Annotated in this window: 40 protein-coding genes and 1 pseudogene (1 of these 41 running past the window's edge); 14 read left to right on the top strand and 27 right to left on the bottom strand. The window is 47.3% G+C overall.

From position 1 onward, the window contains the following. The 14 genes and pseudogenes from AAE250_RS22320 to AAE250_RS22255 all read right to left on the bottom strand — a co-directional run. A protein-coding gene (locus AAE250_RS22320; RefSeq protein WP_342289440.1) for a hypothetical protein crosses the window boundary here: on the bottom strand, nucleotides 1–427 show its start. Its footprint begins 2,078 nt before the window's first position; the window shows 427 of its 2,505 coding nt (coding positions 1–427); the start codon lies at nucleotides 425–427; its stop codon lies off the left edge, out of view. Between the two features lie 174 nt (nucleotides 428–601). Further along, nucleotides 602–814 (bottom strand): DUF3791 domain-containing protein, encoded by a 213-nt coding sequence (locus AAE250_RS22315; protein WP_294601462.1) that lies wholly within the window; start codon nucleotides 812–814, stop codon nucleotides 602–604. Continuing rightward, the gene (locus tag AAE250_RS22310) at nucleotides 808–1,437 is read right to left on the bottom strand and encodes a DUF3990 domain-containing protein (RefSeq protein ID WP_294601463.1); all 630 of its coding nucleotides are present in this window, start codon (nucleotides 1,435–1,437) and stop codon (nucleotides 808–810) included. Before AAE250_RS22310 ends, AAE250_RS22315 begins: the two co-directional genes overlap by 7 nt. Beyond that, nucleotides 1,434–1,775: a DUF3791 domain-containing protein gene (locus tag AAE250_RS22305; protein WP_294601464.1), complete on the bottom strand. Its 342-nt coding sequence runs from the start codon at nucleotides 1,773–1,775 to the stop codon at nucleotides 1,434–1,436. The genes AAE250_RS22310 and AAE250_RS22305 overlap by 4 nt, the downstream gene beginning before the upstream one ends. Before the next feature lie 349 nt (nucleotides 1,776–2,124). Further along, complete coding sequence (locus tag AAE250_RS22300; RefSeq protein WP_294601465.1) at nucleotides 2,125–2,889, bottom strand: DUF6261 family protein; 765 nt, start codon at nucleotides 2,887–2,889, stop codon at nucleotides 2,125–2,127. A 717-nt stretch (nucleotides 2,890–3,606) separates the two neighbouring features. Next, on the bottom strand, nucleotides 3,607–6,078 hold the full coding sequence (locus AAE250_RS22295; protein ID WP_342289439.1) for a leucine-rich repeat domain-containing protein: 2,472 nt from the start codon (nucleotides 6,076–6,078) through the stop codon (nucleotides 3,607–3,609). Between the two features lie 621 nt (nucleotides 6,079–6,699). Further along, the gene (locus AAE250_RS22290; RefSeq protein ID WP_294601467.1) at nucleotides 6,700–10,173 is read right to left on the bottom strand and encodes a leucine-rich repeat protein; all 3,474 of its coding nucleotides are present in this window, start codon (nucleotides 10,171–10,173) and stop codon (nucleotides 6,700–6,702) included. Nucleotides 10,174–10,212: 39 nt separating this feature from the next. After that, on the bottom strand, nucleotides 10,213–12,144 hold the full coding sequence (locus AAE250_RS22285; protein ID WP_294601468.1) for a fimbrillin family protein: 1,932 nt from the start codon (nucleotides 12,142–12,144) through the stop codon (nucleotides 10,213–10,215). Nucleotides 12,145–12,151: 7 nt separating this feature from the next. Next, nucleotides 12,152–12,379 carry a hypothetical protein gene (locus tag AAE250_RS22280; RefSeq protein ID WP_294601469.1) on the bottom strand — a complete coding sequence of 76 codons (228 nt, stop codon included), beginning with the start codon at nucleotides 12,377–12,379 and terminating at the stop codon, nucleotides 12,152–12,154. Between the two features lie 207 nt (nucleotides 12,380–12,586). Further along, entirely contained in the window at nucleotides 12,587–13,954 is a 1,368-nt protein-coding gene (locus AAE250_RS22275; RefSeq protein ID WP_294601470.1) for a FimB/Mfa2 family fimbrial subunit, read from the bottom strand. A gap of 1,649 nt (nucleotides 13,955–15,603) precedes the next feature. Beyond that, a pseudogene (locus AAE250_RS22270) lies at nucleotides 15,604–16,713 on the bottom strand (glycoside hydrolase family 88/105 protein); the annotation flags it as partial. Between the two features lie 112 nt (nucleotides 16,714–16,825). Then, nucleotides 16,826–18,442, bottom strand: a complete 1,617-nt coding sequence (locus AAE250_RS22265; RefSeq protein WP_294601471.1) for a RagB/SusD family nutrient uptake outer membrane protein — start codon at nucleotides 18,440–18,442, stop codon at nucleotides 16,826–16,828. 23 nt (nucleotides 18,443–18,465) lie between these two features. After that, complete coding sequence (locus AAE250_RS22260) at nucleotides 18,466–21,702, bottom strand: TonB-dependent receptor (protein WP_294601472.1); 3,237 nt, start codon at nucleotides 21,700–21,702, stop codon at nucleotides 18,466–18,468. A gap of 115 nt (nucleotides 21,703–21,817) precedes the next feature. Next, on the bottom strand, nucleotides 21,818–22,828 hold the full coding sequence (locus AAE250_RS22255) for a FecR family protein (RefSeq protein ID WP_294601473.1): 1,011 nt from the start codon (nucleotides 22,826–22,828) through the stop codon (nucleotides 21,818–21,820). Between the two features lie 152 nt (nucleotides 22,829–22,980). Here AAE250_RS22255 and AAE250_RS22250 point away from each other — a divergent pair, with 152 nt between their 5' ends. Further along, nucleotides 22,981–23,529 (top strand): RNA polymerase sigma-70 factor, encoded by a 549-nt coding sequence (locus tag AAE250_RS22250; protein WP_294601474.1) that lies wholly within the window; start codon nucleotides 22,981–22,983, stop codon nucleotides 23,527–23,529. A gap of 292 nt (nucleotides 23,530–23,821) precedes the next feature. On the opposite strand, the gene AAE250_RS22245 is transcribed toward AAE250_RS22250, so the two are convergent. From AAE250_RS22245 to AAE250_RS22200, 10 genes are all read right to left on the bottom strand, one after another. Then, nucleotides 23,822–26,023, bottom strand: coding sequence for a glycoside hydrolase family 3 N-terminal domain-containing protein (locus tag AAE250_RS22245; RefSeq protein ID WP_294601475.1), 2,202 nt, complete (start codon nucleotides 26,021–26,023; stop codon nucleotides 23,822–23,824). A 16-nt stretch (nucleotides 26,024–26,039) separates the two neighbouring features. Further along, nucleotides 26,040–28,544 (bottom strand): beta-glucosidase, encoded by a 2,505-nt coding sequence (locus AAE250_RS22240; protein ID WP_294601476.1) that lies wholly within the window; start codon nucleotides 28,542–28,544, stop codon nucleotides 26,040–26,042. A 45-nt stretch (nucleotides 28,545–28,589) separates the two neighbouring features. Beyond that, nucleotides 28,590–30,800 (bottom strand): glycoside hydrolase family 3 N-terminal domain-containing protein, encoded by a 2,211-nt coding sequence (locus AAE250_RS22235; RefSeq protein ID WP_294601477.1) that lies wholly within the window; start codon nucleotides 30,798–30,800, stop codon nucleotides 28,590–28,592. A gap of 122 nt (nucleotides 30,801–30,922) precedes the next feature. After that, complete coding sequence (locus AAE250_RS22230; protein WP_294601478.1) at nucleotides 30,923–31,690, bottom strand: hypothetical protein; 768 nt, start codon at nucleotides 31,688–31,690, stop codon at nucleotides 30,923–30,925. Nucleotides 31,691–31,704: 14 nt separating this feature from the next. Then, nucleotides 31,705–34,377, bottom strand: coding sequence for a sugar-binding domain-containing protein (locus AAE250_RS22225; protein ID WP_446715782.1), 2,673 nt, complete (start codon nucleotides 34,375–34,377; stop codon nucleotides 31,705–31,707). Between the two features lie 44 nt (nucleotides 34,378–34,421). Further along, nucleotides 34,422–36,212 (bottom strand): glycoside hydrolase family 2 protein, encoded by a 1,791-nt coding sequence (locus AAE250_RS22220; RefSeq protein ID WP_294601480.1) that lies wholly within the window; start codon nucleotides 36,210–36,212, stop codon nucleotides 34,422–34,424. Nucleotides 36,213–36,233: 21 nt separating this feature from the next. After that, nucleotides 36,234–38,234 carry an alpha-galactosidase gene (locus AAE250_RS22215; protein ID WP_294601500.1) on the bottom strand — a complete coding sequence of 667 codons (2,001 nt, stop codon included), beginning with the start codon at nucleotides 38,232–38,234 and terminating at the stop codon, nucleotides 36,234–36,236. Nucleotides 38,235–38,476: 242 nt separating this feature from the next. Beyond that, nucleotides 38,477–39,487 (bottom strand): FecR family protein, encoded by a 1,011-nt coding sequence (locus AAE250_RS22210; RefSeq protein WP_294601481.1) that lies wholly within the window; start codon nucleotides 39,485–39,487, stop codon nucleotides 38,477–38,479. 53 nt (nucleotides 39,488–39,540) lie between these two features. After that, entirely contained in the window at nucleotides 39,541–40,122 is a 582-nt protein-coding gene (locus AAE250_RS22205) for an RNA polymerase sigma-70 factor (RefSeq protein WP_294601482.1), read from the bottom strand. Nucleotides 40,123–40,127: 5 nt separating this feature from the next. Then, nucleotides 40,128–40,997 (bottom strand): NAD kinase, encoded by an 870-nt coding sequence (locus AAE250_RS22200; RefSeq protein WP_294601483.1) that lies wholly within the window; start codon nucleotides 40,995–40,997, stop codon nucleotides 40,128–40,130. 104 nt (nucleotides 40,998–41,101) lie between these two features. Between AAE250_RS22200 and AAE250_RS22195 the strand changes: the two genes are divergently transcribed. From AAE250_RS22195 to folE, 13 genes are all read left to right on the top strand, one after another. Next, nucleotides 41,102–41,815, top strand: coding sequence for a pyridoxine 5'-phosphate synthase (locus AAE250_RS22195; protein WP_294601484.1), 714 nt, complete (start codon nucleotides 41,102–41,104; stop codon nucleotides 41,813–41,815). After that, complete coding sequence (locus AAE250_RS22190; RefSeq protein WP_294601485.1) at nucleotides 41,815–42,528, top strand: MotA/TolQ/ExbB proton channel family protein; 714 nt, start codon at nucleotides 41,815–41,817, stop codon at nucleotides 42,526–42,528. The genes AAE250_RS22195 and AAE250_RS22190 overlap by 1 nt, the downstream gene beginning before the upstream one ends. Further along, a complete protein-coding gene (locus tag AAE250_RS22185; RefSeq protein WP_294601486.1) occupies nucleotides 42,522–42,932 on the top strand; it encodes an ExbD/TolR family protein in 411 nt (136 codons plus the stop codon). The genes AAE250_RS22190 and AAE250_RS22185 overlap by 7 nt, the downstream gene beginning before the upstream one ends. Before the next feature lie 27 nt (nucleotides 42,933–42,959). Beyond that, nucleotides 42,960–43,820 (top strand): energy transducer TonB family protein, encoded by an 861-nt coding sequence (locus AAE250_RS22180; protein ID WP_294601487.1) that lies wholly within the window; start codon nucleotides 42,960–42,962, stop codon nucleotides 43,818–43,820. A gap of 14 nt (nucleotides 43,821–43,834) precedes the next feature. After that, on the top strand, nucleotides 43,835–44,383 hold the full coding sequence (locus tag AAE250_RS22175; protein WP_294601488.1) for a DJ-1 family glyoxalase III: 549 nt from the start codon (nucleotides 43,835–43,837) through the stop codon (nucleotides 44,381–44,383). 10 nt (nucleotides 44,384–44,393) lie between these two features. After that, complete coding sequence (locus AAE250_RS22170) at nucleotides 44,394–45,068, top strand: 2-C-methyl-D-erythritol 4-phosphate cytidylyltransferase (protein WP_294601489.1); 675 nt, start codon at nucleotides 44,394–44,396, stop codon at nucleotides 45,066–45,068. Then, nucleotides 45,056–47,152, top strand: a complete 2,097-nt coding sequence (gene recG, locus AAE250_RS22165; protein WP_294601490.1) for an ATP-dependent DNA helicase RecG — start codon at nucleotides 45,056–45,058, stop codon at nucleotides 47,150–47,152. Before AAE250_RS22170 ends, recG begins: the two co-directional genes overlap by 13 nt. Before the next feature lie 268 nt (nucleotides 47,153–47,420). Continuing rightward, complete coding sequence (locus tag AAE250_RS22160) at nucleotides 47,421–48,290, top strand: M23 family metallopeptidase (protein ID WP_294601491.1); 870 nt, start codon at nucleotides 47,421–47,423, stop codon at nucleotides 48,288–48,290. 105 nt (nucleotides 48,291–48,395) lie between these two features. After that, nucleotides 48,396–48,938, top strand: coding sequence for a DUF1599 domain-containing protein (locus tag AAE250_RS22155; RefSeq protein ID WP_294601492.1), 543 nt, complete (start codon nucleotides 48,396–48,398; stop codon nucleotides 48,936–48,938). Then, nucleotides 48,928–50,232: a BT_3928 family protein gene (locus tag AAE250_RS22150; RefSeq protein ID WP_294601493.1), complete on the top strand. Its 1,305-nt coding sequence runs from the start codon at nucleotides 48,928–48,930 to the stop codon at nucleotides 50,230–50,232. The genes AAE250_RS22155 and AAE250_RS22150 overlap by 11 nt, the downstream gene beginning before the upstream one ends. Further along, the gene (tpiA, locus tag AAE250_RS22145; protein WP_294601494.1) at nucleotides 50,229–50,984 is read left to right on the top strand and encodes a triose-phosphate isomerase; all 756 of its coding nucleotides are present in this window, start codon (nucleotides 50,229–50,231) and stop codon (nucleotides 50,982–50,984) included. Before AAE250_RS22150 ends, tpiA begins: the two co-directional genes overlap by 4 nt. Before the next feature lie 105 nt (nucleotides 50,985–51,089). Further along, nucleotides 51,090–51,548, top strand: coding sequence for an SPOR domain-containing protein (locus AAE250_RS22140; RefSeq protein WP_294601495.1), 459 nt, complete (start codon nucleotides 51,090–51,092; stop codon nucleotides 51,546–51,548). A 9-nt stretch (nucleotides 51,549–51,557) separates the two neighbouring features. Then, nucleotides 51,558–52,145, top strand: coding sequence for a GTP cyclohydrolase I FolE (gene folE / locus AAE250_RS22135; RefSeq protein WP_294601496.1), 588 nt, complete (start codon nucleotides 51,558–51,560; stop codon nucleotides 52,143–52,145). 95 nt (nucleotides 52,146–52,240) lie between these two features. Here the strand turns inward: folE and AAE250_RS22130 are convergent, their stop codons facing one another. From AAE250_RS22130 to AAE250_RS22120, 3 genes are all read right to left on the bottom strand, one after another. Next, nucleotides 52,241–53,365 (bottom strand): OmpA family protein, encoded by a 1,125-nt coding sequence (locus AAE250_RS22130; RefSeq protein ID WP_294601497.1) that lies wholly within the window; start codon nucleotides 53,363–53,365, stop codon nucleotides 52,241–52,243. A gap of 220 nt (nucleotides 53,366–53,585) precedes the next feature. Further along, a complete protein-coding gene (locus AAE250_RS22125; RefSeq protein WP_294601498.1) occupies nucleotides 53,586–54,065 on the bottom strand; it encodes a hypothetical protein in 480 nt (159 codons plus the stop codon). 89 nt (nucleotides 54,066–54,154) lie between these two features. Beyond that, nucleotides 54,155–57,475: a hypothetical protein gene (locus AAE250_RS22120; protein ID WP_294601499.1), complete on the bottom strand. Its 3,321-nt coding sequence runs from the start codon at nucleotides 57,473–57,475 to the stop codon at nucleotides 54,155–54,157. Between the last annotated feature and the right edge of the window lie 196 nt (nucleotides 57,476–57,671).

Genomic DNA, 57,671 nt, shown 5'->3' with positions numbered 1-57,671 from the left:
TGTCTTGGGCGTTGGCGGGCAGGCGCAGGGGCGGGTCGAGGTGCCATACGGGGGCGGCGCCGGTGCCGGGGTCGGTCAGGGTGGCGGTGGAGAATTGCTCGACGTCGGGGTGGGCGGCGTCGGCGACGAGGTAGATGTGGAGCACGTCGCCGGGGACGAAGCGGGTCTTGATGCTGCCGGTGTAGCCGGTCAGGGGGTCTTCGGAGGTGGCGCGGGTGGCGGTGGCGGCACCGTTCATCGGCTCGATGGCGACGCCGCTGAGGGTGGTGATTTCTACGGTGAAGCCGTCGGGCCCTCCGGCGGGGTCGTCTTCGGCTTGGCAGGAGGAGACGAGGAGGGGGAGGGCGAGGGCAAGGGTCAGCACGAGGAGGGCGGCGAGGCTTGTGAGGCTTGCGGCTGCGTGTTTCAAACTGTTTATCTGTTTCATATCATTGTTCCTTATTATCATATCGTTATTCTTTCTATTGTTATTCTTCTCTATCGTTGTTCTTCTCCTTCTCTCTCTCTGACGTTGTGCCGGAAACGAAACGTTCCGCCCTGCGCATGCCTCGGACGGTGCCGGGGGCGCGGGGCGGAACGAAAACTATTGCTTGCTTGTTCTTTATCCTTGCTTGCGTTGCAGCTCAAGGATGATTTCTTCGACGATGTAGGCGTCGGGCATACATTGCAGGCCGTATTGCTCCTCGTGCATCATGGCGCCGATGTCGCTTTGATAGAAGACGTCGATGGCGCGTTCGGGGGTGATGTCGAGGCGCTGCATCAGGCGGGTGATGATGCGGCTCATCTTGCGGCGGAGGAGGAATTCGCTTAGCATGGGGCGCCTCCTTTCTCGGCTTCGGCAGGGGCTTGTGCTTCGGTTTCTGCTTGGGCGGCGGCTTGTGCTTCTGCTTCTGCTTCTGCGGCGGCCTCTGCTTGTGCTTCGGCTTCGAGCTCGGGGGTTATGGGCTGGCTGCTGACGTGGTGCAGGTAGCGGTCGGCGAGGGACTGGCTGCGGAGGCAGAGCTGGTGGTTGGGCCGGGTGTAGGCGAGGCGGCCGAGGGCGGCGTCGGCGTCGATGATGCCTTCGATGTAGGCTTCGATGGCGTCGATGACGCGGTCGTTGGCCACGCCGCCTTCGATGAGGTCGTAGGGGGCCCAGGGGCTTTGGTCGCGGCGGCTGGCGGCGATGAAGTGGAGCCAGCGGAGGTCGTAGGCCTCGAAGGTGAGGAGGTGGTGGCCGTCGGCGAGGGCGGCGTCGAGGTCGAAGCGGTAGGTGTTGAGCCATGCTTCGGGGGGGACGCCGGGTTGCTTGCGGCTTTTGATGCGCAGGGCCCATTCGACGGCTTGGTGGCGTAGCCGGGTGAGGTAGAAGCCGGGGCCGAAGTCGAGGACTGTCCGTCCGACGTTGACCAGGGGGTGCTCCACGCAGTAGGGGGAGCCGTGGTAGAGGGTAATCATGCGGGGCCTCCTTTCTCATTGTCGGCGGCGGATGTTTCGGCGGCTCGGGCTTGTGCGGCGGCTTGTGCTTCGGCTTCCCAGTTGTGCAACACTTCGGTGGTGTCTTCGGCCACCCAGGCGAGGCTTTGGGTGTGCAGGGTGTTGTAGTACTTCATCAGGTAGTGTTTCACCAGTCCCTGCTTTTGCAGTCTTGCCTGCATTTGGGCGGGGGTGATGCCCATCTTCCGGGCGGTGGCTTCGATGGCGAGGACGGCGAAGTGGATGCGGGGGTCGTTGGGCAGCGGGGACAGCTTGCGGGTGTCGGCGCGGCGGGCTTCGTTGGGGTCTATTTGTTTCATGGGTCTTGGTTCTCCTTTCTTTGCTTTTTAGGCAAAGATAGAAAACCTCGGGGAGATGTGCAACGCCGCGGGGCAATAGTTTTCGTTTCCAGCATGTCAAAGAGCGATTTCGGAGGGGTATCTCCGGCTCCCCCTCTAAGTTAGAGGGGGTGGCCTTTAGGCCGGGGGCGTGTGTGAGCCCGCTGGCAGGAGTATCTCAATTCTCCCGCCTGAAAGGGGGAGTGGCCGCAGGCCGAGGGGGTCTCTGGGCGGGGGGGCTTCCATTTAACTGGGTTACTTTCGCCTTATGTAAGACCCCCTCCCCCCTTCGGGGTACTCCCCCTTTCAGGCGGGAGAGCTTGAGGTACTTCTACTCGCTGGCCGTCCGCGTCTGCGGCGCGGGCGCGGATGTCGCCCCCGTCTTCCCCTGGTTCGCCATCACCGTGGCATAGTGCTCACCGATTGCGTTCGCCTGCCGGATAAATCCGGTGACGGCGGCGGAGGGTTCGAGCTCGGCCACGGCGTTGACGCGGGCCACGATGCGGCGGTACACGTCCACCACTTCGCGGCGTACACGGTCGGTGGAGGCGTCGCCCGTGGCCTGCGCGCGGGTGGCGGCGGTGCTGGTGCGGTTGCTCAGGGCGGCGGACACGTCGGTGTTCTCCGAGTCGAGGGCTTCGATGAGGGGCGACAGGCCGAGGGCTTTCACCGCGTCGGCGTTCGGCTTGCTGCTGAGGGAGGCGATGAAGCCGGTGATTTCGCTCGTCTCCTTGGTCAGCTCGTGGTCGGCGATGCCGCGGTAGGGGGCGATGGCGGGCAGCAGCTGTTGCACGTGGCGGTAGAGGGAGGAGGAGGGGTCGAGCGTGTGCAGGTAGTCGATGGCCCAGTAGATGGAACGGAAGAGGGCGTCGCGGTTCTGGTCGTGGCGGCTGACATCGGCGGTTTCGGCGTAGCCCGTCTGGCGGTTGATGAGGACGGACAGGCGCTCCAGGGCATCGGTGTAGAGGGGCGAGAGTTGTTCCACTTTCAGCGCCTCGGCGGTGGCGGTGGTGATTTGAACTGAGATTTCCTGGTTCATTTGGAGGAAGGAGCCATTGGTGAGGCGGCTTCCGACGAATTCTTTCATTGTTTCCATAATTTTATTGTTTTAAAAGTGAATACTGTTTCTTTTTTCAAGGGTTGGGTTACAAAATCTCCGACGCGGGGGATTGGCGCCTTTGTAACGGGCGGTTGCGGCCGACGGCGGAAATCGGAGGCTTTGTAACGGGCGGTTGCGGCCGACGGCGGAAATTGAAGGCTTTGTAACGGGCGGTTGTGGCCGACGGCGGAAGTTGAAGCCTTTGTAACGGGCGGGCACCTCCGCGGCAGAAATTTGAAGGCTTTGTAATGCGCCGCAGGGGTCGGGAGGTGCCGATGGCTGGTGACCGATGGGCTGCGCGGGGGAGTATCTGGGTTGTGAGTTAGCGGAGTAACTCAGTTCTCCCGCCTGAAAGGGGGAGTACCCCGTAGTGGGGAGGGAGTTTCGCGCATAGCTTGAGTTACCTTGCTGTGCGGAAGCCCCCTGCTGTGCGGAAGTCCCTTGCTGTGCGGAAGACTCCTGCTGTGCGGAAGACCCCCCCGCCCAAAGACCCCCTCGGCCTGCGGCCACTCCCCCTTTCAGGCGGGAGAAAGCACCCCCCCTTTGGCTTACGCCGACCGTTGGTTCAGGCGGGGGAGTTTGAATACTTCTGCTTGTGGCGCCGCAGGCCCCGGAGGACTGTGCCTCCCCGTAGTTACTTCTGCCTGCTGCGGCGCGCGTGTCACGGTGGATATTCATGGTCTTGTGTCTCCTTTCTTCGTTGGGTTAGGGGGATTAGGGTTGGGAGATGACTTCGACGCGAACCGTGGGGTTGTTGTCGTTGTGCATGGGGGTAGTAGAGGTAGGAGAGCTTACCGGTGTTAAGTATATTATCACGTAGTCACCAGCGGTGTCGATGAACTGGCCGTTCTCCCCGTCGCGGAAGCACTGCTGCCCCTTCCCCAGCACGAGCACGAAGCCCGTGGAGGCGGCGATGTCCAGGCCCTCGAAGGCGTAGTACTCCATGCTGATGATGCCGGGCGACGTCAGCTCCAGGCGTTTCAGCAGGGGGCAGCCGCTGAAGGCTCTTTCGCCGATGCGGCCCGTCATCGCGGGCAGGCTGATGCTTTGCAGGGCATTGCAGCCGCCGAAAGCTTTGTCGCCGATGTCGCCCTCCATCTGCGGCAGGTCGAGGGTGGTGAGCGCCTTGCACTCGAAGAAGGCGCTGTTGCCGATGCCGCCCTTCATCTGCGGCAGGCTGAGGGTGGTGAGGGACTCGCAGCCGTAGAAGGCTTGCTTGCCGATGTCGCCCGCCATCTGCGGCAGGCTGATGCTTTGCAGGGCCTTGCAGTTGAGGAAGGCGTTCATGCCGATGCCGCCCGCCATCTGCGGCAGGCTGAGGGTGGTGAGGGACTCGCAGCCGTAGAAGGCTTGCTTGCCGATGTCGCCCGCCATCTGCGGCAGGCTGATGCTTTGCAGGGCCTTGCAGTTGAGGAAGGCGTTCATGCCGATGCCGCCCGCCATCTGCGGCAGGTCGATGCTTTGCAGGGATTCGCAGTCGTAGAAGGCGTCGGAGCCGATGCTGCCCTTCATCGCGGGTAGGCTGACGGTGGTGAGGTTGGGGCAGCTGAGGAAGGCTTTGACGCCGATGTCGCCCGCCATCTGCGGCAGGCTGACGGTGGTGAGGGCCATGCAGCCGTTGAATGCTTGGCCGCCGATGCTGCCCGTCATCTGCGGCAGGCTGAGGGAGGTGAGGGTGTAGCAGCCTTCGAAGGCGTAGTCGCCGATGCCGCCCTTCATCTTCGGCAGGCTGACGGTCTGCAGGGCGGTGCAGCCTCCGAAGGCGTTTTCGCCGAGGTCGTCCGTGGCGAGGGGCAGGTCGATGTAAACGAGGTTGGAGCACTGGTGGAAGGTACCGTATTCGATGGTCGTGGCCTGCGGGGCGCTGAGGCTGCGCAGGGCGGTGCAGCCTTCGAAGGCGCCGCGGCCGGTGGTGTTGCGGTCCTGCGGCAACCACCCGGCTTCCGTCAGCAGCACGTCTATCCGGGCGTCGGCATCGGCCCGGGCTACTCGCCACAGCGCGGCGCTCACGTTCGTCGCCACGGCTATGGCTTCGTCCCTGTCCTTGCTGCCGCCGGACACCACCCAGCGGGGGTTATCCGCCGTCAGGTATCGCTTGCAGGCGTCGTAGTCCGTGCCGTCCACCGGTTGCATATCCCCGGTCTCGCTGCCCAGGTAGAGGGCGGAGGCGGGGATGACGAACTGCTCGCCGGGCCAGTACTCCACCCTCTCGTATCGCGGGCGGAGCAGGGGCTGATGGAGGGCGACGGCGGGGTCGGTGAGGGCGAAGAAGTATTGGTCGGGACTGCTGTTGTGGGGCTTGTCGAGGAGGCCCCTGCTGTTGACTATGACCTCGCGCCGGGCCATGAAGTGCAGGCGCACGTCGGCGGGGCTGGCATAGTGGGCGGGCAGGGCGAGGGGGACGGTCTCCGGCTTGCCGAGGACGCTGGTCTTCTCCACATCCACCGTCTGCCCGGGGCGCAGGTCTTGGAGGATGAGGGCGGTGCTCTGCCGCTTCCACACGGGGGCGGGCAGGACGACGGGCTGCGTGGGGTCTTCTATCGGCACGAGGGCGGCATAGACGCGGGTCATCTGGGCATAGGTGATTTTCCAGCCGGGGGCGGCAATCTGGGCCTGCATGTCGGCGTCGGGCAGGGTGAGGTTGCCGAAGTAGAGGGCGGTCCAGTCTCCGGTCAACTCCTTCTCGAAGTCCTCGATGCGCATCGTGATGCCGGAGCCGCGGTCGGGGCCGAGGACGGTTGAGGGTTGGGAGTGGAGGGTTGAGAGTGGATAGTCGCCGCTGGGCAGGTAGCCTGCCATCTGCTCGCAGGTGGCGGTCAGGGGGTCGGGGGCGGAGACCATGCGGTAGCTGGCTCGCAGGCTGCGGGCGCCGGGGGGCAGGGGCAGGCGGGCGGGCTGGGCGGTCCAGTGGGCGGGGATGGTGTTGTTGTCTGGGTCGCTGGTCTCGGGGGTGTAGGTCAGGGTCTGGCTGGTGGGCAGGCCCAGGGCGTCGGTGTCGATGAGGGCGCCGGTGCCGGGCAGGGGGGTGCCCTGGGCGTCGAGGTCGGGGTAGGTGCCCGCGTCGTCGGAGAAGTATTGGAGGGTGACGATGATGCGGTCGCCACTGGCCCAGGCGCCGGTGGTGGGGGCGGTGCGGGTGGAGGCCGTCCGCGTAGCGGTCGGCAATTGACAATTGACAGTTGACAATTGACAATTGGCTGCGCTATGGGTGGCTGCGCTGCCATCAGTCGGTACTATCTCCGGCTCTCCCGCCTGAACCAACGGTCGGCGTAAGCCAAAGGGGGAGTTGGAGATACCTCTGCTTGTGGCGGGGGAGTAACCGGGTTGTGAGGCACCGGAGTAACTCAGTTGTGAGTTGTCGGAGTAACTCAGTTCTCCCGCCTGAAAGGGGGAGTACCCCGTAGGGGGGAGGGGGGGTTGCGCATAGCTTGAGTTATCTTGCTGTGCGAGAGCCCCCTGCTGTGCGGAAGCCCCTTGCTGTGCGTGAGCCCCCTGCTGTGCGTGAGACCCCCCTGCCCTTTGGGCACCCCCCCTTTCAGGCGGGGGAGTTTGAATACCTCTGCTTGCGGGCGCGGCATCGTAATTGTCAATTGTCAATTGTCCATTGTCAATTGCCCATTGTCCATTGTCAATTGCCAAAGGTTTCTCCCCCGGCGTTATCACCACCACGGCTCCCATGGCTCCGTTCGTGTTTCCGTTGTTCCCGTTCCATTCGTCCTGGGTGCAGGCGCTGAGGGCGAGGGTCATTGCCGCTGCTGCGGCGAGTATCATTCTATTTGTCTTCATACGTTCGTTCGTTTTAGCGGGTTATCGATTGGGTCGTTGGTTGGCGGCGTTGGCTGCTGCTGCGGGCTTGATGCTCTTCCACACGAGGCCGCGGAAGGTGTTCTTCGTGCCGCCCGCGCTGGAGGTCACCAACGTATCGTCGTTGTACAGCGCGGCACTCAGCACGAGGTCGCACTTCGGGGACTGGGGGGTGCCTTTGTCGTCGAATTGCGCGAAGGTGTCTTCAGGGATGTCTTCGACATCCGTCACCCCGGAGATGTCGAGGCTGGTGAGGCTGCCGCAGCGGCTGAAGACTGAGCCGTCGAAGCGCCGCGCCTTGGGCAGGCTCAGGGTCTGGAGGCTGATGCAGACATCGAAGGCGCTACTCCCGATGTAGCCACTTGCTTCGGGCAGGCTGAGGGTCTTGAGTTTGGCGCAGCCTTTGAAGGCTTCATACTCGATGTCGCCCGTCACGCCGGAGAGGTCCACGGTGGTGAGGCTTTCGCAGCTGCCGAAGGCTCTCCTGCCGATGTGGTACTCCACGCCGGGGAGCTTCACGGTGGTGAGGGCTTTGCAGCTCTCGAAGGCGCTCTGGCCGATGCTGTAGTTGGCCTTGGGCAGGTCGATTTCCTTGAGCTTCTTGCAGCCGTAGAAGGCTTCCTCCCCGATGCTGCCCGTGGCAAGCGGCAGGTTCGCTTTCTCAAGCTCCCCGCAGCCGTAGAAGGCGTTCGGGGCGATGGTGCCGCTTCCGTCATCGTTCATGAAGTCGCTTTCTCCGGCGGCAAGCGGCAGGTCGATTTCCTTGAGCAGCTTGCAGCCGTAGAAGGCTTCCTTGCCGATGTAGCCGGTGATGAGTGGCAGGCTGATGTCGGTGAGCTTCTCGCAGCGGATGAAGGCGTACTCGCCGATGTCTCCCGTGGCGAGTGGCAGGCTGAGGGAGGTGAGGGCGGCGCAGTTGATGAAGGCTTGCTCCCCGATGCTTCCGGTGATGGCGGGCAGGTCTATGGTCTGCAGTTTCCCGCACCAGTAGAAGGCGTATTCGCCGATGTCGCCGGTGGCGAGTGGCAGGCTGACGGTGGGCAGGGCGATGCAATTGCTGAAGGCATACGCTCCGATGCTTCCTTTGACGGCGGGCAGGCTGAGGCTGGTGAGGGCTTTGCAGCCGCTGAAGGCGCTCGTGCCGATATTTCCCGTCACGGCGGGCAGGCTGACGGTCTGTAGCTTCTCGCACTCGTAGAAGGCACTCTCGCCGATGCTTCCGGTGATGGCGGGCAGGTCTATGGTCTGTAGTTTCCCGCACTGGTAGAATGTGTAGTCGCCGATGTCGCCCGTGGCGAGTGGCAGGCTGACGGCGGTGAGGGCGGAGCAGCTGTAGAAGGCGTCCTTCCCGATGCTTCCGGTGATGCTCTTCAGGTTTACGGTCTGTAGCTTCATGCACATGGCGAAGGCGTTCTCCCCAATGTTGCCGGTGGCGAGTGGCAGGCTGACGGAGGTGAGGGCGGAGCAGCCGTTGAAGGCATACGCTCCGATGCTTCCTTTGACGGCGGGCAGGCTGAGGGTCTGCAGGTTCTCGCACTCCCTGAAGGCGTGGTCCCCGATGCTGCCCGTCATGCCCGGCAAGCTGACGGCGGTGAGGGCTTTGCAGCCGTTGAAGGCGTTCTCCCCGATGCTGCCCGTGGCGAGTGGCAGGCTGACGGCGGTGAGGGCTTTGCAGTTGGTGAAGGCGGTCTCCCCGATGCTGCCGGTGATGGCGGACAGGTCTATGGTCTGTAGTGTCCTACACGCATAGAAGGCGTAGTCGCCGATGTCCCCCGTCGCCTTGGGCAGGCTGAGGGTGGTGAGGGCGTAGCAGCTGCTGAAGGCGTATTTGCCGATGTTGCCCGTTGCGAGTGGCAGACTGACGGTGGTGAGGGCGTAGCAATGGTAGAAGGCGTATTCGCCTATGTCGCCCGTGGCGCTGGGCAGGCTGACGGTGGTGAGGGCGGTGCAGTTGTCGAAGGCGTACGCTTCGATTTCCGTCACCCGTGGCGCGCTGACGCTGCGCAGCAGGACGCAGCCAGCGAGGGCGCCGATGAAGTCAGCGCGCTTGGGCAGCTTGCCCACGTCGGATAGCACGAGGTCAATCCGTCCCTGGTTCGTGGGGTCGGTGTCGTCGAGGCGGCTCAGCGCATCGCGTACGTTCTTCAGCACGAGGGCGTCGGTCTCGTCGGTTCCTCCGCCGGAGACCACCCAGGTGGTGCGTTCGGCGTTGAATACGTCGGGGCTGAGGGGCTGGAGGCCGTTGCCGTAGGCTGTTTCGCCGGTCACTACGTGCTCCCCGTCGGGCCCGTTGCCGTCCTCAAAGGGGGCTATCTTCACGTTGTCGGCCGTCAGTTGGTCGAGGTTGTCCATGAAGGTGGCGGTGATGACGATGCGGTCGCCCGCGGCGAGGGGGGTGGCTGCGGTGGCGGAGAGGGTGTATTTCGCGCTCAGGCGCTTCTCGCGGGGGGTGGCAGAGGGGTCGGGGGCGGCTGCATCCGTCGGGCCGGGATAGACGAGGGTGCCCAGCTCGTGGGGGCCGGCGGGGAGGGAGTAGGTGGGGGCGGAGTTACTTCTGCTATCGGAGGCTGCGCGGCTGTAATCGGCTGCTACGCGGCTGCTCGCCTTCACCCCCGGCACGTCCTCCGGCTCCACCAGTGCGCGGAAGGTGCTGACTTCTCTGCCCGCAGTGGGGCTGGCGGAGTCTTCATCCTTCGTTTTCCCGGCGAACCAGGCGGTGATGGTGCGGTTGCCGGAGATAGTCACCAGCAAGTAAGCACCGGCGGGCAGGGCGTGGATGGAAGGCGCCGCGGCACCGTCCGCCACACGCAGCACGAGGTCCACGCGTCGGTGGGCGAGGGTGGCGGAGAGGGAGTTTCTGGCGGGGCTGCCGTTCGTGCCGCTGCCTGTGCTTCCGTTCGTGCTTCCTCCCAATACGGGGCTGTCATCGGCCAGCAGGTCGTTCAGTCGGTAGTTGTCGCCGGGGGTGTAGGTGGCTGGGGCGGTGGCGGACGGGTTTCCTCCCGCGCCCGGGTCGGCCTGCATCAGGTAGTCCGTGGCGGGGTCGTACTGCGTCCGTCCGCCGTAAGTCTCTACGCGGGAGACGCTCTGCACGTCGTCCACGTAGAGGGTGGTTTCGCCCGCGGCAGGGGTTTGCGTCCATCCGCTGCCTACCTTATATATATAGGTGGACGTGGCGGTGGTGGTGCCGTCGGGGTTCAGGGTGGCGCCGGGGACTTGGGTGCCGTCCTTCAGGGTGGCAAGGACGCGGATGGCATCGCCCTCCTCCCAACTTTGTGCGCCGGAGGCGGGGTCGGTGGCGATACGTGTGGCGGGAGAGGCGTTAAGGTTGCTTCCTCCTATGCCAATTTCAGTGATGGCAAGCGGTGTGCGTGCCGGGTCGGGGCTGTTGAGGTCGTCGTTGGTGCAGGCGGCGGCGAGTATACAGGCCGTCGTCACTATCAACGCAAATGCTGCGGATTTTATTATCTTCTTCATAATGGCTCTATTTATCGTTTATACAATGACACGAGCTCTTTAGTCGAGCTCGAACTCTCCGCTTCCCGTGTGCGTGTTGTCCCAGGGCGCGATGGTAATAGCCCCGTCCGCCACATTGATGCCGGACTTCGAAACGCTCGCTTTTATCGTGTTTATTACACCCGGTTTCATTGTCCATCCGTCTCCGGCAGGCACGGTCATGGTGTACGTCTGTCCGGCAATGGTGAGCTTCGCCATCTGCGTTCCCGCTGCAAACTTCTGCGGCAGGATGCGCGCGGTGAAAGTTACGGCGGTGGCGGGGGTGGCGATGCTTCCGTCGGCGTTCTTTACGGAATTGTCGGCTTTCAGGGTAGCTGCGTTGGTCAATACATCGGCTGCGGGCGTGAAGCCTGCAGGTACGCCGTTGGTAGTGGTGGGTGCTTCCGAAGCCTCACCCATGAACTCTTTCGGGCTGATGCCGGCCAGAGCGATGCTTCTGGCATCGCTTCCTTCCAGAGTCAGGATGCTGCATAAGACTAGCGTGGTGGCGTCGTCCTGCAGTTCGGTGAGGGTGAAGCCGGCACTGGGGGCCAACTCAACGCGCACCTGTGCTGTGGCGTGCGTCATGGTTATTGTCAACTTCTGGCCGAAGTCAATCAGGTTATCGGTCGCTGTCGGATTGCCGGGTAGTGCTAGGAGGTAATCTTTTTCATACTCTCCCTTGGCCATGGCTGCCGCATCGACCGCCATTGCCGGTGTGAAGAGCCCGCGCACGCCAATACCCGTCTCCGTCGCTGCAAATCCATCCCAGTAGATGGGGGTGGTGCTGGTCCAGACACTGCCGGCCGAATACGTGTAACCGGTCATCGCATCGGGCGTTGTCGTTGCGTTGCTTGCCTTGAATAGCATCACCTGTAGCTCGTCTCCATCGGCGGGGCTCAGTGTTGTCCCGCTTCCCGCTCCGCTTCTTGTATTGATGCCTGCGATGTTGAGTGCTGGCAGGTCTGCCGTGATGCCGGTGACCCAGTCTGTCACGGTTGCTTCAATCGTTGCTTCGGCTTGCTGCAGATGCATGCGCAGGGTGTTCACAGTTCCGGCCACTAGTGCCGCTGTGGCAGGCAGCGCTGCCTCGAAGGTCTGTCCTGCGGTGGTGGTGAGTTTCAGCTTTACTCCCTGGCCGGCTGCTGCGGGCAACACGATGGCTGTGGCGGCAAGCTGTCCCGGTACTACCGTCACGCCTGTGCCTGCAGTGGTCGTTGTTGCGCTGTAGGTGGCCGGTATGCTGATATCAGCCTTGCTCTCCTTATTAATATGAAGCGTGGCGTCTGCCAGATTCCAGTCAGCCCGTGTGGCGATACCCTCTATCGTCAAGGAGGCTCCGTCCAGTTCCACCTTCTCTGCGGATACTTCACGGTCTACGGTGATGGAGAGTTTCACCAGTCGGTGACTGAAGGATAGTTTCACCCCGGGATTGTCGGCGCTGTGCCCCGTACTTTTTTCTGCTACCATCAGGTCCAGCTTACCCGGTTCCTTTTGGTCGGTGGTGCTGACGGGTATCAGCAATCCTGCATCTATTTCCCGATAGGGATAGAAGGCGATAACGTCTGTCTTCTCTTCTCCGGCCGGATAGTAGGCGGTGTTCGCTGCATCGGCAGGAGAGAACTTTCCAGTTGCATCGGTACAGACGTACTTGTAGGCTGTTTTTCCGTCGACGATTGTTGCAGTACCTGTCTTGAACAGGGTGAGTGCGATGGCGTCTCCGGCCTTCCAGCCGGTATCTGTGGCACGGGTGACGGCCCCGGGGATTCTTGTGTTGCTTCTCATGTCGGTGTTGCTGCCTGTGCTTGTCACGATTGCTGCGTTTGTTACTTGTACGGCTATGGGCTGTTGTGCCTGGTTTCCGTTCGTTTCTTTCTCGTCGCATGCTGCCAGTGCTATCAAGGCTACTGCTACTACTGCGATCAGTGTGAAGTTTTTCATTGTCTTGTACATGATGTTCTTATAATTTAGTTTGAAGTATTTTTTCGAGTGTTTCCTTTTCGATGCGTATAATCTCCAGCTCCCTGGCGATGCAATCTTGTTCATGAATCCGCTTCATGATGTTCCGTTCATACTCCCGTTTTGTCTTCCGGCAGTGCAGGAACAGGATGATTAAAGCCATTAACGCAAGGATGGTTGTAATCAGTGCAGTGAGGATAATGTAGTTGCCCATGTCTTTCCCTTTCATATTTTTTACAAATATCAGTATTCTGAAATGGAAAAGTCTCGCATTTTGTCCTGAGTTTATTGCATTTTGTCATTATTTTCAATCGCTCTCTCAGGGGATTTCTACATTTTTATGTCACGTGAGGGCTCAATTCTTCGATGAAATGGGCATTTTTTGAAAAAGAGGATCTACCCCCCCCTTTTGGGGGCGTATTTCACTGATAAAATGTTAAACTAATACCACATGCACAATTTTCACTACGCGCAGGTAGTAGGTACGGGTGTCGCCGGCCTGCGTAATGTTGCCCGTGACACCTTTCAACTCGTAACTGTAGGTGGCATCTTCGCAGAGGTAGCGCACGTCGTTGCCGTGGGTGTCTTTATCGCTTCCGGTCAAGGCATCGCCACCGGCATCGGTCAGCAGTGCGTTGGCGGCATTCAGAAGGCTTCCACCGCAGTTGGATTTTATCAGTTTCGCTTCTCCGGTAGTAGGGATGCTCCAACCGGTGATTCCCCCTTCAGTGTAATCTTTCGCATAATCTGCCGCTTCTATTACTCTTTCCGCCTTTTTGGTATTGGCGGATGCCACGTCCTTCCACTCTTGGAGGCTCAATAGCAGTAAGTCGGCACCGGTGGCGGTCTTATTCTGTATGGCGGCTATGTAGTGTCCGTTCCACATATTTCTGGCGGTGGGTATGGCATCTATGGTATAGTTGTCGTCGGTATCTTCTGAGTCCGAACCTGAATCGTCCCCACTACCTGAATCACTCTCTGTACCAAACGTGAAGTTGATGTTTTCGGCTTTATTCCAACCATCGGCAGTGATATTTCCGTTGACGGTGAACCCTTTTTTGTAGCTGCCCGAAAGGTTGTAGGGTGTATTGGCAGCCAATGTCCCGTTGTAGGTATATCCGTAGGTTTGCTTTTGATTACTATTGTCGGTCATTTCGATAGAAAGAGTCACTTTCTGCCCGTTTGCTGGAAAAGTGTAGAATGTATTGGCTTTCCACACACCGTTCTCTTTATTACAGGCTATGGCGACTGTCTTACTTCCGGCGTAGTCACCTGCGAAAGTCATCGTATTGTAGAGAGGGGAGAGCAGTAGGCTGACGGCTGTGATATTCTCCGGTATGTCGGTTAAAGTGATGCTGATGCTTGCCATGCAGTAGGACATCCGGATTTCCGCAGTGGCATCGCCGTTTATGGTGACGTCTGCACTTCCGGTCATTAAGGCGTGCCGGGCGTAGTTTGTTTCGGGCAGGCTGATAACGTTGTTTAGTGAGGTAGTGTTCGGGAAAGAGCAGTCTTGTGTTCCGGCTAGGGCAACAAGGTGGTAATTGCCTTCGGACAATGATAGTGAGGAGCCGGCGCTTTCATCGGCAACGGTCGTTTGGGCTGCCAGTTGTTTGGTAGAGGCATCGAAGGCATAAAGTTGTAATGGATAGGGCAGGGAAAAAGTGCTGCGCGTTATCACTGTCAGCATAGCAGGAATCTGGGCAGGTTCGTCTTCGTCAATATGGTTAACACAAGAAGATATCAAAAGATACACGAGTATGTATAGTAGAGATGTGTGTGATGGGAGTGTTTGCTTATTCATAGTCGGAGTTATTATGTATTTATTGACAAATATCTGCTTATTTTAGTGAATATGCAACTATTTTATAAAATATATGTGTTCCTTTCGTTGTATATTTTTCGACGATGCGGCCGGATTTAAAAAGGGCTACACCCTTTGCCCCAAATGGTGTAGCCATCCGAGGCAAAGGGTGTAGCCTTGAGGGGTAAAGGGCGTTTTATCTTGTTTTACTTAACTGACACATTTCTCAGCTTCAACCAACCTTCAGCTGTAATATCTCCTTTGGCTGCTATGTTCAAGCCTTTTATATTGCTGCCATTTCCTTTGGTTGTGTCGACCAAGGCAACAGCCCAGGTATATTCACCTTTCTTTATGCCTCGAACGTTGGGCGTAAATTCATAGGTAACAGGAGTGCCTTTTATCCATACAGAAAGATCTGTTTGGGAATCAAGAAAGGAACAAACTACTTGGTTTTCCTTATCCAGCAAAGCAAAAGCTACTTTATACTTCTGGTTCCATTGCGGAATATTGGTAGGACAATACCCCCATCCCAAATTATTCCAGCGGTGGGCTATTCTTATTTTTGAACCGTTCTTTATCTCTTTGGGTACTACGACTGAATCAGGGTATAAACGATATCCTCCTTCCGATATAAAGCGTTCAACGAGCGGATATGCATCGCGGAACCAACTCATGGTTTCATCTCCTACACGGAAGTCCATCATATTGACATGAGCTTCTTTACCATCTTCAAATTCACCGATGCGGACATCTTTGGGAGTTCTGTAACCGCTCGGGTCGTTATGATAAGGGTGCTTGCTCACAATCCACCCACCTTCAAGCAAGACGGGGCGCTTCATGAGCCAAGGTTTCACATAGTTACGTTCCCATTGGCCGTAATACTCCCTCATGCCAAAAGCATCGTGGCGCAGAGAGAAGCCTTTCTCGCAAGCACTGTCGAGCAGACGTTTGCTGTCGGGATCGAAGTTTTCTTCTCCTGCCCAGTCTTTGCCTGCACCCATCCAACGGTGATAGTTGATGACCAAAGGAATCTTGGTGAAGTTTTTGAGGTATAAGTCGATGATCCAGTTGAATACAGCCTCGCGATTTTGGGGATCAATGTACTTCATGGTGTGTGCTTCGCCCCATTTGCCAAGTCCGTACCCATCTATAAACTCTACGAGATCGGGGTCATTGTACTTTTTGGCGAATGCTTCGATGAACTTTGTATATTTTGCCTGAAAGATAGGATCATCGGGATAGGGTGAGCGTTTGCCTTTGTCTGTATAGTATTTGGCTCCCGCATCGAAAACATAAGCCGGAGTGGCTTCGTTCATTCTGTCGCGGCTGTCGACTACTACGCGGAAAGAAAGACGCATGCCTCTGTCGAGTGCCCCTTGAATTACTTTTTTCAACTTCTCATTGGTATCCCACCCGTAGACGCCTTCGGCCGGGTTGAAGGTACTCCAATGAGTACGTATATACATGGTACGTGCATATTGGGATATTTCTACAGTTGTGCCTTCTTCCGGTACGTAAATGTGGTCGTATTTTTTCCAGAAGTCATCACTGACATTTTCATTGGCATACACTACCCAGCCACTCAGCGGATTTCCCAACATACTTTTTTTATCCGGCCATATCTTTATATAATCGGCTTCTGTGTCTATAGCCATCTTGTATATTTGGCATCCTGCCAGCAGGAAGGCACCAACACCGTAGACTTCGGTCATGTCGCGGGTTACTTTGTGCGGATCGGCACCGATAGGTTGTACCCAGCCAAGTTTTCCCGTTGCATCTACTGCATCTGTCAGCGCTTTCCATCCCTTGATGATGACTGGCATAAAGTCGTTTGCATCCAGAAGATCTGCATTTACGCCATAAGCGAGGGCATATACAAAGAAACCGGTGGAACTTGTTTCGGGTGAGGGGTAAGAGCTCGGATCCAAGAGGCTGGCATGCCAATAACCGTCTTCACTCTGTAATGCGGCAATGCGGGTGCATAATCTGACAAATAATTCTTCGTAATATGTACGCTCCATCAAGTCTTTGGGAAGTTCTTGCAGGATTTCTGCCAGTCCGGCCAATACCCAGGCATTACCACGTCCCCAGAACACTTTCTTGCCATTGGCCTCTTTTTTGTCGAAGTAGTGCCAGTCACGATAAAAGAGATTTTCTTCTTTATCGAATAGGTACTCGTAAGTAGCCCTGTATTCATTATCCATGAATTGCAGATATTTTCTGTTACCGGTTTCGCGGTACAGTTTGGCATATACCGGCGGTGCCATGAATAAAGCATCGCACCAGGTCCAGCGTTCCAAGGTTTTGTTGTTGCCATATTCCAGTTTAAAGGTATTGTTGGAAGGATGGTTGACAATCCATTCCGTACGTGCTAAAGTGGGAGCCAGTATTTCTTCTTTCTTGTATCTGCGGTATAAATCGATATAAGATTGCGATACGGCAATATCGTCAGCATGATAGAGACGTTTGTACGGTTGCCAGTCGTTTCGCCTACCTATCTTGTAGAGCCACTGGTAGTAGGTACTGTCACTGTCTTCTTTTTCCGATAACTCTGCCCAGTCAGCCATACCTACATAGAGTGCTCCATGGGTCCAGTCCAAGTCGTGATGCTCATGAGAAGTGTTGGGATTAGCGATTTGCCAATCAGCCACTTGTTTCATTTTATTTTTTACTACAGTCTTGCTGAATGGTACTTGTGCCATGATTGTCGTGCTAACGAGCAGGAAGACTGTTGAAATAACTTGTTTGTATACTTTCATAATCATTGATTAAATAAATTAAGGGAACTGCCTTTGTTCTCAACGGACGCGGACAATTCCCTTTATGAGAATCTTGAAAACTATCTCTTACCTATATTATATGAAATGCCTACTAATAACCGTCATTTTGTGGGAATTCTGCACCAGTGTTAGAGTCGATAATATTTTGCGGAATCGGCCATAATGCATGATAGTCGCGCATTGCAGGACCGGATTCGGTGTTGTATTTACGGGTACGTTCCAACAGTTTGTTTGTTCTTATCAAGGTAAAGCGGCGTGATTCTTCGCCGACCAGTTCACGAATACGTTCGTCTAGCAAGAAGTCCATTGTCATTTCGTTATTTGTGATTTCAGGAGCATGTGCGCGGCGTCGTACAATATTGATAGCTTCGCGGGCTCCTGTGATATCATTTTGTCCTAGTTTTGCTTCGCAGAGCAAAAGATAAGTTTCGGATAGACGGAACTTCATGCGGTCGCGGTACGAACCGGTGAGTTGCAGATTTTCCGAACGGCCATAGAAGAACTTTGTCAAGGCCGGATAGAGGCGGAAAGTTGTAAACCAGCTTTCATCTGTAATATTAGCTTTCTGACCGTACAAATCGGGTGTGTTAGGGTTGTTGTAATACCAGTCTCGCTTGATGTTATAGTTTGAATTACGGATATCGTTTTCATCGAAGAAGCCGGCATCTTCACCAATCCACCATTTCATAGGAACCAATTGTGCGAGTCCGCGGCCACCTAACGTATCGGCCAGCGTGAAACCGGTAATTTCAAAATACTTGGGTTCCCAGGCACGACGTGTCCAATCATCAGAGTTAGTGCCACCTCCGGTAGTATTGTACTCGAACTGCATCACCCAGATACTTTCCATATTGCCGGAAGTACGGTTTTGGTTATTCTCGACGAATAAGTCGGAGAATACATCACCCTCTGCTTTCGCCTTCTCCCCGAAACGGTCTTTCATCAGATGGAAATAACCGCAGTTGATGACATTTTGGGCGGCGGTTGCTGCTTTGTCATAGTCACCTTGCATCAGGTAAACTTCACTCAATAAGTGTTCGGCAGCCCATTTGGTCAGCTTACCGACCTTTACTGCGTCGGGATCTTCTGGCAGGTTTTCAACAGCAAATTTCAGATCTTCTATCATGTTTGCAATCACTTCAGCTTTCGGGGTACGTGTGAAGTCGATCCTGAACTGGTCTTGAATCTTGTCTACATAAGGAACGTCGCCATACAGATAGACAAGTGTACGATAGGCATAGGCGCGAAAGAAACGCGATTCTGCCTGATAAAGAGCTTTGTCGGTACTTTTATCCCAGTTTGTATTTAACTCCGAGTACTTCAACATTTCGTTGGCTCCTGCAATCAAACTGTAGGCCCATTTCCAGTAAGAACCGACAATACCGGTATTCGGAGTTAATGTCAGGTAACCGAAAGGCTGGATAGATCCGTCTTTGGTCCCCATAGTAGCGAGGTCTGTTGCAATTTGCAGGGCTTCGTAAGGACAAGCCGAGTTGTGCATAAAGGCACCGTTTTCACCCCAGGTATTGTATTCGGAACGCGCTTCAGCGTAAAGGCCGGTAGAACCGACTTCAAATCCGTAAGTACTTGTATATGTATTGTCCGGAGCCAGCTCACTTTTCAGTTTTTCGTCCAGAAAATCGGAACAGCTGGTAGCAGACAGAGCTACTATAAGAGCTAAGGTTGCTTTTGATATATAATTCTTCATTGTATATATATATTTAAGTGTATTTAGAATGTTAAGTTCAGTCCCAATACGTAAGAACGTGCGGTAGGATAGGAGGCGAACCAGCTTGTATCATAGTTCAATACGCTGCGTATGTCGCAGAATGTATAAGGGTTCTCTACGCTGAGGTTGACTCCCAGACCACCCAGGCCAAGTTTCTTTACAAAATTTTTGTCGAAGTTGTAACCCAGTGTAATATTCTTGATCTGGATGTATGTAAAGTCCTTATAGTAACTGTGACCGTCGAAGTTATTGTAAACCGGAGAGGCATATTTTGAATTGGTATGCTCGGGTGTCCAATAGTCGGCATCATGCAGGTAATTATAGAGATTATAGCTCCAACTTCCGATGTTGGCTTCGTTCAGTTCGCGGGTTACCTTGAATGTTCCGTTCAACAGGAATGAAAAATAGAAATTTTTATAAGTCAGTGTATTTCCCATAGACATCAGGAAACTTGGGTTTTTGGAACCGATGATTACTTTATCTTTAGAGTCAATATAGCCGTTTCCATCAGCGTCTTTTACTTTGGCAGAACCGGGCTTGGCACCTTTCTGGATTTCCTTTTCAGTACCGTCGGCTGCTGTATAAGTAAATTTGTCACCCTCTTGCCAAATACCGTCGACATCGTAGTCATAGTAAACTCTCAGAGGTTTTCCGATGAACCATTTGTTGGTAATGTCATCTTTTTTATCGCCACGCAAGTCTACGATTTTGTCGCGGTTCAATGAGAAGATAATGCTGGTGCTCCATTCAAAATCTTTCTTACGGATGTTTACAGTGTTCAAAGTAACTTCTACACCTTTGTTGCGGGTTTTACCTACATTATCCCAAATAGTCATGTAACCGTTCATAATGGGTACGGTACGCTTCATCAACAAGTCTTTAGTGTTGGCAACATACATTTCGATGGCACCGTTGATGCGACCGTTGAAGAAAGAGTAGTCGATACCGAAATTGAATGTTTGGGTTGTTTCCCATTTCAGGTTCGGATTTCCTACACCGTCGTTAGCCAGGTAAGCGCCGTTAACACCAGTTCCTCCGTCGCCCCAGATGTAATTAGTAAGGTGTAGACGGTCCAGAGTCTGATAAGGGCTGATTGCCTGATTACCGTTAGAACCGTAAGATACACGGAGTTTCAGTTGGTCCAGCCAACTTTGTGCACTTTCCATGAAATTCTCGGAAGCGATGTTCCATGCTGCGGCTACAGAAGGGAAGAAGGCATACTTGTTGTTTGCACCGAAAGCAGAATAGCCGTCGGAGCGTCCGGTCAAAGTTAACATGTATTTGCCTGCGTAAGAGTAGTTCAAACGAAGCATATAAGACAGCATGGATGTCTCTGACAGGTTTGAAGTTACTGTTTTCTTGTTTTCACCAGCGTTGATATTGTGGTAACTGGAATCATCGTTCACGAAACTTTCGGCAGATGCGCCTGATTTTTTCTTTTGAGTTTGTTGTACGCTGAATAAGCCGGTTGCATCGAAACGATGTTTACCGAATTCATGGTTGTATTTGAGCAAATTCTCCCAAGTATAATCCCAGTAGTGCTCGTTATTAATGCTGGCTTTACCGCTGGCTGTTCTACCGTCTCTTGTATCACGACCATAATATGTACCGTTGAAGGTGCTACGATAGTTATAACCGAAAGTAGTACGGGCAGAGAGACCTTTCACCGGCAGCAGAATGTCGGCGTAGGTATTGAGGAAGAAGTTACGGTTTGTAACGTCTTGGTCGGCATTGACGTTTGCCATTGGGTTGATGATCAATGACTGATCCATGGGTTCTTCGTAATAATTACCGTTTTCATCTTTGTAGATGCCGTAAGGGCTTTGTTTTACAGCATGTTCGATGTTTGGTGTAATTCCACCGCCATCTCTCTGCACAAACTGAGTCTGTACACCGATAGTCAGCCACTTGTTTAATACCTGCGTTACGTTCAGATTGAGGTTGTAACGTTTCATGGCAGAGTTGTAAACTACTCCTTCCTGGTCCAGGTAAGAAACGGCACCCATATAGGTGGTACTTTCTGTTCCTCCGGAGATACCTACCTGATGCTCCATTGTGAAAGCATTGCGGAAAATCAAATCCTGCCAGTCGTTTGTAATACCTTGTTTGTAGTTAATAAGTTCACTGGCACTCAGGATGTTTTCAGGCGCCAACTGATCACCGCTCCATCCATCTTTCAGGCGAGCAATGTCTTGTTTGAAAGTGATATATTCATCAGGGGTCATCACGTCTACGGTCTGTTGAGGCTGTGATATTCTGAATTGTCCTTTATACGTTACCTGCGGTGCATTCTTTTTACCTTTCTTTGACTGGATTAGAATAACACCGTTAGAACCACGTGAGCCGTAGATGGCTGCTGCTGAGGCATCCTTCAAAACACTCAGACTTTCAATAATATTCGGGTCGATGTCACTCAAAGAACCGTTGTAAGGAATACCATCCAGTACAACGAGGGGGGAGTTATCGGCACTCAAAGAATTCTCACCACGTATACGCAGAGTTTGGTCTGCTCCCGGTTTTGCATCTCCGGTGGTAACACTCAAGCCTGGAATCTGCCCGGCAAGGCGATCCATCAGGTTACTGCTGTTTATCATGTTCAACTTCTTTTGGTCAACAGATACAATACCTCCGGTCAAGTCGGACTTGCGTTGTGTACCGTAACCGATTACTACCACTTCGGCCAGTGTTTCGCTGTCTTCTACCAGCTTGATGGTACTTTTGCTTCCGGCTTTTACAATCTGGGTTACAAAACCGATATAAGAAATCTTCAGATTACTTCCAGCCGGTGCACTGATATTGTATTTACCGTCGAGGTCTGTAATTACACCTTGTGTTGTTCCTACTACCATAACATTGGCTCCGATAATCGGTTCACCATTTTCGTCGATTACTGTTCCTGTTACGTTTTGTGTTTGTCCGCTTGCTTGTTTATTCTTTCCGGTATATAGGATAATATGTGTTGCGTCGATTTCGAATTTAATGTTTGTCCCTTTCAGCAGGGTTGTTATTGTCTTGTCGATAGTTTCATTCTTTACCGTCAAGCTTACTTTTTGCTTTACGTCTACTTGTTGCGATTCGTAAAAGAAAGTGTATCCACTTGCTTTCTCCACTTTTGGCATTGCTTCCGATAATGGAATATTCTTGAATTGCAGTGTAATTAGTTTCTCCTTTTTTTGTGCAGAAACCGGTGCACATAAGAGTATCAGTATAAGAATGATGAGTTGCTTTCTTATATTCATAATAATTTAAAATTTAAAGATTAATGTAAGGCTGTTTGTTTATTCAGTTATAAAATTGTGTGTATTTCCATTTCTTTTTCTTGCATAGGCATTTTTATTAGTTATTATTTCATTTTTATTTTGTATCTACAAACGAAATGGTCAACTCATTCTCTTCATTAAAGGTATATTTCATCGGTTGTATGCGTGCCATGATGCGGAGTATTTCATCCAACGGTTCATTACGCAATGTGAACGTATAGAAATATTTATTGGACAATGCGGGGCTCAAATCTATCTTTACCCGATACCACTTGGAGAGGAACTTACAAATTTCTCCCAATGAACGGTTCTTGAATACAATCTGGTTGTTGGCCCACGAGGAGGCAAACTGCACATCATCTTTTTCTACCTTGAGCGTCTGGGTCTTCCGGTTGAAGGTTGCCGTTTCACCGGGTCGGAGAAAACGGTTCTCTGTCTTGGTTTCCAAAGAGACAGAACCTTCTATCAAACTTACTAATGTATTTTCCGAACCGGGAAATGCATCGACGTTGAATTTGGTCCCGTGTACCACGATACGCATGCCTTCTGTCTGCACGATAAAAGGTTTCCTGGCATCGTGTGTCACGTCGAAGTAGGCTTCACCAGTAACATTTACCATACGCTCTTTCCCATTCATCTGGGATTCGTATTGTAAAGCTGTCTCTGTATGCATCCATACTTCGCTGCCATCAGGAAGGAGAACTTTCGACTTACCCGACAAATTGGAGTATAACTGTGGCATAGGTTCCGGTTGTCCGTTAAGGAAACCGATGTAGAATGAACAACCTATAGCAATGGCTATACAAGCAGCTACTGCGTAACGGTACATCCGTTTCAGCTCAAAGCGTTTCTTCGCAGTTTTTTCTTCTTTCTGCTTGGATTCACCGGCGTGTATGCGGTTGACAAGTTCATTCCAATAAAATTCAGTATTTGGCGTATAGTTTTCTACGTTTGCCTGAATTTTCTCCCATAGCAGTTGCAGTTCTTCGAATAGCGCTTCATTATTACTGTTGCGCAACCAAATTTCCAATTGCCGCTCTTCGTCTGCGGAAATTTCCTGTTTCAGCTTAGGAATAATTAAATTCCAAGGAACACTTTTTCTCATGATCATGATAATTTTTTAGGCCTTCGTATATATGACACATCATTGCGGTTTAACCCTTATTCGAAAACTAATTATTTTTTTAGAAATTTCCAAGAACAAATAATATTAGTAACTTTGCCGTTCAAATATTCCTGGTCTAATACGTTTTAAGTATGTCAGCAGAAGACGATATTCTATTATTGAAGTTGATCAAGCAAGATGACGAAAAGGCTTTCAAGCATCTTTTCGACACTTATTTTGTTTCACTTTGCCGCTTCATGTCCCTTTATCTGAAAGACAAGCAGGAAGTGGAAGAAATAGCTCTGACTATTTTTATGAATTTATGGGAGAATAGGGCTACGTTGATACTTAAAATATCATTTAAAGCTTATCTTTTTCAAGCAGCACGCAATCGGTGTCTGAATGCTCTGCGGGATGAAAAAGTTACGGTTCCTGTTGAAGAGTCGGTAAACTGTATCTATGATTTATCTGCTGATACTTCTGTAGAAATGGACGAGTTGAATCAGTTGATCGAAGAGGCTGTTTGTTCGCTTGCCGACAAGTGTCAGCAGGTTTACCGCAAGAGTAGGGAAGAAGGGAAGAGTAATCAGGAAATAGCTGATGAAATGGATATCTCGGTTAAGACAGTAGAAGCTCAGATTACCAAAGCCTTAAAGCATATCAAGAAGTTTTTAGGAGATCAGTATGCTTATTTATTCTGAAGAAAAGGCAACCTATTCATTGCGAATCAGTTGCCTTTACTTATCTTGTTTCAGACTATCTTCTGATAGTTTCTCTTTATAAAGTATCTATGCTATATTTTTTATTTTTGCATTGTGAACGCTTGTTCGCACTGCGCGAATACATATTCAAGCGTTGCGAATATCCGTTCGCGCGCTTTGAATAGAACTTGTTTACTGGAAAAAGACACTTTTCTCTTAGTGCAAAGAACTTTTTTCCTTAACATCGGGGAGTTTATTTATTAATATATGTACCCGTTTAAATGGGGTTCATTTATTTCAGAGTAAAAGTAATCTGCTGCAAGTTATTGCTGCTTCCTCCTACCATGAAAATGAACTCACCCGGTTCTACTTTATAATTCATTTCATTGTCATAAAAGCCTAATGCTTCGTTTGTAATAGGGAAAGTAACGGTTTTACTTTCTCCCGGTTCCATTTGGATCTTTTGAATTCCTTTCAATTCTTTGATAGGCCGGGTAACGGAAGCTACTTTGTCCTGTACATATAACTGTACGATTTCCTCTCCGGTGCGTTGTCCCTGATTGGTTACTTTTACAGAAACCTCTGCATGTATGTCCGGGCTCTTGCCGGGCAAGACATTCAAATCTGAATAGCCGAAGGTTGTATAAGATAAACCATATCCGAAAGGATAAGCAGGTTCGGTGGAATAGTCGATGTAAGATGCCGTGTAAGTTTGCTTTAAACTGGTTGGCCGTCCGGTACTCTTATACTGATAGTAAATTGGGATTTGCCCTACATGTGCCGGAAATGTCATAGGCAGTTTGGCCGATGGATTGTAGGTACCCCATAATACATTGCAGATTGCGTTACCGGCTTCGCTTCCTAACCACCAGGTACATAATACTGCATCTGCTTTTTCTTTTATTTCATTGAAGATGACCGGACGCCCGCACATGACAAGAACCACCACGGGTTTGCCTGTCTTTTTTAATTCCGAGACTAATCTTTGTTGTTCTTCAGGAATAGATATATCTACTTTGGCAGCTTTTTCTCCACTTTGATTGGCTCTTTCACCCACTGCTACAAGGACGATGTCTGAGGTACGGGCTGCTTGAAGGGTCTTCTGCAAATCTGTCATTCGATTACTCTTCAGGTCATAACCGTCGGCGTAGTTTACTTCTAATCCTTTTTGGAGCAATGCATCATATAAAGTAATAATCTTGCTACGGTCTGTTGTTGCGGCCCAAGCTCCTGCCATATCATTTTGGGATTTGGAGAGGCCGCCTATTAGAGCTACAGATTTCACTTGTGATGTTAAAGGAAGTACGGATTGCTTGTTTTCCAGCAATACGATGGAACGCTCTGCCATCCGGAGAGAAGCATTGCGGATTTCTGGTGAATTGAGTATCTTGGCAGAACGTGCCGGATTGCAGTAACGGAAAGGATCTTCAAACAAACCGAGCTCCTGCTTTTTTTCAAGAATACGGCGTACGGCATTGTCTAATGTTTTTTCTTTAACTTTTCCTTCTTGTATGAGTTCTTTCAGGTAGGTTAGATAGCATGTACTTACCATTTCCATGTCAAGACCGGCATTTAGCGCTTTGGCTGCCGCATCTTTCTTGTCGTACGCATAGCGATGATTCACAAGTTCTTCTACGGAATTATAGTCAGATACAACAAAGCCTTTGAATCCCCACTGCTGCTTTAGCAACCGGTTGAGCAGGAAGTCATTGGCTGTAGAAGGTATATTGTTGAAATCATTGAATGCACTCATTACCGTTGCCGCACCGGCTTTTATGGCAGCGTGATAAGTGGGCATATAGAAATTGGCGAATTGTCCTAACGACATATCTACGCTGTTATACTCCTTACCTGCTGTTGGTGCTCCATATCCGGCAAAGTGCTTTATGCAAGCCATAACCGTAGCGGTGTCCGCCAGGTTGTTTCCCTGTATGCCTTTGACACGCGCTTCCGCTACCCGTGAACCGTAATAAGGATCTTCACCGGCACCTTCCATTACGCGTCCCCAACGTGCATCCCAGGAAATGTCTACCATTGGTCCGAAGATCCAATTCAGGCCGTCGGCTGCACTCTCCATAGCATTGTAGCGGGCTGTTTCTTCAATCATCGCCAAATCAAAACTTGCAGCTTCTGCCAGTGGGATAGGGAAGCAGGTACGGTAGCCATGAATTACATCCAAACCGAATATCAAGGGAATGCGTAAACGCGATTGGAGAGCTAACTCTTGAAATCTATGTATTTCTTTAATCCCTGTTACATTCAGCATTGAGCCGATTTTCCCCTGCTTGACATATTCTTCTTTAGGTATGTTTGCACCATCCGGTCCGGTGAAATTCCCTCGATATGTGTACTGCGCCAATTGGCCTATCTTTTCATCTAATGTCATCTGTTTTAGCAGATTGGAAATAAAGTCTTCTTCTGTGACAGTTTGTGATGCGACGTTTATGATTCCAAAACCACATAAACAAAATAATAATGTGATTATTCTTTTCATATTTGGCTGATACTTTTTATAAAGTGATTATTGTTGCCAATGGCAGATTCTCTGAAGAAGGTCCTACCAGTATTTTAAACTCACCTGGTTCTATTATAAACTGATGAGAGCTGATGTCATAGAAAGCGAAAGCTTCTTTAGTTAAAGTTATACTGATATGTTTGGTCTCTCCTCTTTTCAAATAAACTTTTTCATATCCTTTCAGTTCTTTTAGAGGACGTGGAACTGAGGATTGGATATCGCAAACATATACTTGAGCCGTTTCTGCAGCATCCGTTTTTCCGATATTCTTTATATCAAAACTGATTTTGACACAATTCTCTCCAGACTTCTCAACAGTCATGTTGCTGTATGCAAAGTTACTGTACGAAAGTCCGTAACCAAACGGATAAAGAGGTTTCTTGCCTGTTTGGTCGTACCCCCTGTATCCGACAAATATTCCTTCGGCATATTGTACCCGTTTGTGAGGTACATTACGATTATCATAATAACTGTTGAACACCGGATTATCTTCCCATTTCTCTTCGATACTGATCGGTAACTTTCCACTTGGTGATATTTTCCCGGTTATGATTTCTGCTAAAGCTTGTCCTCCCTCTTGTCCTGGATACCATGCCATTATTATGGCTTGAACGTTCTTTCCCCAATTACGGAAGTCAATTCCGCCTCCGGCATTCACTATTACGGTGACGTTGTCGTGAAGTGAGGCTACCTTATTGATGAGGTATTCTTGTCCATGAGACAAAGCAAAGGGGCGGTCGAAGCCTTCTCCTTCCGTACTGCTGTTGAATCCGGCACATATAATCACATTCCGGGCCTGTTTCAAAGAGGCCGTCAAATGTTTTTCATCCATCATACCGGCCCGGAACTTTATAGTAGCTTCACCTACATTGTCGAAATATTCAATGCGAAGTCTGTATACTTCTCCGGTTTTAACCTCCATAAAGGCGCTGCGTGTACTGAACGAATGGTTACCCCAATCACCGGTAATCTGTTTATCGTTGACAAATAGTCTGTAACCGTCGTCACCGGCCAATTGGAATTGAATTGTCCCATTTTTATCTGCCCGATAAGCTCCTGTCCATCGGACGGAAAACTGGTCTGCAGGCATATCGGCAAACGGTGCATCATATTTCCACGAATAATTTATTTGAGGTTCTACAGCTGACAGGAAGAGTGCTCCGCTCAGATTACGGGTCGTATAATATTCACTTTTGAATCCTTGGTGGGTAAACTTGTCATCCGTATAAATCTGATGGGAAATGTCTTTATACAAGGTGCTGTCAGTTAGCAATTCCACCTGCTCGTTTCCTCTTATTTTGCGCATACCGTCATAGACCGATATTACAGAAAAAGGAGTAACGAATCCACTGCCTCCTCCGGTAGGAATTATATCAGCGTTCGGTCCTAATACCAGAGTTTTGCCTTTCCGATAAGGTAATGTCTGATGATTGTTTTTCAATAGTACAACCCCTTCTCTTGCCAGTTTCAATGCCGTTTCCTTGGACTGAGTATCATCCTTAATTGCGGATAAACTATTCTTCGGCATATCGAAACATCCGAAAGCAATCAAAGTTTGAAGAATATGCTGTACCTTGATGTCAATTGTGGCTTCAGTTACAATACCATTCTTTATGGCTGGTATCAACTTTTCTTTTGTCATGAACTTCCCCGTAGGCATTTCCAAGTCCAGCCCTCCATTGGCAGCTCCTACTGTGGAATAGACGGAACTCCAGTCTGACATGAGAATTCCTTTGAATCCCCATTTCTTTCTCAATATATCAATGTTCATCCAAGAATTTTCAGTAGCATGCACACCGTTTACAGGATTGTAGCTATCCATAACGGCACCGACTTGTACTTCTTCTACAGCTTTGCGAAAAGCTGGGAAATAAATTTCCTGTAAAGTGCGCTCATCAACATCCGAACTGACGTTGTGTCTGCTCCATTCCTGGTTGTTTGCAGCAAAATGCTTCACGGTAGCTATCACACCTTCTTCTTGTACGCCTTGTATATATTGACTGGCGACTTCGCTGGTTAAGTAGGGATCTTCTCCAAAATACTCATAATTGCGACCGCATAAAGGTGACCGGTAAATATTAACTCCCGGTCCTAATAAAATACTTACTCCTCGGGCTTTTGCATCCCGCCCGAGACCGCGTCCTAATTCTCTCACTAACTCTTTATTCCATGTTGAAGCGGATAAAATACCACAAGGGTACAACGTACTTTTCGTGTTGTTACGTATTCCCTGAGGTCCGTCAGCCAGTCTGATTTCTGGGATTCCCAGTCGTGGAATAGCTCTGATATAAAATGATCTGGGGCCGGAAATATAATCAATTTTTTCTTCCAAGGTCATTTGTGATACTAGCTCTTTAGCGCGCTGTTCCGCCTGCTTGGTGATGTATATATGCAGATTCAAAGCAGACGAAGAGTTGTTCTCTCCTATTGTCTTCGGTTGTCCATAGCTGCAGATAGTCAATATAGAGAGAATGAATGAAAAAATAATTTTCTGTTTCATAAATTGAATGTTAATCTTTCTGATTCACGATCTTTCTACGGAGCGTTAATCAGTCAGCGTGAATTTTATTTTCTTATCTTTTACTGTTACATAGTATTCGCCGTTTTCAAGGACACGTTCGCCGTTGGCATTTACGAAACTAATGTCACGTATCGGATCAATTTCAAAATAGAATATGTAGGTATCACCGGCCTTAATCAACTGTTTCTCGAAATATTTCAATTCTTTGTTGGGACGGGTAATTGTACTGAAGGGATCTGAAATAAACCAATGAACCACTTCGGCACCATCGCGCTTGCCGGTGTTGGTAACCGGGATTTCCACTATCAGTTTCTCGTCACGTTTAATGGTTTCTTTAGATAGTCTGATGTCACCATAGTTGAAGGTAGTATAGCTTAAACCATATCCGAATTCATACAGTGGAGTAGAGGGAATATCTTGATACTTGCCACTGTGGGGACGTGCTGTTTTGCGTTGGTTGTAATAGATTGGGATTTGTCCGGTAGAGCGTGGAAATGTAATGGATAGCTTGCCCGAAGGATTCACCCGGCCCGATAATACGCCTGTTAATGGCATTCCGCCCGGTACACCCGGTTGCCACATTTCAACGATAGCATCACAAAGAGGTTCTACTTTGGAAAGAGCTAAAGGACGTCCGTTTGATAATACCAATACAATAGGCTTTCCTGCTTTCTTTATTTCAAAAATGAATTTTTCTTGTATGTCAGGCAGTTCGATGATGGAACGTGAGGCATTTTCACCGCTCCACTTCTTTTTCTCGCCCATACAAAGCAGAATGACATCTGCTTTTCGGGCAACAGCCAAAGCTTCACTGAACTTTGATGTATCGTTACCGTCGAAGTCACAGCCATCAGCATAAATCAATTTTGCTTTACCGGCAAATTCAGTGTCCATTGCTTCATTGATGGGGAGGACATCCTCTACGTGTCCGTGACCGCACCAAGAACCTAAAAGTTCAGCGCTATTCTTTACCAAAGGTCCCATAACGGCGATAGTTGGTTTGTTCCCGTTTGCCAGAGGAAGTACATTGTTTTCATTCTTCAGTAGAACGATGCTTTCTTCAGCCAGTTTTTCGGCAGTTGCCAAACTTTGTGGTAATAGAAAACGTTCTTTCTCAGTTGATATCGGGGTATAAGGATTATCGAACAGTCCTAAGCGAAACTTGATGCGGAGGACACGCTTCACTGCATCGTCAATCAGTTCCATGCTTATTTTACCTTCTTCTACCAGTTGTGCCATGTGTTTGTCATAGCAATGTCCCATCATATCCATTTCCAATCCGGAATTGAATGCTAAACGGGCGGCTTCTTTGTGGTTGGCAGCATGTCCCTGATCAATTAGCTGCGGTACGGCTGCCCAGTCGGAAACGACGAAACCGTCGTGCTTCCAACGGTTCTTCAGGATTTCTGTCATTGTATAGTGATTGGCACTTCCGGGTGTGCCACTGATGTCGTTGAATGAACTCATCAAGGTAGCGGCACCGGCCTTTACTCCTGCTTCATAGGGAGGGATGTAAGTATCCCATAATGTTTGATTGGATATTTCGGTATAGACGTAATCACGTCCGGCTTCAGAGGCTCCGTATCCGATGTAATGTTTCAGACAGGCAGCTACTTTCTTGTTGCCGGACAAATCTTCGCCTTGATATCCTTTGACGGATGCGACGCAGAAAACGGCATTGGTATAAGTATCTTCGCCATAACCTTCGGCAACACGTCCCCAACGTCCGTCTCTCGCTACATCAATCATAGGAGAGAAGGTCCAGTCCACTCCGGACATGCGAGCTTCCTGAGCAGCAACGGCACATGCTTGCTCCACTAATTTTGGATTCCAAGAACATGCTTGTGCCAGAGAAATGGGGTAAATAGTGCGGAACCCGTGGATAACATCATATCCGAAAAGGATAGGGATGCCGAGGCGCGATTCTTCCATTGCTTTGTGTTGGGCTTCGTTACGCAGATTGGCGTCTTCGTTAAAGTAGATAAGGGAGCCTAAAGTAGCAGGAATCTTTTTTACTTCTTCGCCAAGGTTGTTTTCATTGTTGTTGCGCCCCAGGGTATACTGATTTAGTTGCAGTATTTTCTCTTCTAAGGTCATTCTGCCCACCAGATCATTCACACGATCTTCAATAGGGGATTTGGCATCTTTGTAGACGGGCTGTTTCTTGTTGGCAGCTATTGCTCCGCTCAGATAGCTACTTAGAAGCAGGCAACTGATAAATGTTAGTTTCTTCATAATATTTATAATTTTATTGTGTTCTCATTTAGTAGGACACATTTTCTATGACCAACTCTTATACTAAGGTTGTTATTTTAAGGAATATAAACAAAATCTTGAATGGTGAAATTAGAGAGATATTATTTGAAAATAGGTTTATCTATCAATGACATAGATGTTTGTTCATTGTTTTTTAGTTCAAATACTACTACTTCATTACTGCCTTCTACCAAAGTGCCGGCCGGTATGGCTAATGTTCTTTCTGCATTTTCCTCCCAATAAGCACCCAGATATTGTTCATTTATCCAAACTTCCCCCATACCCCATCCGGATATGTTAAGGAAAGTGGCTTGGGTAGGATTGTCTATAGAAACATTTCCCTTGTGAAAGCAGGGGATGGATGAACTGTTTTCTGTAAAACTCAGACTGTTTATTGTGCATTCTTTGACATTCAGCGGAGTCATTTTCCAATCTTTCAGTTCTGAATCACCTAAAGTGATGCTGCCATAGATACCTTTTGAGTTGTCGAGAATCTCAGGACCATAAGTAATGCGTCCGATATTCTCAACGTAGATGCTTAGTTTATGTATTCCTGGTGAAAGCTTGGTTGCCAAATCTTTTTTGCTGGCTTTCAAGTAACCTTGTAATTGGTTGTCTATGTAAACTACGGCATAGTCCCGTATGTTCTCGACTGTCAATGTGGGATTTTCTTCTCCCACATTAACGGTCGTTTCATAAAGGGCATAGCCGAAATCCATATCCAGATCATTCATAGGCAGTAATGCATCATCTTCCATGCTTTCTCCATAGATTTGTTCCAGAGGAGCTGTCTGTGACATTTTTATTTCTTGTGCCGATGCCGGTTCGATCAGCAACGATAAAAGTAACCAAATAAAGGATATTCTCATAACATTCCCTCCATTTACTTCTTTAAGAACGATTCAATATAAGATTCACTAACGGAAATCTGTGGGGCGAATTTATCGCTCTTTACGTAGTGGTCGATGCTTTCCAGCAACTGTTGGGTGGCAGGGCGTTTATCGATGTTCTTCTGTGTATCTACAGCCAGTACCAATAGACTGCCGTTTTTTACTTTTGCTTCAAATCCGATGCCCAGTTTTTCGTTATTGTCGTAATGGTCTATTACCTGAATGAAAGGGCGCAATGCTGTCGGAGCATCTCTCATTTCGATGACTTTGGCATTTTCTAAAATATCCCACCACTGCCAGTCGGTATGGTAGGACGTGATGAAGTGGTCGAATACCGGTTGGTCACTGTGTATCAGGCAGCCTATTGTCATTGGTGGCCACTTGAACATTATCGGATTCCAGAAATGGTTGTGGAAAACAGACTTGCGACCTTTTACATTGGACGGTTTGGGACAAAGTACTACTTTTTTGCCATCGGCAAGATACTGTTTTGCTTTTTCATCGAAAACGGTTGTGTAAAGTATCTTGTCGGTCGATTGCATTTGGTTGTTATGACGAGGATATACCCAAATGTCCCAGCTATTCTTGACCAGGGCTGCAGAAAGGTGTACTGTGAGCTTCTGTGGTTCGGTAATGTTGCCCAATGCAAAACTGAAATTGCCTAAAGGAAATACGCCGTTTTTCCCGATGGTCTGTGTCTTTAGTTTTCCGCTTTTCAGAGTCTTGCCTTCACTATCGGTTATGCTCCAGCTGATTTTGGCATTTTTCAGGACAGAAGGACCGTAGTTATAGATTTCAGCCTTTCCCTCGAACACTTCATCATTGTAGAATGCACGTTTGTCAAAACGGAGTAGTGCAACGGTCGGTGCGCAGAATTCGCGCCATTTCTCCGGAGTAATCAGACCTTTAGAATTCCAAAATGGGTCTAGAATACCTACCGGAGCATATCCCTGACCTGTGAAATCGTTTAATGAAAGTAATTGGAAGCCACCTTTCAAGTAAGTACGCAGTTGTGCCTCTATGACGTCTTTGTATTCGATAGCCGTTAGAGCACCGGAAGCGCGGAAAAAGTCGTGTGCTTGGTCGAGCATGTGGTTCTTGTCCAGCAGTTCGCGGAATACCTCAAAATTGCGTGCTTGCACGGGCCCTGTGAAATTCTTTATTTCTTCAAAATTAGGATAGATGCAGCGTTGTCCCGATTCATGCGAAATGATAGGCAAACCTACTCCAAGTTCTTTGTTCTTATCCCAATTTGTGTATGGACGTCCTTCGTAAATAGCCATGTGACCTTTTGTCGTCTGATGGGTGATATAAAACTGATCGGATTTGACGCGCGTACGGGCTGTGGATCCGCTATATAAACGGCGGTTGTCCAACTGGCGGGCTGTGGCAGTTAGCTCCTCAATAAAGTTGAAGTCACCCGTTATTTCGTTACCGTTGCAATAAAGAATGAAAGAAGGATGATTGCCATATTCTTTCAATATGCCGCGTAATTCACGGCGGAAGAAATTCCACCGTTTTTCGTCGGGTTGAGCATCTTTGCCCCACATTGGCATCTCTACTTCCAAATAAACTCCCAACTTGTCGGCCATACGGAAGGCTGCGGCAGGTGGGCACCAGGAATGGAAACGCATGTGGTTCATACCATATTCTTTCAGGATATGGAGTACGCGCTCCCAAGAAGCATCATCCACCGGAGCATAACCGGTTTTGGGGAAGACGGCATTCTCAACGGTACCGCGCAAATGTATAGGCTCGCCGTTAAGGATAATGTGGTCTTCACCGGCTTCTACTTCGCGCATTCCAAAGGTCGTACTTTTGCTGTGTGTGTACGATTCGTTTTCTATTGCTGAAGTCAGTTTGCAATCCAGTGTATAGAGATTGGGATGGAATTCGTTCCATAAACGGATATCTTTGCCTAAAGCCAGTTCTTTTTCTATATATGCGATGGAATCGGTTATTGTTACCGGGATTTCTTGTTGCAGATCATATTTTTCTCCAGTCACGTGGAGAGTAAGTTTGCTTTGGGCTGTTTGCTCCGTATAGTTTCGTATAGCTATCTTTACCTTTATACTTTTGTTGTCGACATCAGGATAGACTTGCATATCGTCCACGTAAACCGGATCGATGGCTACCAGTTTGATTTCTCCCAGCACTCCGTTCCAGTTTATTTGAGTAAATTCGGAATGGGCATGGTCCCATTTATGTGTATCGTATTGGTAGCGGTTGTCGATGCAGAAGGTTATCAACTCTTTCTTCCCCGGATGCAGCCATTGGGTGAGTTCATGGTTGTGGGGAATGCTGATATAATCTATTTTACTGACTTCTTCTTTGCCTACATATACAGAACTGAGCCAATGTGTACGTTCGAAGTAGAGGAATATACGTTTTCCTTTCCAAGATGCCGGTATTTCGATTTCACGCTGATACCACGCTGGCCCCATATATTCATAGATGCGGGTCAAGCGGTCCAGGTGGCGGTAGGGAGATTTATAACCTATTTTATAGTCGTCTGTGATGCCTGGAAGAACAATACTTTCTTGCAGACGATGGCAATAGCGGACATCTAGCGAGCCTCTACGGAAATCCATAACATCAGTTTGGAATGCCCACTCTCCTGACAAATCCATTTCTCTCTTTTCCTGGGCATGTCCACTCCATGCCATAGATGCAAGGAGAAGGGTAGCCGTCCAATGTTTCAATGTCTGTTTCATTTTTCTGCTTTCTTTTGGTTGTAATAATCACGCATGATGTACCATGCTTTTTTGCGTTGCCCCTGATCGGAGACTAATCCTTTACGATTCCATTCACCTCCTTGATTGGGATGGAAACGGAAGGGAGAACGGAAGTCAAAAAGAATCCATGGAGAAGTACCACGCAGGTTGGGGATATGCTTAAACATTTCCAGATTGTTCTTGTAAAGTTCTGCCTGATAGTCTTCACTCCAGGAACTTTTTACTTCTGCATCGCCATGCTTGCCGTAAAGGGCTTCGCCGCCGAATTCGGAGATGAAGAGCGGTTTGCCGGGGGCTACGTTCCAGATAGCCTTGTCCGGAGTTAGCGGCCAGTCATGATACCAGCCCATGTATTTGTTGATGGCTACCATATCCAGAATGTTAATGATAGAGTCATTCATCTCAAAATTTTGGCTTTTGCGATTAAAATGTACCAGGTCAAAAGCTGCTGTAATCAGGCGGGTGGAATCAATATCCAAACAGCATTGTTTCATGTGCTTCAGGAACTCGTTGCGCGGAGCGGAAGTGGCTGTTTCATTGGCAATTCCCCAAAAGGCTACAGAACAGCGATTTTTATCACGCATTACCATTTCTTTAATCATCCGACCTGCTTTCTCCCGGGTAGCATTGTTCTCAAAATCAATGCCTTGCCATATAGGTATCTCTTCCCACAAGAGAAAACCCATTTTTTCTGCCAGACGGACAGTATATTCATTTTGCGGATAGTGTGCCAGGCGGATCATATTGGCTCCTAAATCTTTGGCTTCGGACAGTAGCATTGTGGCATCGGCTTCAGAAAAAGCGCGGCCGCGACGTTGTGGAATTTCTTCATGAAAGCTGATGCTGCGTAGGAAAACAGGTTTGTTGTTCAGGTAGATGTCTTCACCCTTTACGTAAAGGTTGCGAAAACCGATTTGCTCGTTGATCCGATCGTTATCTGAAGTGATGGTTATATCGTACAACTTGGGTACTTCCGGCGACCAACGTTGTAATTTCTTCACCTTAATGGTAGTCTCAGCAATTCCGCTGGCATCGGTGGTCATAGCCTGCTTTATTCCTAATTCGGGAATGGAAATTTGTACATTGATGCCAGCTTTTGCTTCGGATAAAGAGACTTTGGCATGGATCAGATTTGATTGAGTTTTATCCAATTGGATAAAGTGATCCCTTATATAAGTTTGCGGAACGCTGACAAGCATCACATCGCGAGTGATGCCACCGTAGTTCCACCAATCGAAAGACATGGCAGGAATGGCATCTGTAGTACGAGTGTTGTTCACTTCTACAGCCAAGAAATTATCTTTCTCCTTGACACAGTCTGTAATTTCCACCTGAAAAGGGGTGAATCCACCTTCGTGGCAGGTAATTTCTTCTCCATTCAGGTATACCCGGCTACGATAACTTACTGCACCGAAATAGAGGAACAGACGTTTCCCATCAGTTTTAGGTGCATCGAAATATCGTCCGTACCAGACGGTTCCTTCGTAGAATTTCAGTTCGGGCATCTGTGAGTTGAAATCAGAAGGGACATTCAGCGTCAAACCACCCTCGAATGAATATTCGTAGAATTGTTTGTTGTCTTGGGGCTTTCTGTTTTTGTAAACTTGCATTTTACGGCCCAGATTGTACAGGTCTACGATGGCACCCCATTTTCCGTTCAGTAACTGGTAGTCACGTCCATAAACATTGGACAATAAATCTTGTGCTTGTAATTTGCTGCCCAATACTGTCATTATGAGCAGGCAAACAATCGTTAGTTTTCTCATTGAATCTTATTATTTTGATGTTTATTTCACAATTTCATATTTATAAACTACATAGTCATTGATGGTTGGCAATGAAACTTTCAATATTCCTTTTTTACCGATAACGGTAGTCATCGCTTTACCATGTCCCATCAATGGAGTGCATTTTACTGTAACCCCTTCCGATAGCCAGGTTTCAATTTCAGTTGTCTCTATCGGGGTGTTTTCACGATATATAATTAAATAGCCTTTATCTCTTTTTAGCGATTGGAATCCTGTCCATGAACGTCCGGACGGTTCGTCACCTATTGGCAGAATGGTACCTGAATGCATGTCGTACTGGAATTCTTTGTAGACTCCAATCTGTTTTTTCAGTGCTAAAGCTTCTTCCGGCAGATTACTCCCTTCCAACCAGGCAAGCGGTTGCCCGGCTAAGGTTATGGCGAACAGATACTCGAAAGAATAATTGGCGGGGGCAAAGATTTCCCCTTTATATTTTTCTATATTTCTCCATTTGTTTAGAAACTCGATTTGTAGCTTCTCGGCAGGTACATATTTGGAGAGCATCCAGAGATTACGTAATGTCCAGTAAGGATAGTAATTTTGCCAGTCGGTATAGCGATTTTCCAGGAAGATATTTCCATATTCGTTGAACATATGATATCCTCCACGGCGGCTGGCTGTTGCATCCAGATTGAAAATAACTTCCTCGTCCGTTTCTTCCAGAACTTTATCGAATAGACGGCGCAAGTTTGTTTCAGCTTCTTTGGAAGCGATGGTTAGCCCGTCTATTTTGAAGATTTTAATGCCATATTCACGATAGAGATCAATGAGTGCTTGTGCATCCTTTTGCCAATCGGCGAAATGATCCTGTATGCTGGGATTAAACCAGAGGCCTATTTCAATGCCTAATTCTTTGCCACGCTTAATGATGGGATGTAAACCGTGTGGATACTTCTGCGGATCTGGCTTCCAGTAATCCTTATTGTCCCAAATGTTTTTGAAAGATCCATGGGCTACGGCCGAATTTGGACTTTTGCCTACTTGCCAGCCATCGTCGATTTGGAAGTGGGTAACTCCTAACTGAGCTGCGCGTTCCAGTTCTTTCAGGCAGAAGGCTTCATTGACTTTAGAATCCTGGCTGCGATCTCCCCAAGTATTCATCATAATCATCTCATCACGATCGGCATGATAAATGCGTATGTTCTTTTGATATGTACGGAGAGCTTGTAGGCGGCTTAATTCTCCTTCTTTATAGACACCCAATACACAGCTATAAGTTTTGGTCCAATGTTCGGGAGTTACATCTTTTTCAGTAATTCCCAATCCTGTTACTGTGAACTTTCCGAAATCAGTCAGAAATTCTTGTCCTTGATAAGCTAATTGTACCGAAGAACAAGGTGCCTCTTTTAAAAAGAAAATGCCGCAATTATCCTCACCATTATAAGCAAACAGCAGATTGCCGCGATATCCAAGTTTGCGGTAAGAGATAATGTCTTTCTCGGATACCAGATTATTGTGCCAGTCGGTTACATCAGAAAATTCTATACTGCGGGCGTGCCAGTGCTGTCCTTTAAAGTGGAACTGGTCGAGCACGGCAGTCACTTCTTTGGACTTCGTATCTTCGGTAAACTCAATGTTTTTCCGGTCGGCGGTACTGACTTCTCTTCCTCCGAAGATGCTATTGACTGTTCCTTTCAAGTAGGTATCACACGCAATGGCCGGACAATCATCATAAATGCGGTATATACGTTTGATATCCAATTGGTTCAGCTTGAAAGAGATTTCTACTCTTAGATAGGCGGGATATATCTTTGTCGCTTGCACCTGATCTACTTTTATTGTGCTGTTTTGGGCATTAGGCAAATCTGTGGTGATTCTAAAGTCCGGGGTCTGGCTATTGTTCAGCCATAACTGGTTGTTGTCTTTGTTCTTTAGACTGTATGTTATAATATTTCCCTTATTCCAAAGAAATTTACGCTCTATCCGATTGTTTCCGATGGTAAGCGTGTCATTTTGCAGACGTCCATAACAAAGATTCATGAATTGTTGATCGACTATCCAGCTGCTTTTGGAGCCAAAATTTTCAGCATCAATTGGTATGCTGGAAGCAACAATAGACTGGATACTGATTAATGCATGTAAAAATAGTGTAATCTTTTTCATGTCTAGATAATATTGGATTTTTAGTTTTTTTTCTTTGAGAAAAACATGATAAAGGCTAGCTCTAATAAAATATTAGAGCGGCATTAGATTGTATTTTTCAAAAATATTTTTTTGTTTGACTAATATATTACTATTGTATTATTGGGCTCTATTTTGTATTTAATTCCACTTGCACGGCTGGCATATTCCAATACATTATTTAAACTGCTATTTTTTATGATGCCGTGATAAGTATATTGTTTTGCTTTTTCATTTTTGAATATAAACTTGCAATTATACATTCGTGCAAGTATTGTACAAATTTCCTCGAATGATTCGCCATAAAAAGCCAGTTCGTTACTTCTCCAAAGCAGATAGTTTGTATTAGGATGAAGTTCACTCTTTTCAAACTTTCCATTAGTAAGATTGCAGACCAATCGTTCATTCGGTTTCATATATGTTTCATGGCTTCCATTATCTACTTTGACTTTTCCATTTATTAAGATGACGGCGACCGATTTGTCTTTTTTATGAGCAGATACGTTGAAACTTGTGCCTAGCGCCTGCACATTTATACCGTTTGCTCTTACAATAAAAGGTTTTTCTTCGTTCTTGGCAACCTCAAAATAGGCTTCTCCTTCTAATGTGAGGATACGTGTTTTCTTATTATAAGAATTGTCATATATAATTTTGGAATCGGAATTGATATAAACTTTTGTTCCATCAGTTAATATTATATCGGCTTTTTGTCCATTCGAAACTGACATAATAACTGGCGTGTTTTTAAGTTCGTTATTAGAGGCATGATTTGTCCCTATATAATAAGCGCTACTTCCTATGACTAATGCTGCGCATACAACTGCAGCATAGCGTCCTATCCGATATAAGAAACTGTTCTTTATTTTCGGAAAAGTTGTTTCTATAATTGGAGGGGTATCTATCTTGCTCAAAAGTTCAGTCAATATTTCGTCTTGTACAACTTTGTCCATTGTGTTCGGAGCCAATGTCCAGCATTGTTGATAGTATGCAATGAACCTTTGCTTAAAATCCGGTTGCTTTATCCATGATTTTAACAGTGCATCTTCTTCAGGGCTTGTTAATCCGCGAAAGAAACGGTCTAATAACTCAATATGATAGTCTTTTTTTTCCATGTTCTGTAATATATATCCGCAAAGTCGGCAAAACACTCACAGAAAATTGTTATTTAACAATTATTTAAGAAATAGAGGGAGAGAAAAATCATTATGAATTTGCGTAATTCTTCTTTTAGTAGTTTCATTGTGCGATAGAAATGTGCTTCCACAGCACGTTCTGTGAGGCCCAAGCGGGTTGCAATCTCTTTATTTGAGAGTTCTTCTTCTCTTTTTAAATGAAAGATTTTCTGAGAAATGTCCGGCAAGTTTTGCAAAAGCAGTTCTATCTGTTTTTCAAGCAAAGAAACATCCATATTTATGGCGTCTTCTTCAAAGGGCTCTACTTCTGTATTCAATTTGTTTTCAACAAATTTATTATGTAATAGTAACCGCTCGGTTTCTTTGTATACCATATTGCGAGCAATAGTATATAGGTAAGCTGTGAAGCTCTTTTCTGAATCCAGATTATTACGCTTCTCCCATATTGTTAAGAAACAGCTTTGGGTGATGTCTTTAGCTGTAGATTTGTCGTACACGAGGAGTACGATGGAGTTATATAATTTTGCACTGTATTTTTCATACAGTGCTTCAAAAGCAAATTTATTGCCTTCTTTTAACTTGGTTACTAATAGAGCATCACTATCTTTCTGCATGTTAATTATCTTACGTCCACTCCCCACATCATCTTATTGCGCAATGTATCGAAAAATACATGATTGAAACGCTTCACCACCTTTATACTATAGTCGGCCCGCGAGATGTGCAGGCGGGTCGTCTCTTTGCACGACTCGCTCCGTCCGTCGATGGCAACCAGGAAGCTATGGCTGCGGCTTTCTACATCGAGCGTCACTTCCCAATCGTCGCAAATCACGATAGGGCGGACGTTCAGGCTGTGAGGAGCCACCGGGGTGATGGCTATTGTTTTGCTATGGGGCACGATGACCGGTCCGCCCACGCTGAGCGAGTAGGCCGTAGAACCGGTAGGCGTGGCAATCACCAGCCCGTCTGCCTGATAAGTCGTGAGGTGTGCACCGTTGATGGCTGTGTGGATGCTTATCATCGACGAGCTGTCGCGCTTCAGCACGGCTATCTCGTTGAGTGCGTAGGGCGACTGCATCAACTTCTCGTCATCGCACCTCAATTGCAATACGCTGCGCTCTTCCACCTTATAATGATTATTGTAGATTTCATCGAAGGTTTCCTCCATCTCTTCCGGCGAAATGTCCGCCAGGAATCCCAGGCGGCCGGTATTGATGCCGAGAATCGGAATATCCTTCTTTCCCACACGGCTCGCCGCCCTCAGAAAGGTGCCGTCGCCACCGATGCTGATAACCATGTCGGCCGAAAAGTCGTCTCCATCAAACAATTCGGCGGCAGGTATGTTTAATTTTAAGTCGGCAGTGAGGAAATGATAGAATTCCCGGCAGACGCAGATCTGGGCATGATGTTGCCCGAGCAACCGGAAGAGGTTCTCTGCATGCGAGGATTTCTTGGCTTGATAAGTATTTCCGAATATGGCAAATTTCATAGTCAATTCTGTTGTTATGCCGTGCAAATATGCTATTTTTTTCTTAGAATGCTGCCAATATATCACGATTATTTGTACTTTTGCCCCAAACTATAAACCAAATTATGACGAGATTAAGCGTAAACATAAACAAGATAGCAACGCTGCGCAATGCCCGTGGAGGCGATGTGCCGAATGTTGTAAAGGTAGCGTTGGATTGTGAAAGCTTTGGTGCTGACGGAATTACGGTGCATCCACGCCCCGATGAGCGGCATATCCGCCGCAAGGATGTGTATGATTTGCGTCCCCTGCTACGCACCGAATTTAATATAGAAGGATATCCGGCACCGGAATTCATTGATTTGGTTCTGAAAGTGAAGCCCCACCAGGTTACACTGGTGCCCGACAGCCCTACACAGCTAACTTCGAACGCCGGTTGGGATACCAAAATCAACTTAGACTTTTTGTGCGAAGTTTTGGATGAGTTCAGCCATGCAGGCATCCGTACTTCCGTATTCGTTTCTGCCGATGCTGAAATGATAGAGTATGCCGCCAAAGCCGGTGCCGACCGCGTGGAGCTTTATACCGAACCCTATGCTACTGCCTATCCGAAAGGAAGAGAAGCAGCAGTAGCTCCTTTTGTAGAAGCTGCCAAGGTGGCCCGCAGTTTGGGGTTGGGTGTGAATGCCGGTCATGACCTGAGCTTGACGAACCTGAATTATTTTTATCAAAACATCCCGTGGGTGGACGAAGTGTCCATTGGCCATGCACTGATCAGCGATGCGCTGTACCTGGGACTGGAACGTACCATTCACGAATATAAAAATTGTCTCCGCTAATGAATGCAATGATGTTATTGGCCCAAGTGGCCCCGGCACTGACTGATTCTATTGCAGGTGCTAATCCGGTATTGACTCCGCTCGGTGCTCACGACGAAATGAACTTATGGAGTATGGCCATCAAGGGTGGCTGGATTATGATAGTCCTCGGCCTCCTGTCCGTACTTTGTTTTTATATCCTGTTCGAACGCAATTATGTGATTCGTAAGGCGGGCAAGGAAGACCCGATGTTCATGGATAAGATTAAGGATTATATCCTGGCCGGAGAAATAAAAGCTGCCATCTCTTATTGCCGCAGCGTGAACACGCCGTCGGCTCGTATGATTGAGAAAGGTATCAGTCGCCTGGGACGTCCGGTCAATGATGTGCAGGCAGCCATCGAGAATGTGGGCAACATAGAAGTGGCAAAGCTTGAAAAGGGGCTGACGATTATGGCTACCATCTCGGGTGGTGCGCCCATGATTGGCTTCCTCGGCACGGTGACGGGTATGGTACGTGCTTTTTTTGAGATGGCAAATGCAGGCAACAATATCGATATTACACTGCTTTCCGGTGGTATTTACGAAGCAATGATTACTACTGTGGGCGGTCTGATTGTAGGTATCATTGCCATGTTTGCCTATAACTACCTGGTGACACTGGTAGACGGAGTAGTCAATAAGATGGAGGCCAAGACAATGGCGTTCATGGATTTACTGAATGAACCATGCTAAAACGTAGAGCTAAAATATCACCCAATTTCAGTATGGCGTCCATGACGGATGTCATCTTCTTGCTGCTGATATTCTTTATGATTACCTCTACGGTAGTATCGCCCAATGCTATCAAGGTACTGCTGCCGCAGGGTAAACAACAGACATCTGCCAAACCGTTGACCAGGGTCATTATCGATAAAGACCTGAACTTCTATGCGGCTTTCGGTAATGATAAGGAGCAATTGCTGACGTTGGAGGAACTGCCTTCCTTCCTGCAATCGTGTGCAGAGAAGGAACCTGAAATGTATGTCGCTTTGTATGCTGACGAAACAGTGCCTTACCGGGAAATTGTGAAGGTACTGAATATTGCAAACGAGAATAAATTTAAGATGGTGCTGGCCACGCGCCCACCGGAAGATTAAATTGTACATTGTCAAATTGTAAATGCAATGGTGAATCAGAAGAAAGAAGGAAGATATATAGGTATAGTGGGTGCGCTCCTGGTGCATGCCGCTATTATAGCCCTTTTGATACTGGTAGGATTTACCCTGCCGGAACCTTCTGAGGAAGATGGTATTCCTGTCATGCTGGGAGAAGTGCCTGATGCATTGGGTGCTGCCGATCCTTCTTTGGTGAAGGTAGACGTGATGCCGGAAGAAGTGGCGCCCCCAGCTCCACAACCGCAAGAGACCGTTGAGCAAGAGATTATCACGCAGGAAACGGAAGAAACCGTTGCTATAAAACCCAAAGCCGAGCCAAAGAAAAAAGAACTGGTGAAGAAGCCGGAAAAGACGGAAGCGGAAAAAGCCGAAGAAGCTCGTAAACTGGCGGAAGCAAAAGCCGAGCGGGAACGCAAAGAGGCTGAAGCGAGAGCTGAACGGGAGCGCAAAGCTGCTGAGGAAGCTGCCCGCAAGCGGGTTGCAGGAGCTTTTGGCAAAGGGGCGCAGATGGGTGATAAAGGAGATACGAAAGGTGAGGGCATTCAAGGTAGTCCCACGGGTAATGCTGCGACCGGAGCTACTACGGGAACGGGAGGCTACGGAACCTTTAACCTGGGCGGCCGTTCTATCGGTGAAGGCGGATTGCCGCGTCCGGTATATAACGTGCAGGACGAGGGCAGGGTAGTAGTGACAATTACCGTAAACCCGGCAGGACATGTAATAGCAACCAGTATCAACCGCCAGACGAATACCGTGAACCCCGCTTTACGGAAAGCAGCGGAAGATGCAGCCAGGAAAGCCCGTTTCAATGCAGTAAGTGGATTGAATAACCAGACGGGAACAATAACGTATTATTTTAATCTGAAATAAGAGGAGGAACAATTATGGGTACAGTTTATGTTTTTTTTGCTGACGGATTCGAAGAAGTAGAAGCATTTACTTCTGTAGATGTAATGAGACGTGCCGGATTAAACGTGGAGATGATAACGGTGACCCCTGATGAAATCGTAACGGGGGCGCATGACGTGCCGGTTCTGTGTGATAAGAATGTCGTGAACTGTGATTTTTATGATGCAGAGCTTATCTTGCTTCCGGGTGGAATGCCGGGCGCTGCTACGTTGGAGAAATGTGGCGAACTGCGTAATCTTGTGTTGCGTTTTGCTCAAGAGAACAAACCTATTGCAGCTATTTGTGCCGCTCCTATGGTGCTGGGCAAGCTGGGATTGCTGAAGGGCAAAAAGGCTACTTGCTATCCGGGCTTTGAGCAATATCTTGAAGGTGCTGAGTGCACGGGTGCTCCGGTAGAAAGAGATGGCAATATCATTACGGGAAAAGGACCGGGTGCCGCCATGGAGTTTGCATTGGCAATTGTAGACCTTATGCTGGGCAAGGAAAAAGTGCAGGAACTGAAAGAGGCGATGTGCGTTGAATGATTTAATCTGAATGGTACAATACGCTCTGATAGTTGCCGGGGGTAAAGGGCTGCGCATGGGAACCGATCTTCCCAAACAATTTCTTCCGATAGGAGGAAAGCCTGTATTGATGCGCACTTTGGAAGCTTTTTATACCTACAATCCTGAGATACAAATTATATTAGTACTTCCGCACAGTCAGCAATCTTACTGGTTGCAATTGTGTCGGGAGTATTGTTTTTCATTGCCTCATGTCATTGCAGATGGAGGAGAGACTCGTTTTCATTCCGTGAAGAACGGATTGGCTTTTGTAAATACTCCCGGTGTGGTAGGTGTACACGATGGGGTCCGTCCGTTTGTGTCGCAGGAAGTGATTGCTCGTTGTTATAGTTTGGCTGCGGAGAAGAAAGCGGTTATTCCGGTGATCGATATTGTGGAAACGGTTCGGCATCTGGAAGGAGAAGGCAGCATGACTGTCAGCCGGGATGACTATAAACTGGTGCAGACTCCCCAGGTATTTGATGTCGGCCTATTGAAAGAAGCATATAACCAATCCTATACTTCTCATTTTACAGACGATGCTTCTGTTGTGGAAGCATTCGGTACGCCGGTCTTTCTGACGGCAGGTAACCGGGAAAATATAAAGATAACCACTCCTTTTGATTTAAAAATAGCCACAGCTCTTATAGATTCATGTTCGATTTAGCCACGCGTGACATAAAATATCTGTCGGGCGTCGGGCCACAGCGTGCTTCGGTGCTCAATAAGGAATTGGGCATCTATTCCTTGCACGATTTACTGTATTATTTCCCTTATAAATATGTAGACCGCAGCCGTATCTATTATGTCCAGGAGATTGATGGTACGATGCCTTATATTCAGTTGAAAGGTGAGATACTGAGTTTCGAAACAGCCGGCGAAGGCCGCCAGCGCAGACTGATTGCCCACTTTTCGGATGGTACGGGAGTAGTGGATCTGGTGTGGTTTCAAGGCATCAAGTATCTGATAGGGAAATATAAAGTACATCAGGAGTACGTCGTATTCGGTAAACCCAGTGTTTTTAACGGAAGGATCAATATCGCTCATCCGGATATAGATTCGGCATCGGAACTGAAATTGTCTTCCATGGGATTGCAGCCTTATTACAATACCACGGAGAAGATGAAACGCAGCTCCCTCAATTCGCATGCGATTGAGAAGATGATGAATACAGTGGTACAGCAACTGCGCGAACCCTTGCCCGAAACTCTTTCGGCCGCCATACTTGCCGAATATCATCTGATACCGCTGACCGAGGCTCTGATCAATATTCATTTTCCGACTAATGCCGATTTGCTGCGTAGGGCGCAATACCGGCTCAAGTTTGAAGAACTCTTCTACGTCCAGCTGAACATACTGCGCTATGCGAAAGATCGTCAGCGGAAATATCGTGGATATATATTCGAGAAAGTAGGGGAGGTATTCAATACTTTCTACTCCCGCAATCTCCCTTTTGAACTGACCAATGCCCAGAAGCGTGTCTTGAAGGAGATTCGCCGGGATGTGGGTTCGGGAAAACAGATGAACCGTCTGTTGCAGGGGGATGTCGGAAGCGGGAAGACGCTGGTGGCATTGATGAGTATGCTGATGGCGCTCGACAATGGTTTCCAGGCTTGCATGATGGCTCCTACCGAAATCTTGGCAAACCAGCACTACGAAACCGTTTGCGAATTACTGTATGGTATGGATGTCCGTGTGGAACTACTGACCGGCTCTATCAGAGGCAAGCGGCGTGAGGCAATTCTTTCGGGGCTGCTGACGGGAGATATACATATTTTGATAGGTACGCATGCCGTTATTGAAGATACGGTGAATTTTGCTTCGCTCGGTCTGGTGGTGATCGATGAGCAGCATCGTTTCGGAGTGGCCCAGCGTGCCCGTTTGTGGACGAAGAATGTGCAGCCTCCTCATGTATTGGTGATGACGGCTACCCCGATACCGCGTACATTGGCGATGACATTGTATGGCGACCTGGACGTGTCGGTCATTGACGAACTGCCTCCGGGGCGCAAGCCGATTGTCACTCTGCATCAGTTCGACAATCGCCGGACCAGTCTGTACCAGTCTATGCACAAGCAGATAGAAGAAGGCAGGCAGGTTTATATCGTTTATCCGTTGATTAAAGAGAGCGAGAAGATTGACCTGAAAAATCTGGAAGAAGGTTATTTGCATATCTGTGAGGAGTTTCCCGAATGCAAAGTCTGCAAAGTACATGGAAAAATGAAACCTGCCGAGAAGGATGCACAGATGCAGCTGTTTGTGTCCGGCGAGGCGCAGATAATGGTGGCCACTACGGTGATTGAAGTCGGAGTGAACGTTCCGAATGCTTCGGTAATGGTGATAGAGAATGCCGAGCGCTTCGGACTGTCCCAGCTCCATCAGCTCCGTGGACGTGTAGGACGTGGGGCCGATCAGTCTTATTGTATTCTGGTGACAGGTTATAAATTGGCGGAAGACACACGAAAGCGTTTGGAAATAATGGTGCGTACGAACGATGGCTTTGAAATAGCGGAAGCCGATTTGAAACTTCGTGGTCCCGGTGACTTGGAAGGGACACAGCAGAGCGGCATTGCTTTTGATTTGAAAATTGCCGATATAGCCCGCGACGGGCAATTGTTGCAGTATGTTCGTGGGATCGCTCAAGGAGTGGTAGATGCCGATCCTAATGGCGTGCTTTCTGAGAATGAAGTCTTATGGAGACAGTTGAAATTGTTGAGGAAAACGAATGTTAACTGGGCCGCTATCAGCTAAAAAACGGTTAAACATACGCTTTATTTACGTTTTATGTTGTAAAACATGTATCTGCGTAATTCCCCTGTTTATAAAGGTTTAAAGGCTATTATCGGTATTCCCTTATTGTCCGGCATCGAAAAAATAGTTAATAACCGATGTTGTTTTTCGAAGAGAAGTGTTACCTTTGGGAGAATTTTTAAAAATGAATCTGGATATTCGCGTAAAACAAGAGGTGCTTGATTTGCCGGAATGCTTGCAACGGATATCAAAATGAATGACGAAACGGATGAATTTTAATTGGATTAAAACGGTTTTATTAGCTGCAACGGCAATGGTTAGCTTGAATTCTTTCTCGCAGGACCTGATTGCCCGCCAAGCTCCCATCGACAGAAAACTTAAAAGTGTAGATTCACTGGCTTTACAGAAACAGATACGTGCAGAACAAGCTTTGTATCCGGGGTTGGATTTGTACCCCAACTGGAATAATGAATTCGTGCAAGCTTATGGTGACGCAATCGTCCCCGAGAGCTATACATTCGATTTGACCGGTTTCTGTATGCCCACTACGCATAATAAAATTACCGATGTATTCGGTTATCGCCCCCGAAGAAGAAGAGCACACTATGGCTTGGATATCAAGGTGTATGTAGGAGATACCATCCGCGCAGCTTTTGATGGAAAAGTACGTGTCGTTAAAAATCAGGGACGTCGTGGATATGGTAAATATGTTGTTATTCGTCATGATAACGGATTGGAAACCGTCTACGGTCACTTGTCCAAGCAATTGGTGGATGTCAACGAATTGGTAAGAGCCGGTGATCCTATCGCATTAGGAGGCAATACCGGACGTTCTACCGGTTCACATCTCCATTTCGAAACCCGTTTCTTGGGAATTCCTATCAATCCCGCACTCATGTTCGATTTTGAAAAGCAAGATATTGTTGCTGATGCTTATACTTTCACTAAGACAAAAGGTTCTTCCGGTACGGCACGTAGCATGGCATCGGGCGAGGGCTTGTTCTATAAAGTGAAGAAAGGCGATACATTAGGTCGAATTGCAGCCCGTCAGGGAGTGAGCATAGATAAACTTTGCAAGCTGAACCGTATAACGCGTAAAACCATTTTGCGTCCGGGACAAGTATTGCGCTGTTCATAAAACGTAAACAATCTCTATAGAGGAGGGCACTTTAATATAATTTAGAGTGCCCTCTTTTTCTTTTTTCTTTAAATATTCCTACCTTTGTACCCAATTTGTAAGGAAATGAAAGATACCAAGCAACAATTTGAACACGTCATTGCTATCTGCCGTGATTTGTTCTCCAAGAAACTTCATGATTACGGTCCGGCGTGGCGTATTCTCCGTCCGTCTTCCGTGACCGATCAGATATTTATCAAAGCCAATCGTATCAGAAGCATTGAGACTAAAGGGGTAACTCTGGTGGACGAAGGTATTCGTTCCGAGTTTATCGCTATAGTCAATTATGGTATTATCGGATTGATACAATTGGAGCTGGGATATGCTGAGGCCGCTGATATGACAAATGAAGAAGCTTTGGCACTGTACGATAAGTATGCCAAGACCTCCCTGGAGTTGATGCTCGCTAAAAATCACGATTACGATGAAGCTTGGCGCAGCATGCGCATCAGCTCTTATACCGATTTGATATTGATGAAAATCTACCGGACCAAGCAGATCGAGAGCCTGGCCGGACAAACTCTGGTTTCAGAAGGCATTGATGCCAACTATATGGATATGATTAACTATTCCGTATTTGGTTTGATTAAGATTGAATTTGGAGACTGATAAGAAACATATCGTCGAAAGAGTGTGGGTGAATGCCTGCCGCTTTTTGCTGGGAGCCTTATTCATTTTCTCCGGCTTTGTGAAGGCGGTCGATCCGTTGGGCTCTTTCTATAAGATTCAGGATTACCTGACGGCTTTCGGCATAATATCCTGGTTTCCGTCTTATCTGCCGTTATTCTTTGGCATAGCGTTGTCTGCTGTGGAATTTTGTGTGGGTGTTTTCTTGTTGTTGGGCATACGCCGCAAGGTAGCATCTACTCTGGCTCTGTTGCTGATGATTGTAATGACGCCGCTGACACTTTATCTGGCCTTGGCAAATCCGGTTTCCGATTGCGGCTGCTTCGGTGATGCCTGGGTGCTGACCAACTGGCAGACTTTCGGCAAGAATATAGTATTGTTGATTGCAGCGGTATCGGTCTTTAAATGGCCGGACTTGATACTGCGCTTCATTACTCCTAAGATGGAATGGATGATTTCCATGTATACATTCTTGTTTGTGTTTGCACTTTCGTTTTATTGCCTGGGGGATTTGCCGATCCTTGATTTCCGCCCTTATAAAATAGGAACGAATATCAAAGCGGGTATGGAGATTCCGGAAAATGCCAAGCCAAGTGTATTCGAAAGTCGCTTTGTATTGGAGAAAGATGGTAAACGGCAAGAATTTACATTGGAGAATTATCCGGATAGTACGTGGACATTTGTCGAAGCACGTACGGTGTTAAAAGAAAAAGGATATGAACCTTCCATCCATGACTTTTCAATGATGAGCCTGGATAGTGGAGATGACATAACAGACAGTGTGCTGTCGGATAAGGGATATACGTTTCTGCTGGTTGCCCATCGCATTGAAGAGGCAGATGACAGCAATATCGACCTTATCAATGAGATCTATGACTATAGTACGGAATATGGCTATGGTTTTTATGCTTTGACGTCATCTTCCGAAGATGAAATTGAATTATGGCGTGATAAGACTGGGGCGGAATATCCTTTCTGCCAGATGGATGATATTACGCTCAAAACCATTATCCGTTCCAATCCCGGCTTGTTGCTGATAAAGGAAGGAACGATATTGAATAAATGGAGCGACAGCCGGTTGCCGGATGAATATGTGCTGACTGACAGCTTGGATAAATTGGAACTGGGACAACAGAAACAGGTAAGCGATGTGAATACCATCGGCTATGTATTGCTGTGGTTCATCCTTCCGCTGATGCTGGTGATTGGAGTCGATATCCTGGTTGTGAAGCGAAGAGGAAAATATATTAACCCTTTTAATAATAAAACAAAATGAGAAAGAACATTGTTGCAGGAAACTGGAAAATGAACAAAACCCTCCAGGAGGGTATTGCTCTTGCAAAAGAACTGAATGAAGCTTTGGCTAACGAAAAGCCTAATTGTGATGTAATTATCTGTACTCCGTTTATCCACTTGGCATCTGTTACTCCTTTGGTAGATGCTGCCAAGATTGGTGTTGGTGCAGAAAACTGTGCAGACAAGGAATCGGGTGCATATACCGGTGAAGTTTCGGCTGCTATGGTTGCATCTACAGGTGCTAAGTATGTTATCCTGGGTCACTCAGAACGTCGTGCTTACTATGGTGAAACAGTTGAAATCCTGGAAGAAAAAGTAAAATTGGCTTTGGCTAACGGCTTGACTCCGATCTTCTGTATCGGTGAGGTGCTGGAAGAACGCGAAGCAGAAAAGCAGAATGAAGTAGTTGCTGCTCAGCTGGCTTCTGTATTCTCTCTGTCTGCTGAGGATTTCTCAAAGATCGTTCTGGCATACGAGCCGGTTTGGGCTATCGGTACCGGTAAGACCGCTTCTCCGGCACAAGCTCAGGAAATTCATGCTTTCATCCGCTCTACAGTTGCTGATAAGTACGGAAAAGAAATTGCTGATAACTGCTCTATCCTTTACGGTGGTAGCTGCAAGCCTTCTAACGCGAAGGAACTGTTTGCCAACCCGGATGTTGACGGCGGTTTGATCGGTGGTGCTGCTTTGAAGGTTTCTGACTTCAAGGGTATTATCGACGCTTTTAATTAATGGATAATTGATAATGGATAGTTGAGAGTTGATATCAATTATCCATTATCTCCACTATTCATTATCCACTATCCATTATCAATTGTCAATTATCAATTATCAATTATGAAGAAGCTTGGTTTACTTTTAGTTGCATGCTTTGCTTTTGCAACCCTTTCTGTAGCGCAGAATAATATTGTAAAGAGCCTGGAACGTAACGTACCGGGACAAGGCAAGGTGACCATCCATCAAGATGCCCGTATTGCGGCATTAATCGGTTCGGAGTATATCCCCACCAGTACAGAAGATCGGAAAGTGATTAAGAGCTCGGGCTACCGCGTACAGGTTTATGCGGGAAATAATACCCGCCAGGCCAAGAATGAAGCCTTTTCTGTGGCTTCCCGCATTAAGGAATATTTTCCGGATCTTGCTGTTTATACTTTTTTCGATCTTCCCCGTTGGCTGTGCCGTGTAGGAGATTACCGTAGTATTGAAGAAGCGGATGCAATGATGCGTCAGTTGCGTGCTACCGGTGTATTCAAAGAAGTTTCGATTGTAAAAGAGCAGATAAACATTCCCTTATAAAAATCAATCATGTTAGGAAAAGAAGAAATTGTATCTCCCGCATTGGATGAACTGAAAGAACACTATCACAAGATTCTTACTCTATTGGGCGAAAATGCCGAACGCGAAGGTTTGCTGAAGACACCGGAACGGGTGGCAAAGGCTATGTTGTCATTGACAAAAGGGTATTATATGGACCCGCACGAAGTGCTCCGTTCTGCCAAATTTCAGGAAGAATACAGTCAGATGGTAATTGTGAAAGACATTGATTTCTTCTCTCTTTGTGAACATCACATGCTTCCGTTCTACGGAAAGGCTCATGTGGCATATATTCCTAATGGTTACATCACCGGGCTGAGTAAAATAGCCCGCGTAGTCGATATTTTCTCCCATCGCCTGCAAGTGCAGGAGCGCATGACACTGCAAATCAAAGAGTGCATTCAGGAAACCTTGAACCCATTAGGCGTAATGGTAGTGGTAGAGGCCAAGCACATGTGTATGCAGATGCGAGGCGTTGAAAAACAGAACTCCATTACAACAACTTCCGACTTTACCGGGGCCTTCAATCAGGCCAAGACGAGGGAGGAATTTATGAATCTTATCAGGCATAATTCATAACGGAGAGTATTTAAATAAAAAAGCTGTACTGAAATCTAATATGTAGATTATTACAGTACAGCTTTAATTATTATGAAAGCAACCCGATCTGCTTCCTACTCGGTAATACAAATCGCCACACGATTTTCTTCATTCTTAGAGAACGGTTGTACCTTATCTCCCTTGAAGTCAACGGTTATTCTATCAGCAGCAATGCCTTTTGCTTTTAAAGCCTTCTCAACAGCCAATGCGCGCTCTTTTGACAATCGCTGATTGATGGAAGCTGTACCGGTTGCAGCGTCTGCATATCCGCAAATGGAGACTTTCACTTCCTCATTCTTTTGCAGGAATGCTACCAAATCAGCTATTTTGTTCTCTTCAGAAGAACGTATTACAGCAGAGTTAATCTTGAAGAAGATATTCTCAGTCAGCGGTTTTACTTCCTCTTTTTTCTCTTCTACCGGGGCAGGAGTAACAACCGGTGCCGGTTCCTGCTTAACTTCTACTACTGTTTCCACAGGAGTTGGGGCTATATCATAAGAGACGACAGGTTTAGGCTTTTTGCCACTCTTCCCGAACTTAAAGGTAAAACCAGCCAATGCATTAAGCTGCCAGTCGGCATTGTCGGCCTTTTTGGAGTTAAACTTATCCGAAAGAACATTGGCATTCACCTCAAGATTGAAGAATACATGGTTGCTCAGACGCAAGTTGGCACCCAATCCTCCGCGGCCGGCTACAAAGACTTTTTTACCACTCCAGAGATATTGCATGTGGTATCCTGCTTCATCCAATGCAACGGCGTCGTCATTATTGAATCCACCGGCAACTCCTACTCCTAAAAACATATAGGCGTTAAAGAAACGTTTCGGATTATAATGGCAGAGCAAGTTGCTCAAATCAAGTGTAGCATCCACATTTCCTTGCAGGTAGTTAAATTTATATGAGTCGGGGAGTATAACCCATTTGCCTTTTGCCTGCCAACCACTCACGCCTGCACGTATCCCCCACAAAGGGTTAAACTTATATCCGACCGAAAGAGCTGCTGTAGGAGATATCAGGTCTTTAAAACTGGCTTCCCCAACAGTTTGGGCTGCACCTGCTTGTACTTGCATATACCAATGAGGTTTAAATGCTGTTTTACCTTCTTCTGTTACTTGTCCGGAAGACTGAGTATTTTGTGCCGATACGGCTAAAGTGCTCAGGCTTATAGCCACGAGCATAAGATTTCTTTTTAATTGCATATTCATCTGTTTTTATTTTTTATGGTTCGCTTAATTAATCATTATTTGTTAGATTTATATTAAACAACAAAAAACAGTGGGTTTTGTTTGCCTCATTCTATCTATACTTATTTCCTTCTTTATCTTTTACTCTTCCTTTCTTTATATTACCAAAATCCCTGCTTTTGATGGTAAAGTTTGAAAACTCATGCCTTCCAATAGTAGTAATTTGAAATATGGATTAATTGGTTTTGGGAACTGTCAAATGCCATTTCCCATCTATGTGAACTGGAACGAACATAAATCCTATGGTATTAGGTGTTTTGTCATTCTGGTCTTTATGAGGAAAAAACTCTATTTTGTATTTTATGACATTATTCGTCTCAGAAGCAAAATTATAGCCGTCCAAGTCATACTGTAATACAGGAAACATTCTAAATTTGCCATTTAATTGTTGCTTTTGTTCCTCCGAAATTGGAACAAGTTTATTCTCTGTCATAGAGTACATCATTTGTAAAGCCTCTTCCACATGATTACCTTTCAAAAGGTCCATGCATTGAGCTGCCAAATTCAGTACAGTAGTAGTATCCGCTGCTGTCAATGTATTGACAAAACTCTCCTGCTTACTTGTTTTAATAGCCTCTTTATTGTTACAAGAGGTTATAGTGTGAACAAGCCCCAAACAGAACAATATATTAAATAAAGATTTTATTTTTATCATAACAATCTTATATTAAAAAGGAGGGGTGTGGATAACCCAACACTCCCTCCTTCCTCTTTAAAGGTATACGTTATTAACGTTTACTCAAATTAGTTACCCATTGTATTTACAACGTCACAGTCAATAGATGTATTGATTACACCCCATTCATATTCTATTGCAATAGGAATGCGAACCTTAAATTCTTTTACATTATTACCGTTGTTTTCATACTTGATTTGACCTAATGCTTTCTTAACTGCATTGAATGTAGCCTGTGTGCCTTGCGCAGCAGTATTGTAGGCAGATAAGTCAAATGTAGTTTTTGAAACAAATGGATTGTATACGAACAAACCTGATGCATCTTTCTTTCCAAGATAAGAAACTTCATTACCGTTTCCATCGATATGAGAGAATTGGATTTGCTTAGTCACATCAACCAGTTTGGTTGTACCCAATGTGCCGCTACTCATTGTAGTGGTGATGCCTGTAACATTAACCGTAACTCCTTTCACATCATAGTAAGCAAACAACCATGCATTTTTATAGTCAATCGGTGATTTGCTGAAGTCGATAAACTTGGCATTTCTCCAATCTTCGAAGTCCAATATGTTAGCGATATCGATGGTAGAACCATTGGCTTCAGCATCAGTGAACTTTCCGTTTTTGCGGTCAGTTGCGTCGATAGGACGTTGGAAGCGTGCATTGAAACGATATTTATCATCTAAAGTAATATCACAACCTTCATTGAAAGCGCGGATACCAACTATCGGCGAATAAGCGTTCTTTGCGTCATCATGAGTCCATGCATTCAATAATAATTTTGCTACATCATTTGCTACAGGAGCATCGGCATTTGCATATCTAACGCAACCAAGGGCAGTCTGTGAAGTCTGGTCAACAGTTGCAATTACCTCTCTTACATTACCTTTCTTTGCATACAAAGTAGTAGGATACGGGTTAGTAGCCTTGGTTCCATCAAGGTCATATTCATAACCACTGTCACCAATCTTTGCTCCGTCATTTTCCCAAGCGAAGAAATACCAATAAGAAATATATCCAGCCTTAGCCCAGTCATTTGCGAAGATAGGTTTACCTGTATGAGTGTCATTTGCATTATTAGTCAAAGTGAACTTAACGAGGTTACCATCGAATGCATTGTCAAGGTCAACAATGTATTTCTCTGTGTTAGTATTATCAGCAGGGTACTTAACATTCAGATGCTGAGTCTTCATATCGTCATACCAATATTCTGCAATCTTCTTACCGTAGTCAGCAGCAGGTTTAACAACTTGCAGTGTCAGAGGAACAAAGATGCTTGGCAAGCCACCTTCCTCATTCAAATCAGCAGTTGGTTTGTAGCGCAGATAAATTGTTACCTGATGATTGTCATTTGCAGCATAGATATGATTTCTATCTTCCAAGTTAAGACCCCACCAAATTTCATCATTAGCTACGCCTTGGCGATTACCGTACTCTTCAATACGTCCATAATAATAGTTGTCATTGTTATATTTAGCCAACTGATCCATACGAACAAATTCGTCCTTCTCTTTTACCCAAATATTAGCCCAATAATCGTTTGTTTCTCCTGTTTCCGGATTCATCCAAGAACCATTTCGAAGATCAAGTTCATATTGTTTCTCAAACTCTGCTTTCGAAGATACTGCAGCTAATTCAAGCAATTGATTAGACATTTGTGCCCATGTCAGATTCTTATATGCATAAGTGCAAACATAAGAAATCTGTCCCATATCAAATGGTTGAGCAACAATTGGTTCCACTGTCTTAGCAATCAAGATCTTCACAAAACCACCCAACACAACTTTCTTAGTAGTCTTATCAATAACTTCAACTCTTACAACCGGTTTCTTACCTACGGCAGAAATACCAGTAGTGCCATCAGAAGCTATAGAGTTACCATTATTGTCAACATAACGTGGTTCAAAGTGACCGGTAGTCGCGTTTACATTACCATACTTGTGAACTTCTGTGTTTGCTCTACCTACAGTATATTCAACTAATGAATATCTGTACTCCAAGTTGTAAGCAGCTTCTTCGCCATAGGCCCACACTTTATGTTGACCGGCAGTTTTTGTATCTGTAAGACCCAATGCTTCATTACTGCGATTATAATGAATTGCAAGATAATCTTTCAGTTCAAGAGAGCCATTATATTCTACCTTTAAAGTCGGAGCATTTTTGATAGCGTCCTGAGCAGTTTCATAAACTTGGTCAAAATCCGTATTGGCACAATTTACGGCTTTAATATTCTTTTGGCTATATGCAATAGCTTCAGCTGTTATCTTAGCCGGATAAAGGACTGCATAATCAGAAGTGATAGTAGTGTCCTTTTCAGCTTTCTTGATATCTACCTGAAGTGCCATTGCAGAAACCAAATCTTTATCTGCGCTGATCTTCTTGCCAATAGCAGAATATTGTACTCCCAGCATACCCGGTTTAGTCTTCGTATCGAAGCCCTGAACAGCAGGTTTTGCGGCAGATTCGTTACCTGCTGCACGAGTGATGGATTCAATATCTCTGGAAACAAAACTTAATTGGTCTTTGCTATCAATAACGGCGCTTGATGGATTCATATGATACCATGCAGTCATTACTGGATTAAATTCCCAAGTTGTAGTAGTAGGAGAGTATGAAACTACTTGCTTAGCAGGAATGCTATAAGGCGTAGCTCCATCGTCATTACCATCACTGGCAGCAGTCAAAGCTTTACTTGTTAAATATACATCCAATGCGAATGGATACTCAGTAGATTCAATACCATCGGTGTACAGATCCGGATAGAAAACGATACTTCTCAATTCTTTGCCCAGAATCGTAACCAAGTCTTCATTAATTGCAGCAATTTGCGCAGAGATTCCTGCCAAACTTTTCTCGACAGCCTTTACACTCTTATCTGTTGCATTTAATGTTTCATTAATAGCTGCAATAGCATCATTTATCTTTCCGATTTCAGTAGCATTGGCATCAATCAGACCTTTGTAAGTCTTAAGAGTAGCTTCCTGAATCTTCAACTGTGCAACTGCATTATCCCAAGCATCAACTTTACCATTGATTTTGTTTAATCCAGTTTCAATAGCAGTAATTTGAGTTGCCAATTTATCCAAAGCCTCTTGGCCCGGAGCATCCTTCAGCATCTCATTTACTTTGTCAATAGCAGCCTGTATAGCTTCTGACTTTGCAGTCGCAGCAGCTTCTTTGGCAGCATCAGCGGCAGACTTAGCAGCAGCAATATCAGACTTAGCAGCATCCAAAGCAGACTGCAAAGTTGATAATTGTGTGCTTAAGTCACTGCTCTTCTTGTCTAGGTTCTCGATGTCGTCATCATAGTCCTTACAAGACGTGAACGTTCCTGCGGTGCCTACCATTAAAGCACTGAACAGGATTACACTTAGAAACTTCTTGTTCATAATAGAAAACTTTAAATTTATAAATTTAAAAAATTAAAAAAGTGAATAATCTCGCATTTGGTGTTCCTTTCTTATACTTTTTTGTTATAAGTATTCCGTTACTTCGTAGGTAATAAAAAACCGTTAATTTCGTTAAGATTTAAGGTCAGATGGCGCTTCAAAAGCCCTTTTGTTGGGAATGGGAAAATATGTCAGT

The sequence above is a fragment of the Bacteroides sp. GD17 genome, assembly GCF_038448625.1.
Taxonomy (GTDB): Bacteria; Bacteroidota; Bacteroidia; order Bacteroidales; family Bacteroidaceae; genus Bacteroides.
This window is presented reverse-complemented; position numbering and strand designations above follow the sequence as displayed.

Excerpts from the sequence above, each read along its gene's own strand:
- AAE250_RS22225 (WP_446715782.1), bottom strand. The coding sequence starts at position 34,377 with ATGGCATGGAGTGGACATGCCCAGGAAAAGAGAGAAATGGATTTGTCA.
- AAE250_RS22245 (WP_294601475.1), bottom strand. The coding sequence starts at position 26,023 with ATGAAAAGAATAATCACATTATTATTTTGTTTATGTGGTTTTGGAATC.
- AAE250_RS22180 (WP_294601487.1), top strand. The coding sequence starts at position 42,960 with ATGGTGAATCAGAAGAAAGAAGGAAGATATATAGGTATAGTGGGTGCG.
- AAE250_RS22310 (WP_294601463.1), bottom strand. The coding sequence starts at position 1,437 with ATGATTACCCTCTACCACGGCTCCCCCTACTGCGTGGAGCACCCCCTG.
- tpiA (WP_294601494.1), top strand. The coding sequence starts at position 50,229 with ATGAGAAAGAACATTGTTGCAGGAAACTGGAAAATGAACAAAACCCTC.
- AAE250_RS22170 (WP_294601489.1), top strand. The coding sequence starts at position 44,394 with ATGGTACAATACGCTCTGATAGTTGCCGGGGGTAAAGGGCTGCGCATG.
- AAE250_RS22120 (WP_294601499.1), bottom strand. The coding sequence starts at position 57,475 with ATGAACAAGAAGTTTCTAAGTGTAATCCTGTTCAGTGCTTTAATGGTA.
- AAE250_RS22315 (WP_294601462.1), bottom strand. The coding sequence starts at position 814 with ATGCTAAGCGAATTCCTCCTCCGCCGCAAGATGAGCCGCATCATCACC.
- AAE250_RS22200 (WP_294601483.1), bottom strand. The coding sequence starts at position 40,997 with ATGAAATTTGCCATATTCGGAAATACTTATCAAGCCAAGAAATCCTCG.
- AAE250_RS22255 (WP_294601473.1), bottom strand. The coding sequence starts at position 22,828 with ATGAGAAAAAGTGTTCCTTGGAATTTAATTATTCCTAAGCTGAAACAG.
- AAE250_RS22240 (WP_294601476.1), bottom strand. The coding sequence starts at position 28,544 with ATGAAACAGAAAATTATTTTTTCATTCATTCTCTCTATATTGACTATC.
- AAE250_RS22220 (WP_294601480.1), bottom strand. The coding sequence starts at position 36,212 with ATGAGAAAACTAACGATTGTTTGCCTGCTCATAATGACAGTATTGGGC.
- AAE250_RS22130 (WP_294601497.1), bottom strand. The coding sequence starts at position 53,365 with ATGCAATTAAAAAGAAATCTTATGCTCGTGGCTATAAGCCTGAGCACT.
- AAE250_RS22125 (WP_294601498.1), bottom strand. The coding sequence starts at position 54,065 with ATGATAAAAATAAAATCTTTATTTAATATATTGTTCTGTTTGGGGCTT.
- AAE250_RS22275 (WP_294601470.1), bottom strand. The coding sequence starts at position 13,954 with ATGAATAAGCAAACACTCCCATCACACACATCTCTACTATACATACTC.
- AAE250_RS22210 (WP_294601481.1), bottom strand. The coding sequence starts at position 39,487 with ATGGAAAAAAAAGACTATCATATTGAGTTATTAGACCGTTTCTTTCGC.
- AAE250_RS22285 (WP_294601468.1), bottom strand. The coding sequence starts at position 12,144 with ATGTACAAGACAATGAAAAACTTCACACTGATCGCAGTAGTAGCAGTA.
- AAE250_RS22230 (WP_294601478.1), bottom strand. The coding sequence starts at position 31,690 with ATGAGAATATCCTTTATTTGGTTACTTTTATCGTTGCTGATCGAACCG.
- AAE250_RS22235 (WP_294601477.1), bottom strand. The coding sequence starts at position 30,800 with ATGAAGAAACTAACATTTATCAGTTGCCTGCTTCTAAGTAGCTATCTG.
- AAE250_RS22250 (WP_294601474.1), top strand. The coding sequence starts at position 22,981 with ATGTCAGCAGAAGACGATATTCTATTATTGAAGTTGATCAAGCAAGAT.
- AAE250_RS22260 (WP_294601472.1), bottom strand. The coding sequence starts at position 21,702 with ATGAATATAAGAAAGCAACTCATCATTCTTATACTGATACTCTTATGT.
- folE (WP_294601496.1), top strand. The coding sequence starts at position 51,558 with ATGTTAGGAAAAGAAGAAATTGTATCTCCCGCATTGGATGAACTGAAA.
- AAE250_RS22300 (WP_294601465.1), bottom strand. The coding sequence starts at position 2,889 with ATGGAAACAATGAAAGAATTCGTCGGAAGCCGCCTCACCAATGGCTCC.
- AAE250_RS22215 (WP_294601500.1), bottom strand. The coding sequence starts at position 38,234 with ATGAATCTTTGTTATGGACGTCTGCAAAATGACACGCTTACCATCGGA.
- AAE250_RS22155 (WP_294601492.1), top strand. The coding sequence starts at position 48,396 with ATGAAAGATACCAAGCAACAATTTGAACACGTCATTGCTATCTGCCGT.
- AAE250_RS22205 (WP_294601482.1), bottom strand. The coding sequence starts at position 40,122 with ATGCAGAAAGATAGTGATGCTCTATTAGTAACCAAGTTAAAAGAAGGC.
- AAE250_RS22160 (WP_294601491.1), top strand. The coding sequence starts at position 47,421 with ATGAATTTTAATTGGATTAAAACGGTTTTATTAGCTGCAACGGCAATG.
- AAE250_RS22190 (WP_294601485.1), top strand. The coding sequence starts at position 41,815 with ATGAATGCAATGATGTTATTGGCCCAAGTGGCCCCGGCACTGACTGAT.
- AAE250_RS22140 (WP_294601495.1), top strand. The coding sequence starts at position 51,090 with ATGAAGAAGCTTGGTTTACTTTTAGTTGCATGCTTTGCTTTTGCAACC.
- recG (WP_294601490.1), top strand. The coding sequence starts at position 45,056 with ATGTTCGATTTAGCCACGCGTGACATAAAATATCTGTCGGGCGTCGGG.
- AAE250_RS22175 (WP_294601488.1), top strand. The coding sequence starts at position 43,835 with ATGGGTACAGTTTATGTTTTTTTTGCTGACGGATTCGAAGAAGTAGAA.
- AAE250_RS22185 (WP_294601486.1), top strand. The coding sequence starts at position 42,522 with ATGCTAAAACGTAGAGCTAAAATATCACCCAATTTCAGTATGGCGTCC.
- AAE250_RS22265 (WP_294601471.1), bottom strand. The coding sequence starts at position 18,442 with ATGAAGAATTATATATCAAAAGCAACCTTAGCTCTTATAGTAGCTCTG.
- AAE250_RS22195 (WP_294601484.1), top strand. The coding sequence starts at position 41,102 with ATGACGAGATTAAGCGTAAACATAAACAAGATAGCAACGCTGCGCAAT.
- AAE250_RS22280 (WP_294601469.1), bottom strand. The coding sequence starts at position 12,379 with ATGAAAGGGAAAGACATGGGCAACTACATTATCCTCACTGCACTGATT.
- AAE250_RS22305 (WP_294601464.1), bottom strand. The coding sequence starts at position 1,775 with ATGAAACAAATAGACCCCAACGAAGCCCGCCGCGCCGACACCCGCAAG.
- AAE250_RS22290 (WP_294601467.1), bottom strand. The coding sequence starts at position 10,173 with ATGAAGAAGATAATAAAATCCGCAGCATTTGCGTTGATAGTGACGACG.